This is a genomic window from Streptomyces sp. NPDC087270, assembly GCF_044744625.1.
In the GTDB taxonomy this organism is placed as follows: Bacteria; Actinomycetota; Actinomycetes; order Streptomycetales; family Streptomycetaceae; genus Actinacidiphila.
Genome location: NZ_JBIUYR010000007.1, coordinates 56301 through 113971, shown reverse-complemented (window position 1 = coordinate 113971; position 57671 = coordinate 56301). Strand labels below are relative to the sequence as shown.

Below are 57671 nucleotides of genomic sequence, written 5' to 3'. Positions count from 1 at the left end.
GACGCTGCCGCAGCGGCTGGCGGGTCGGCGGGCGCGCCGCGGCGAAGTGGCGGCGGTCCTCGCGCGGCTGAGCATCGCCGACCTCGCCGACCGGCAGCCCGCCGAACTGTCCGGCGGCCAGCAGCAGCGCGTCGCGATCGCCCGGGCCCTGGTCAGCCGCCCGGCGGTGCTCTTCGCCGACGAGCCGACCGGCGCCCTGGACACCGCGAGCGGGCGGCAGGTGCTGGCGCTGCTGCGGGAGAGCGTCCAGCAGTTCGGGCAGACCGTGGTCATGGTCACCCACGACCCGGTCGCCGCGTCGTACGCGGACCGGGTGCTCTTCCTCGCCGACGGCGCGCTGGTGGACGAGCTGCCGAACCCGGACGCGGACGAGGTGGCCCGGCGGATGGCGCACCTGGACGCGCGGGCCGCGACGGCCGCCGCCGCCCGGACCACCGGTGCCCCTCCCCACTCCGCGGCCGCGGGGGCCCGCGTGACCGGCCTCGCCCCGAAGGCGGTGGCGTGATGGCGACCGGACTGGCGCGTGCCTCCGTCCGGCACCGGCGCGGCGGCTTCCTGGCGGGCTTCCTCTCCGTCTTCCTCGGCGCGGCGATCCTGATGGCGTTCGCCTCGATGCTCGACACCGCGGGCGGCCCGGGCGTGCACGGCACCGACCGGACCACACTGACGATCATGGCGATGGTGGTCGGCGGCTGGGGCGCGATCGTGGTGGCCTCCGCCGTAGGCACCACCCTGGCGGTCGCCTCCCGGCAGCGCGCCGCCGAACTGGCGCTGCTGCGCAGCCTGGGCGCTACGCCCGGACAGGCGGTGCGGCTGGTGGTGGGCGAGGTGGCACTGGTCGGCGCGGCCGGCGCGCTGCTCGCGATCCCGTTCGGCTACGGCGGCGGATACGGACTGCTGCGCATACTCCAGGACACCGACCAGGTGCACCACGGCATCGGCTACCGCTTCGGCACGGCCGCGCTCGCGGTCGGTGCCGGCGGCTGCCTGCTGGCGGCACTGGCCGCGGCCTGGATCACCGCGCGCCGCACGGCCCACCGCCGGGTGCGGGACGCCCAGCTCGACGCCGCCGGCGGCGGGCACCGCACCAGCCGGTTCCGCCTGGTCGCCGGAGTGGTGCTGGTCCTGGCCGGTGCGAACTGCGCGGTGCTGACCGCGACCGTGGTCGACGGCAAGCAGCTCCAGAGCCAGTCCGTCGCGGGCGAGGGCGCGATCCTCTCCTCGATCGGCTTCGCGCTGCTGGCACCGGTGATCCTGCGCGCGGCGGTCGCCGTGCTCGGGCCGCTGCTGGAAACCCTGGGCGCCGGCGGACAGCTCGGCGTGCTGGGGGTGCGCCGTCGGCTCCAGCGGGCAGCGACCCCGATGATGCCGATCGTGGTGTGCACGGCGATCTCCGTCGGCACCCTCTACATGCAGGCGATCTGGAACTCCGCGCACCCGGTGATGAACGCCGACGACAAGAGCACCGCGACCCTCAACTACGTGGTGGTCGGCATGCTCGCGGTGTTCGCCGCCGTGATGCTGGTGAACCTGATCGTGGCCGATACCAGCGCACGGCACCGGGAGTTCGCACAGCTGCGGCTGACCGGCGCGACACCGCGGCAGATCCTCCGGCTGGTCGGCGCGGAGACCGTGCTGACGCTGGTCACCGGGGTGCTGTTCGGCTCGCTCGCCGCGCTGCTGTCGATCGTGCCCTACAGTCTGGCCGTGACCGACAAGGCAGTGCCCGACACCTCACCGGGGATCTACGTCGCCGTGGTGGCCGGTGTCGCCGTTCTGACGCTCGCCGCCGGGCTGGGCTCCGCCCGCCGTACCACCCGCGTCCCGGCCACCGCCGTGCTGCGGGGAGCGGTGGCGTCGTGACCACCGACCCCGGTGCGCTCCGGGCGGGCGAGCGGCGGCGCCGGCCCGGCTGGGGTGCGCTGCTGTGGTGGCAGGCGGCGGCCTCCGTGCCCCTCGGACTCGCCCCCACCATCGTGTGGATGGCGGGCCCGTCGCACTACTTCTGGCCGCGCTGGGTGTGGTTCGGCCTGGGGCTGAACCTCGTGACGCAGTGCGCGCTGCGGTGGGCGCTGGACCGGCCGCCGGGCCGCAGCCGGGCGTTCACGGTCCAGGCCGCGCTGAGCGCCGTGTACATCGCGCTCGACGTCACCGTGTGGGCGCTGTCCGGTCGCGGATTCTTCTGGCCCGTGTTCACCATCCCGGTGGTGACGCTGGCACTGCTCGCGCACGCCTGGTGGTTGCCGCTGGCCCGGGAGCGGGAGCGGGAACTGACCGAGCGGGTCGCCGCGCTGCGCCGTACCCGCAGCGGCGTGCTGGACGTGCAGGCGGCCGAACTCAAGCGGATCGAGCGGGACCTGCACGACGGGGCGCAGGCCCGGATGGTGTCGCTGGCGATGAACCTGGGGTTGGCCGGCGAGTTGCTGTCGCGCGACCCGGACGCCGTGGCCGAACTCCTCGTCGAGGCGCGCGGCACCACCCTGACCGCGCTGGAGGAGTTGCGCACCGTCATGGAGGGCATCCAGCCCCCGGTCCTCGCCGACCGGGGCCTGGTCGGCGCGGTCGAGGCGGTCGCACTCGACCTGGCACTGCCGGTGGAGGTCACCGCCGACGTACCCGGGCGGCTCGAAGCGCCGGTCGAGTCGGCGGTCTACTTCGCGATCACCGAATGCCTGGCCAACGTCGTCAAGCACAGCCGGGCCGCCGGCGCGTGGGTCCGCCTCGACCACCGCGCCGATACCCTGTCGGTCGTCGTCGGTGACGACGGGGTCGGCGGCGCCGCACCCGGCGCCGGTACGGGGCTGAGCGGGGTGGCCCGCCGGCTGGAAGTCTTCGACGGCACCGTCACAGTGGACAGCCCGCCCGGTGGCCCGACCCGGGTGGCGATGGAGGTACCTTGCGCGTTGTCATCGCCGAAGACCTCGCCCTCCTCCGGGACGGCCTGACCCGGCTGCTGGGCGCCCACGGCTTCGAGATCGCCGGAGCCGTAGGCGATCCCGAGGCACTGGCGGAGGTCCTGGCCCGCGAGAAGGTCGACGTCGCGATCGTCGACGTCCGGATGCCGCCGAGCTTCACCAACGAGGGGCTGGTCGCGGCGCTGGAGGCGCGTGAACGGCGCCCCGGCCTGCCGGTGGTCGTGCTGAGCCAGTACGTCGAGCAGCTCTACGCCCGCGAGTTGCTGCGGTCCGGCGAGGGCGCCATCGGCTACCTCCTCAAGGACCGGGTGGGCAACGTCCCGGACTTCGTGGAGACCGTACGGCAAGTGGCCGGCGGAGCGACGGTGCTCGACCCCAAGGTGGTGGCCGCGATGGTCACCCGCCTCGGCGGCCACGAACCCCTCACCCGGCTCACCCCCCGCGAACGCGAGGTGCTTTCCCTCATGGCGCAGGGCCGTTCCAACGCCGGGATCGGCTCCGCCCTCGTCATCACCGAGAACGCCGTCAGCAAGCACATCAACAACATCTTCACGAAGCTGGATCTGCCGACAGCCCCCGACGACAACCGCCGAGTCCTGGCGGTCCTCCAATACCTCCGCGACCCAGGGCGCCCCTGACCCCCCGGGTTCCCCGCTCCGGCCCCGGGGCCACCCGCCAGTAGTGGGTTGCTCGCTCCGTTCCCCCCGGCGAAGCCAGTGGAAGCCCACCCACGCGCCCTGGAGTTGCGTGGCTCCTCCCCGAAAGGAGGGCCACCTACCAAGGGGCGCGGGGAACTGCGCGCTCAGCAGACCACCACCCGCAGCCGGGAACGCACCGCGCCCCAACGGCGCACAGCCGAAGGGGCGCGTGGGGGTACCACCCAGGCGAAACTCGGGGGGAGGACGGAGCGAGCAACCCGCCACCGGCGGAAGCCGGGATCAGACCGGGACCGTCGCGGCGGGGGGCCGCGAAGCCCCCACCGGCGGGTGGTCCCGGGACCCCACAGGACGGGGGCACCCGGGAGGGTCCCGCTAGCTCCGCAGCACCGCGTCGGTGCGCTCTGCCGCGCGGGCGACCGCCGCATCGCGGGCGGCGGACGCCTCCTCCGCGGTGAGCGTCCGATCGTGCGCACGGAAGCGCAGCGCATACGCCAGGGACTTGCGCCCCTCCCCGATCTGCGACCCGGTGAAGACGTCGAAGAGCCGCAGGGACTCAAGGAGTTCACCGGCACCTTCACGCAGCGCCGTCTCGACCTCGGCGGCGGGCACGTCGGCCGCGACGACGAGCGCGACGTCCTGCGTGGCGACGGGGAACGTGGACACCCGAGGCCCCGCCGGGCGTTTCCCGGCCCCGGCGAACTCGATCAGGTCGAGGTCGACCTCCATCGCCGAGGTGCGCTCGGGCACACCGAGCGCCTTGGTGACGCGCGGGTGGAGTTCACCGCCGTGCCCGATGAGCAGCTCCGTGCCGTCGGGGGCGACGGCGTAGAAGGCGGCGCACCGGCCGGGGTGGTAGGGCGCGTGGTGGTCCTGACGCAGGATCAGCTCGACCCCGGCCTCGCGGGCGACCGTACGGGCCGCCTCGATCGCGTCGGCCCAGCCGGCCGGGTGCCCCGGGCCCCACCAGCCGGCGGGCTCGCGGGCCCCGGCCAGCACGACGGCGGCGTGCCGCGGCTGGTCCGGCAGCGCGGCCTCCAGCGCGGCGATCTCCTCCGCGGTGGGCCGGCGGTCGACCGGCGGCCGCGGCGGGCTGCCGGCGCCGTCCTTGGGGTGGAAGACCAGGCCGGTCTCGAAGAGCGCGAGGTCGTGGGTGCCGCGCCCGTCGTTGCGGCGCAGCGCCCCGAGCAGCCCGGGCAGCAGGGTGGTGCGCAGCGCCGGCTCGTTGTCGTACAGCGGGTTGGCGAGGCGGACGGTGCGGCGGCGCGGGTCGTCCTCGTCGAGGCCGAGCGCGTCGAAGACCTCGGCGCCGAGGAAGGGGTAGGTCGGCGCTTCCACGTACCCGATGCCGGCCAGCGCGCGGCCGATCCGGCGGCGCAGCAGCTGGGAGTCGGTCAGGCCGCGCTGCGAGGGCACCTTGGGCAGGGTGGAGGGCAGGTTCTCGTAGCCCTCCAGCCGGATGACCTCTTCCGCGAGGTCGTTGGGGAAGGCGAGGTCGGGCCGCCAGCTCGGCACGCTGACGACCAGGTCGTCCGAGCCGGTGACGTGGCAGCCGACCTGCTGGAGGCGGCGCACCACGGTCTCGCGGCCGTACGCGGTGCCGGCCACCCGGTCCGGGTGGTCGGCGGGCATCGCGACGGTGCGCGGCTCGGCGGGCACCGCGACGTCGGTGACGCCGGGCTCCGCGGCGCCGCCGGCGAGCAGCACCAGCAGGTCCACCGCGCGCTGCGCGGCGGCGGCGGTGGCCTGCGGGTCGGTGCCGCGCTCGAAGCGGCGGGCCGCCTCGGAGCTCAGCTTGTGCCGGCGGGCGGTGCGGGCGATCGACACCGGGTCGAAGTGCGCGGCCTCGATGACGATCTCGCTGGTGCCGGAGTCGACCCCGGAGTCGGCGATCTCGGTGTGCGCGCCACCCATCACGCCGGCCAGGCCGATCGGCCCGGTCTCGTCGGTGATCACCAGATCCTCGGCGTCCAGCACCCGCTCGACGCCGTCGAGGGTGGTCAGCTTCTCGCCGGCCTCGGCGCGGCGCACCCCGATCGGGCCGGTCAGCCGGGTCCGGTCGTAGGCGTGCAGCGGCTGCCCGACCTCGAACATCACGTAGTTGGTGATGTCCACGGCGAGCGAGATCGGCCGCATGCCGACCTTCTGCAGCCGGCGCTGGAGCCAGATCGGCGAGCGGGCCTCGTGGTTGACGCCGGTGACGGTGCGGGCGGTGAAGCGGTCGCAGCCGGCCGGGTCGGAGACCTGCACCGGGTAGCCGCCCTCCTTGGGCCCGGGCACGTCGATCAGCGCGGGGTCGCTCAGCGGCAGCCCGAACGCGGTCGCGGCCTCGCGGGCCACGCCGCGCAGCGACAGGCAGTAGCCGCGGTCGGGGGTGACGGCGATGTCCAGGACGTCGTCGACGAGTTCGAGCAGGCCGATCGCGTCGGTGCCGACCTCGTGCTCGGGCGGGAGGACCACGATGCCGTCGTGGTCGTCGCCCATGCCGAGCTCGCGGGCCGAGCAGATCATGCCGTGCGAGGTCTTGCCGTACGTCTTGCGGGCGGAGATCCGGAAGTCGCCGGGCAGCACCCCGCCGGGCAGGATCACCACGACCTTGTCGCCGACCGCGAAGTTCCGCGCGCCGCAGACGATCTCCTGCGGCTCGCCGGACCCGTTGGCCTTGCCGACGTCCACGGTGCAGAACCGGATCGGCTTCTTGAAGCCCTCCAGTTCCTCGATGGTCAGCACCTGGCCGACGATCAGCGGCCCTTGCAGCCCGGCGCCCACGTGCTCGACGGTCTCGACCTCAAGACCGGCGGAAATGAGCTTGGCCTGGACGTCGCGGCCGGTGGTGCCGGCCGGCAGGTCGACGTACTCCCGCAGCCAAGAAAGCGGGACCCGCATCAGATCTCCATCCCGAACGGAAGGGTGAAACGCACGTCACCCTCGACGATGTCTCGCATGTCCTCGACGTTGTGGCGGAACATCATCATCCGCTCGATGCCGAAGCCGAACGCGAAGCCGCTGTACTTCTGGGGGTCGACACCGCAGGCGATGAGCACCTTGGGGTTGACCATGCCGCAGCCGCCCAGCTCGATCCAGCCCTCGGAGGAGCAGGTGCGGCAGGGGCGGTCGGGGTTGCCGACGGACGCGCCGCGGCAGACGTAGCAGAGCATGTCCATCTCGGCGGACGGCTCGGTGAACGGGAAGAAGTTCGGCCGCAGCCGGGTCGTCATCCCCTCGCCGAAGAGCGCGACCACCATGTGGTCCAGCGTGCCCTTGAGGTCCGCCATGGTCAGGCCCTCGTCCACGGCCAGCAGCTCGACCTGGGCGAACACCGGGGTGTGGGTGGCGTCCAGCTCGTCGGAGCGGTAGACCCGGCCGGGCGCGATCACGTACACGGGCAGCTCGCGCGCCAGCAGGGCGCGGATCTGCACCGGTGAGGTGTGCGTGCGCAGCACCATCCCGGACGGCTGGGCGCCGTCGGGGCCGGCCACGAAGAAGGTGTCCTGGGCGTCGCGGGCCGGGTGGTCCGGCGGGAAGTTCAGCGCGTCGAAGTTGAGCCATTCGGACTCGACCTCGGGGCCCTCGGCGACCTCGTAGCCCATGGCGACGAAGATGTCCTCGATGCGGTCGCCCAGGGTGGTCAGCGGGTGGCGGGCGCCCGCCGGGACCCGGCCGTAGGGCAGCGTGACATCGACCGCCTCCTCGACCAGCACCCGCGCGTCGCGCTCGGCTTCCAGCTCGGTCTGGCGGGCGGCGAGCGCCTTGTTCACCTGGCCGCGGGCCTGGCCGACCCGCTTGCCCGCCTCGGCCTTGGCCTGCGGAGGCAGCGCGCCGATCTCGCGGTTGGCCAGCGCGAGCGGCGAACCGCCGCCGGCGTGCGCGGTCTTGACGTGGGTGAGCGCGTCCAGATCGGCGGCGGCCGCGATCGCGGCGAGCGCGTCGTCGCGCATCCGCTCGATCTGCTCCGGCTGCAACGCCTCGACCTCGACTGGGTCGTACGACTTGTTCGGTGCCGACATCTCTTCCCGTTCCGAATTCGGATGCTCTTGGCGGTGACCCCGAGGCGGTGCCTCCGGGGGAGGATCTGCCCGACCGGACCCATGCCAAAGGCCGAGTCTATCGGCCATGGCGGTTCCGCTCGGCTACCGGCGGTGGCGCCCGTCGGGACGGCTGCTCCGCGGTCCGCCCGGGCCGGTGGACTCACCGGTGCGGCTAGGACAGGTACGCGGGGGCCCCGACGGGCAGGATAAATCGGAACTCGGCGCCGCCGCCGGGCGCGCGCCCGACGCTGATGGTGCCGCCGTGCGCCTCGACGATGCCCTTGACGATGTACAGCCCCAGGCCGGTGCCGCCGCGCTTGCTCCCCCGCCAGAAGCGGGTGAAGACGCGGCCCATCGACTCCTCGGGGATGCCGGGCCCTTCGTCGCTCACGGTGACTGCCGTGCCCTCCGTCGTACGGTCGTCGCCGCCGATGCCGGCGGCGCGGGTCACCTCGATGGTGACAGTCCCGTCGCCGTGCCGCACCGCGTTTTCCAGCAGGTTGCCGAGGATCTGGTCGATCTTGTCCGGGTCGGCCCACAGCGCCGGCAGCGGCCCGGGCACCCGCACCGCGAACCGCTCGGCGCTCTGCCCGGCCGCGACGTGCGCCTCGACGTGGTGCCGGACGGCCGCGGCGATGTCCACCGGCTGGCGGCGCACCTCCAGCCGGCCGGAGTCGATCCGGGAGATGTCGAGGAGTTCGGCGATCAACCGGGTGACCCGGTTGGCGTCGGCGTCCACGGTCTCCAGCATCAGCTTCTTCTGGTCCTCGGTGAACCGCTCCCACTTCGCCAGCAGCGTGGCGGTGAAGCCCTTGACCGAGGTGAGCGGGGAGCGCAGTTCGTGGGCGACGGTCGCGATCAGCTCGGCGTGCGAGCGCTCGGTACGGCGCCGCGCCTCGGTGCCGCGCAGCGTGACCACCAGCCGCCGCACCGGCCCGCGCGGCCGCTGCCGGACGTACCGCGCCGAGACCAGCACCTCGCGTCCGCCGGGCAGCAGCAGGTTCCGCTCGGGCTGCGCGACACGGATGGCGAGTCCCCCGTACGGGTCGGTGAGCTGCCACCAGCGGCGCCCGTCCAGGTCCTCCAGCGGGAGCGCCTGCTCCATCGGGCGGCCGAGCGCGTCGGCGGGGCGCAGCGCGGTGATCCGGGCGGCAGCGGCGTTGAAGCAGATCACCCGGCCGTGTTCGTCGGCGACCACCAGGCCGTCGGGCAGGTCGTCGGGGTCGATGCCCAGCTGGTACGGGTCGGTGGCCGATCCGGCCGCAGGTACCGCGGGCGGCTCCTGACCGGGCGCGGGTACGGCGGCGGCCCATCCCGCCGGCACACCGCGCATGCCGTTCTGCGGCATTACGTCCAACCCCGCCACCCCCCTCTCAGGGCCCCCGGGCGGCCACCCTACTAGCTTCAAGTGACGCTGCGGCACCCCGCGGGCGAGCGCTGCGCCCGGGCGGAGGCGTACAGGCACACCGCGGCGGCCGTCGCGAGGTTCAGGCTCTCGGCCCGGCCGTGGATCGGCACCCGCACCACCGCGTCGGTGAGCGCCCTGGTCTCCTCGGGAAGTCCCCACGCCTCGTTGCCGAACACCCAGGCGGTCGGGCCGAGCATCCGGCCCTCGTCGAGTTCCGCGTCCAGGTCGTGCTCCCCCGCGCCGTCGGCGGCCAGCACCCGGACGCCCTGGGCCCGCAGGCGAGCGACGGCGGTCTCCACCGGCACGCCCACCGCGACCGGCAGGTGGAAGAGGCTGCCGGCGGAGGCGCGTACCGCCTTGGGGTTGTACAGGTCCACGGAGGCGTCGGTGAGCACCACGGCGTCCGCGCCGGCCGCGTCGGCGCAGCGCAGCACCGTGCCGGCGTTGCCGGGGTCGCGGACGTGCGCCAGGACCGCGACCAGCCGCGGCCGCGCGGCCAGCACCTGCTCGAACGGCGTGTCCAGGAACCGGCAGACCCCGATCAGCCCTTGCGGGGTGACGGTGTCCGACATCTCCGCGATCACCTGCGGTGTCGCTCGCAGCAGGGACGCGCCTGCCGCGCGGGCGGCCGCGACCAGTTCGGCGTGCCGCTCCTCCGCCTCCGGCGTGACGTACAGCTCGACGAGCGTCCGCCCTTCCGGGCCACCCTGGTGTGCGACGGCTTCGCGTACCGCCTGCGGGCCCTCCGCCAGGAACCGGCGCTCCTTCGCCCGGAACGACCGCTTGGCCAGCTTCCGCGCGGCGGTCACCCGCGCCGAGCGCAACGAGGTCAGATCCGCGGGTGGGCTGGTCACGGGCTTGGCTTTCTCTTCGTGGTGCAGTCGTCGTGCGGTCGTCGTGCGGGGGTTCGGCCCTGCGCCGTGGAGGGCCGTGTTCGCTGCCGGGTGCCGACCGGTGAGCGGTCCCTGAACCGACAGAACGGGGCACCCCAGAGGAACCGGGGCACCCCGTCAAGCACCGTCACACCGGCTGAGCCCAGCGCAGCGTCACGCGGCCTTCGGCGCGTTGACGTCGGAGGGCAGCGCCTTCTGGGCGACCTCGACGAGCGCGGCGAACGCGGGCGCGTCGGTGACGGCCAGCTCCGCGAGGATCTTGCGGTCCACCTCGACGTTGGCGGCCTTCAGACCCTGGATGAAGCGGTTGTAGGTGATGCCGTTCGCACGGGCCGCGGCGTTGATCCGCTGAATCCAGAGCTGGCGGAAGTCGCCCTTGCGCTTCTTGCGGTCGTTGTAGTTGTAGACCAGGGAGTGGGTGACCTGCTCCTTGGCCTTGCGGTACAGGCGCGAACGCTGACCGCGGTAGCCGCTGGCCTGCTCAAGAATCGCCCGGCGCTTCTTCTGGGCGTTGACTGCCCGCTTGACGCGTGCCACTTGATAACTCCTTCTAGGGGACCGCGGTACCTGGTCACGCGGTCCGAAAGCGATGGGGGTCCCGGATCGGACCGCGCGCCCCGCTCGGGGGCGCGCTGGTCACTTGCCGAGAAGCTTCTTGATCTTCTTGGCGTCGGCCGGGGCCACCTCGACGGTGCCGCTCAGGGCGCGCGTCTTGCTGGACGGCTTGTGCTCCAGGTAGTGGCGAACGCCGGCGCGCTCACGGACCACCTTGCCGGAACCGGTGATCTTGAAGCGCTTGCTCGCACCACTGTGGGTCTTGTTCTTCGGCATGGCGCCGTGGTCTCCTCGTCGCTGGCCCTCCCGGGCGCCCGGTCAAGGGCGTACGGGGAGCGTCAGTCCTGCTATTACCACCCGAAGCCGCCCGCTTCCTGCGGGCGGTGCTTGCGGGGTACTACTCGAGCCGCGGTGTCAGCCGGCGTCGGCCGGAGCCTCGACCTGCTCCTCCGCCTCGGCGATCTCGCCGTCGTCACCGTCGTGGCCGGCGTCGCCCTGGCGCTCCGCCTTGCGGGCTGCCTGGGCCTCGCGGGCCTCGGCCATGGCCTCGGTCTTCTTCTTGTGCGGACCGAGGACCATGATCATGTTGCGGCCGTCCTGCTTCGGGTTCGACTCGATGAACCCGAGGTCCTGGACGTCCTCCGCGAGCCGCTGGAGCAGGCGGTAGCCCAGCTCCGGGCGGGACTGCTCACGGCCACGGAACATGATCGTGATCTTGACCTTGTCGCCCTGCTTGAGGAACCGGACGACGTGACCCTTCTTGGTGTCATAGTCGTGCGGGTCGATCTTCGGCCGGAGCTTCATCTCCTTGATGACCGTGTGCGCCTGGTTCTTGCGCGCCTCACGGGCCTTCATGGCCGACTCGTACTTGAACTTCCCGTAGTCCATGAGCTTGCACACGGGCGGACGGGCGTTCGCCGCGACCTCGACCAGGTCGAGGTCGTACTCCTGCGCAAGCTCCAGTGCCTTGGCAAGCGGCACGATGCCTACCTGCTCGCCACTGGGACCGACAAGTCGCACCTCGGGAACGCGAATCCGGTCGTTGATGCGGGGCTCGGCGCTGATGGGGCCTCCTCGGTTGCACGACGCGACTGACTGGCCGACAGCCGCGCTTTGGGTCGTCTTCTGCTACTACCCTGTGCGTCGGTCCCGAACGTCAAAAACGCCCCGTACGGCACACAGGCGGGCTCCTCACAACCGGGAGCACCGCCGCGTTATTCCGCGGGGCGCATCGGACGGCGGGAGCCGGGCGCGCGACACGCCGACCGAAGCCGTCTGACCGGGGACCCGTCGGCCGACGGGCCGAACAGGTGGGAGATCGGAGCCTCCACTTGGTGGCCGGACACGATGATGTCCGACCGGTCGTTCACCAAGCATAGCAGCGCGGACCCCAAGGCAGTAATCGGCCGGACGGGGCATATCGTGGCGGCCATGAGCGACGCACCGGCCCCCACTGACGCCTCGGCCCCCGCCGCGGCACCCGACTTCGACGACCTGACCCGCGACATCGCGGACGTCCCGGCGGTGGAGGTGATCACCACGGTAGCGGTCCACCTGATGAGCGCCGCCGCGGTGAACCTGGGGCTGGCCGAGGAGGGCGAGCAGCACAAGGACCTCGACGAGGCCCGCAAGCTCATCCAGGCGCTCGCCGGGCTGGTCAGCGCCAGCGCCACCGAGATCAGCTCCTTCCACGCCGCCCCGCTGCGGGACGGGCTGAAGTCGCTCCAGCTCGCCTTCCGCGAGGCGTCGGTGGTACCCGACGAGCCCGGCCAGGGCCCGGGCGAGAAGTTCACCGGACCGGTCTACGGCTGACCGCCGCCCTCCTACGCCGCCCCGCCCTCCTGGGTGCGGGCGGCGCTCTCCGCCTCGACGGCGGCGGCGCGGGCGGCCTTCGCGGCGGCCATCGCCGGGTGGGTGGTCTGGTGCACGAGCGCGGCGATCACAGCGCCGACCAGCGGGGCGACCAGGAAGAGCCAGACCTGGGTGAGCGCGGGGCTGCCGGCGAACAGCGCCGGGGCGAGGCTGCGGGCCGGGTTGACGCCGGTACCGGTGAGCGGGATGCCGACCAGGTGGATCACCGCCAGCGCGATACCGATCGGCAGGCCGTCGAAGCCGACCACGGCGATCTTGTGCGTCACCGCGAGCACCACGAAGACCAGCAGGAAGGTCAGGATCACCTCGGCGACGAACGCGCCGAAGATGTTGATGCCGACCGCCGAGCGCGTGCCGTAGCCGTTGGTGCCGAACGCGCCGTACCGCCTGAAGCCGGGCACCTGCTCGGCGACCAGCAGCAGGAGCGCGGCGCCCACGATCGCGCCGACGAACTGGGCGACCCAGTACTCGACCGCCCGGCGCAGCTCGATCCGACCGGCCAGCAGCATGCCGAGCGTGACCGCCGGGTTGACGTGGCTGCCGGAGATGGGCCCGATCGCGTAGGCGATGGCCAGCAGCACGAAACCGAAGGCCAGCGCGATGCCGAGGGTGCCGATGTACGAGCCGGACAGCACCGCGGCGCCGACCGCGAAGAAGACGAGCGCGAGCGTGCCCACGAATTCGCAGATGACAGCGCGGGTGTCGGTGGGGCGGTAGTTCATCACGTCCGCGGCGGTGAAGGTTGGCCGATCCATCGCGCCTCCTCGAAATGATCAGTTCCTGCCTCTGCATTGTCGGCACAACGGGTGAATCACACATCTCGGGGCATATGCGGCGCCTGTCCGGCGTGGGCAACGGACGCGTGATCGGCGCGGGGCCCCGGTTCGGGGCCGGTGCGCGGCTGACCGGCGCCGGGCCCCGGCGCGAGGGCGGTGGGCGCGGGGCTGTAGACGGGTCCGACTGGAACGGGGGCGCGGCGGGGCTGCGGACGGGTCCGGCTTGGCACGCGGGCGCGGCGGAGCGGCGGCGCTCAGCAGGCGCTCAGCGGGTGAAGAGCGGATCTCCCGGGAGGCTCGCCGTCGGCGGGAGGAGGGCCAGGTCCAGGCCCTGGACCAGTGCGGCGCGCAGCGTCTCGTCGCCGGCCAGCGCCCCGGCCAGCCGGTTCGCGGCGGCGGTCACGTCGGCGCCGTCGGCGAGCACCAGGGTCAAGGTGCCGTCGGTGCCCGGGCCGCCGGGGGTGAGGTGGGCGCGGGCGATGCCCGGCTCCGCGGCGACGGCGGCGCGCAGCGCGGACCGCACCTCGGGGTCGGTCAGCGGGTCGGTACGGGCCGGTCCGGCCGCGGCGGCGCGCAGCGCGGCACCGGTCAGTTCGTACGTCACCGGTCCGGCCAGGTCGATCAGCAGCGTGTCCGCGTGCTCGTGGGCGAGCGCCTGGAGGGCCTGGTGCAGCGGCACGGCCACCGGGCGGGCGTCCGCGCGCCAGCTCGCCAGCGACCGGGTCGAGGTGAAGGCGGGCAGCGCGCGCCGCCCGTCCGGCGCCTGGATGGTCGGCACCGCCATGTCACTGCTCTTCTCCCGGGTCAGCCCGTCGGGTCCGGTCTCCGCCTCGCCGAGCACCGCCACGACCGGGACGAGCAGCCGTGCCCCGTGCAGCGCCGCCACCACGTCCGCGTCCGAGGCCCGCCCCGCCGCGTAGGCCGCGAGTGCTTCGGCCAGCGCCACGTCCGCCGACCCGTCGTCCTCCGCGAACCCGGAGTCCGGAATATTCTTCAACGCCACGAAGGCACCCTATCCGCCGGGCCGGGCGCGCCCCGGCGCGGTGCCGCCGGCACCGCCACACCACGGCCCTGGCCGCCCACCGACGCCCCGCGCCTTCCGCCGTGCCGCGCGGTGCGAACCCGCTCTCAGGTCCGCCGGCGGACCCGGAAGTAGAGCAGGCCCGCCACGGCGATGAGGGCGGCGCCGACCGCGGCGAAGGCGGTGGCCGCGCCGTTGGCGAGGAGCTGGGACGAGGAGGCCGCCGCGGGCGGGGCGGTCGGGCCGGGCGCGAAGTACGCGTGCGGGTAGGCCGCGGGCGTGGGCAGCACCGGGGCCGGCTTGAGCTTCTTCGCCGCGGCGAGCGCGGCCGCGGGGTCGATCAGCCCGGTGCCGACCTCGTCGTTCCGCCCGCCCGCGGGCTTGTCCCGCGTGGTCTCCTCCAGCACCTGCTTGACCTGCGCCGGGCTGAGCTTCGGGTTCGCGGAGCGGATCAGCGCGGCGGCCCCCGAGGCGTACGCGGAGGCCGCGCTGGTGCCCCATCCGTTGTAGTAGGTCCGGTCGGGGTCGGCGATGACGACCTCGACGCCGGGCGCGGAGACGGACGCGTACCACCGGTGGGTGGAGAAGGAGGCGTGCTCGCCGTGCCGGTCGACCGCCGCCACGGCGATCACCCCGGGATAGGCGGCGGGGTAGGACGAGCGGTCGGCGGCGTCGCCGCCGTTGCCCGCGGACGCGACGACCACGACGCCCTTGCCCAGCGCGTAGCGGATCGCGTCGTCCTCGGCGGCGACCGGCGCCGCGGTGGCGCTGTCGTCGCCGAGCGAGAGGTTGATGACGTCGGCGCCGTGGTCGACGGCCCAGCGGATGCCGGCGGGCAGGGCGTCGCCGCGGTCGGTCCTGGCCTTCTGCCGCTGCGGGTCCTTGTCCTCCAGGATCACCCGGACCGGCAGGATACGGGCCTGCGGGGCGATGCCGAGCACGCCGTCGCCGTTCCCCGGGCCGTGGCCGTGTCCGGCGATGATCGCCGCCATCCCGGTGCCGTGCTTGGCCCACGCCTTGTCACCGGGTTTCGCGCCGAACCCGACCTCGTCCTTGCCCTGGAGCACCTGGCCGGTGAGGTCGGGGTGGGTCGGGTCGACGCCGGTGTCCAGCACCGCCACGGTGACGCCGGCGCCCTTGGTGGTCCGCCACGCGGCTTGCGCGTGCAGCGCGGACAGCGCCCAGTCGGAGGCGCGTGCGCTGTCGGCGGCGGCGGGAGCGGCGGCGAGCGCGACCGTCGCACCGGCCGCCACCAGCGCGGCGAGGGCGCGGACGGCGGCGCTGGTGGCGCGCGCCGGGCGACGAGCGGAAGTGGCGGCGGGCGTGGTGGCGACCGGAGTCGCGGCGCCGCGTGCGCGCTGGGCGGGGGTCATCCGTGGTGCTCCGGGCCGGTGGTCGGCGGGTGGCGCAGCGCGGCGACGGCCGTCTGCAGGTGGTCGTCGACGGCGGAGGCGAGCCCGGTGGCGTCGAAGCCGAGTCCGGCCTGCGCGGGCGGGGTGGTGGCGCCTTGCGCGTCGGCCTTGTCCGCGGGCTGCGGCTGGGGGACGGTGCGGCCGTCGGCGAAACCGCTGACGGCGTAGACCACGAACGGCAGGTCGGCGGAGACCTGGACGTCCCAACTCCCGCGCTGGCGGTCCCCGAAGCGGGCGGCGGGGGTGCCGGGGAACGCGACGGGCTTCGGCAGCAGGTCGATCCGCTCGCCGAGGTGCTGGTCGGTCCACCGCTTGGCGAGCGCGTTCATCGCCGGGGCCTGGCCGGAGCCGACGAGCAGGCCGACCGTGGTGACGGTGGTCGAGGTGCTGTCGACGTACGTGGCGCGCAGCAGGCGTGTGCAGCCGGCCGGCGCCAGCACCTGCTGGAGCAGCGGGTCGAAGGCACCGGTGCAACTCGCGGGCGCGGCCACGCCGATCCGGGTCCAGGAGCGGTCGGCGCCGCCGGGCCCGCCGTCCTTGCCGTCGACGGAGGGCGGGAACAGCTTGTCCACCGGGGTGTTGCGCCACACGTCGCGGGCCTGCGCGAACGCCTGCGGGCTGCCGTCCGCGACCGGCGCGGGCGGGTGCGGACTGTGCGTGATCACGGCGCCCGCGACGGCCCCGCCGACCAGGCCGAGCCCGACCACCAGGCACGCGGCGGCGAGCACCCGCCGGCTCCGGGTGGACGCGGCCCTGGCCGGCGGCGCGGGGACGACCGGGTGCGGGTACGCAGGCGCGGGCGGCACCGGCGGCGGCACAGACTCGGCTGCGGCTGCGGCTGCGGCAGGCGGCTCAACGGGCGCCGGGGGAACGGCCGGTGCGGGCGGCGGGGATGCCGGGGGCGGCGGTATGACGGGGGCCGCCGCGGTCGCCGGGGGGCGGGACGGCGGCGCCGGGGGCATCGTGGGAGAGGTGCGCGGGGTCGCCGTGGCCGGTGGTCCGGCCGGCGGGGGCGGAAACGCCGAGGGCGGGACCGCGGACGGCGGCGCCTGGTGCGGCTGCTCCGCCGGCAGCGGTTGCGCGGCGGGCCGGGGCGGCACGGAAGGCGGCGGGGGCACGGGAGTTGAGCGCTCCCGTTCCGGTGGGCCGGGTGGGCCAGGTGAGCCAGGTGGGCCGGGTGGCGGCGGGGGCGGCCCGGCCGGCGGTCGGCCGGCGGTGGGATGGAGGGTGGGGAAGGAAGCAGGCGGGGTGCTTCCGTTGTCCACTCCGGTGCTCACCCGGCGCTCCCTCGTGACCGTTCCCGTCGATGTGCGCGTCACTCTACGGGGTTGCCGCGGGGTGCGGTTGCCACTGGGCGGAGCCGAGGGGTCTACCGCTCGGTAGGTGTGTCTGGCAGGCTGCGTCCATGGCCCACCGCACTGCCGACCGGGTCCGGTACGACCGGGCCACCGCGCACCTCGACGCGCCGCTGGCGATCGTCGATCTCGATGCCTTCGACGCGAACGCCGCGGACCTGGTCCGGCGGGCGGGCGGGAAGCCGATCAGGATCGCCTCGAAGTCGGTGCGCTGCCGCGCGCTGCTCGAACGCGCCCTGGCCCGTGAGGGTTTCGAGGGCATCATGTCCTTCACCCTCGCCGAGTCGCTGTGGCTGGCCCGCACCGGTTTCACCGACGTGCTGCTGGCCTACCCGTCCGCCGACCGGGACGGCTTCGCCGAGCTGACCGCCGACCCGAAGCTGGCCCGTACGGTCACGGTGATGGTCGACGACCTCGCGCAGCTCGACCTGATCGACGCGGCGCGCGGTGCGGGCGGCACCGAGACGGTCCGCGTTTGTCTCGAACTCGACACCAGTCTGCGGAAGTTGGGCGGCCGGCTGCGGATCGGCGCGCTGCGCTCGCCGCTGCACTCGCCGGAGCGCATAGCCGACACGGCCCGCGCGATCGGTGCCCGGCCGGGGTTCCGGGTGGTCGGCATCATGGCCTACGAAGGGCACATCGCGGGGGTCGGTGACACGCTGAAGGGCCGCCCCGCACGGTCGTTGGCGATCCGGCTGATGCAGTCCGCGGCACGCCGGGAGCTGGCGGCGCGGCGCGCGGAGGCGGTGCGGGCGGTCCGCGCGGTCGTGCCCGACCTGGAGTTCGTCAACGGCGGCGGCACCGGCAGCGTGCAGTCCACCGCGGCCGAGAACGCGGTCACCGAGATCGCGGCCGGCTCCGGCCTCTACGTGCCGCGGCTGTTCGACAACTACACGTCCTTCCGGGGCCGCCCGGCCGCGCTGTTCGGCCTGCCCGTGGTGCGCCGCCCCGGCGTCGGCGTGGTCACGGTGCTCGGCGGCGGCTACCCGGCCTCGGGCGCGGCCGGCCCGGACCGGCTGCCGGTGCCGTACCTGCCGGAGGGGCTGCGCTACGACGCGCAGGAGGGTCCGGGCGAGGTGCAGACCCCGCTGCTCGGCTCGGCCGCCGACGACCTGCTGATCGGCGACAAGGTGTGGTTCCGGCACGCGAAGGCGGGCGAACTGTGCGAGCGCTTCGACCGGTTGCGGCTGATCGAGGGCGACCGGGTGGTGGCGGAGGTGCCGACGTACCGGGGCGAGGGCAAAACGTTCCTGTGAGCGGCGAGGTGGCGGCTCCCGAACGGTCGGGGAGCCGCCGCCTCGTTGCCGGATCGGCGGCGGCCGGGGCTGTCAGGCGCCCGGGCCACCGGTCAGACGCCGGTGCCGCCCGTGCTCCCGCCGGAGCCGGCGCTGCTGTCGGCCTTGATGCCCTGGGTGATCTGGTCGATGACGTCCTGACCGGGCGCCTTGGCGGTGATGTCGAAGCCGAAGCGGACGATGACGATCTGGCTGCTGTGGCTCGGGGACGGGAACGCGAGCGACTCGACGTAGCCGCCGGTGCCCGACTTGGTGCTGATCTTCCAGCGGACCAGGTAGCCCTGCTGTCCGGCGACGGTGACCGCCTTGGACTGGAGCTGCTGGTGCGAGGTCGTCGCGCCGTAGGTGTCGGAGTTGTAGGACGAGGACGCGTTGCCCGCGATGTCCTGCTTGGCGGCGGCCTCGGCCGTGGTCGCGGTGATCTTCAGCGACTTCGCGGGTTCCGAGTAGGCGCCGCCGAGCGAGCAGGACTGCTGGCCGGTGGTGTCGTTGGGGCAGTCGTAGCTGCCGGTGGAGACGCTGGCGCTGCCGTCCTGGGAGGTGCCGCCGGTCCAGCCGTCGAGGACGGGCAGGCTGATGCCGTCGAGGAGGTCCACGGCCGGGCCGCCGTCGGAGGGGGCGCCGGGGTCGTCGGGGTTGCTCGGGTCGTCCGGGTTCTGCGACTGCGGGTCCTGCGGCCCGCCGGTGTGCTGCGGCAGGGTGGCGCTCGGCGCCGGGCTGCTCTTCTTGTCGGCGCTGTCGCTGCCGTTGTTGCCCACCGCGACGACCGCGGCGACGATGCCGCCGATGACGACGAGCGCGACCACGATGGCGATCGCCACGGTGCGCGGGCGCCGGTTGCCGCCGCCCGGCGAGCCTATGACGTCACCCGAGGGGTACGGCGCGTACGAGGGCTGGCCGCCGTAGAGCTGCTGCCCGTTCGCGGGGGCACCGGTCGGCACGGGCGCCGTCCTGGTGTACTCCGTCCACGTGGTCCCGTCCCACCAGCGTTCCATGGCCGGGCCGTTGCCTGTGTGCCCGGGCTCTGGGTACCAGCCGGGCGGGGTCGTCGTCGTCACGGCGTCACCTTATGGCCCCAGCATGAGAATCCTGTAAGGACGGGGGTCACATCCCGGTCACGCCCCGGGTCCGGTGCCGCCGGGGCCGCGCGTGCGCCGCGGGCGCCTGCCGCCGGCCGGTGGCGCGGGGTACGCCCGGGCGCCGCGCAGCGCCGCCCCGAGGACCGCGGGCGCCTCCACCAGCGAGGGTCCGTACCAGGTCAGGTGCCGTCCGCTGACCAGCGCGGCGGGCAGCCCCGGGAACGACTCGGGGCCGTCGTCCGCGGTGAAGCGGTAGGGCTCGTCGGGCAGCACGACGAGGTCGGGGGCGGGCAGGCCGGCCGGGTCGAAGCGCGGGTAGCGCTCGTCGTGGTCGGCGAGGACGTGGTCGATACCGAGGCGGGCGAGCAGGTCTCCGGCGAAGGTGTCGCGGCCGAGCGCCATCCAGGGGCGCCGCCAGATCGGGACGACCGCGCGCAGCCGCCGCCCCGCCGCCGGAGCGGACCCGCCGGGGTGTACGTGCTGCGGCCCGTCGGCGGGCACGTCGTCCGGTACGTCGCGGGACGCGGGCGCGCGTACGTTGTCGTGCCCGTCCGACCGCGCGCTGTCCTGCTCGTCCGTCCGCACGGGCGGCAGGTCGCGCCACGCGGACTCGGCGGCGTCCAGCCAACCGGGCCGGCGCAGACCGCAGCCGTCGACCAGCACCCGGTGGAGCTCGGCGAACGCCTGCGGCAGCGAGCGGACCTCGGTGACCAGCACCCGCAGCCCGGCCGCCCGCAGGTCGGCCAGGTCCGGCGCGCGGTTCTCCTCCTCGTTGGCGATCACCAGGTCGGGGGCGAGGGCGGCGACCGCGGCCGTGTCGGGGTTCTTGGTGCCGCCGATCCGCGCCACGTCCAGGTCGGCCGGATGGGTGCACCAGTCGGTGGCGCCGACGAGCAGACCGGGCGCGGTCGCGGCGACCGCCTCGGTCAGCGACGGCACCAGGGACACCACCCGCCGTACCGCCGGCCGGACGGGCTCCTGTTCGGTCATCACCCCACGGTACGGCGGCCTGTCGGTGGGGCGTGCGATGCTGGCCGCGTGACGAACAAGAAGCCAGGCGGCGGCGACCGCACCGGCGGGGAGCTGCTGCTGCTCGACACCGCCAGCCTCTACTTCCGCGCGTACTTCGGGGTGCCGGAGTCGGTGCGGGCGCCCGACGGCACCCCGGTCAACGCGGTGCGCGGCCTGATCGACTTCATCGCGCGGCTCGTCACCGACCACTCCCCCACCGCGCTGGTGGCGTGCATGGACGCGGACTGGCGGCCCCAGTGGCGGGTCGACCTCATCCCCTCCTACAAGGCGCACCGCGTCGCCGACCCCGAGGCGGGCAGCGAGGAGGTGCCCGACACGCTCTCCCCGCAGGTCCCGGTGATCGAGGCGGTGCTCGACGCGCTCGGCATCGCCCGGGTCGGCGTGCCGGACTACGAGGCGGACGACGTGATCGGCACCCTCGCCACCGCCTCCACCGGGCCCGTGGCCATCGTCACCGGCGACCGCGACCTCTTCCAGCTCGTCGACGACGACCGAGGGGTGCGCGTGCTCTACCCGCGCAAGGGCGTCGGCGACTGCGACGTGATCGACGCGGAGGCCATCGCGACCCGCTACGGGGTCCGGGCGGACCAGTACGCCGACTTCGCCGCGCTGCGCGGTGACCCGAGCGACGGACTGCCGGGGGTCAAGGGCATCGGCGAGAAGACCGCGGCCGAACTGGTCACCCTCTACGGCGACCTGGCCGGTGTCCGCTCCGCCGCCGACGAGCCGTTCTCCAAGCTCACCCCGGCCCGCCGCCGGAACATCCTCGCGGCCTCCGGGTATCTCGACGTGGCCCCCAAGGTGGTGCGCGTCGCCACCGACGTTCCGCTTCCCGCGTTCGACGCCACGCTTCCGTCCCGGCCCGCGGACCCGGCCGCTCTCGCGGCCCTCACCGAGCGCTGGGGACTGGCCAACCCGCTCTCCCGCCTGCTCGCGGCACTGGGCTGAGCCGCCGGTCGGCCCCACCGGGAGCGGCACGACCTGAGCCGCCGGGTCACCGCCCCGGCGCTCACCCGAGGGGCGCAGCAGCGCGCGCCCCGGCGCTCAGGCCGACTCGCGGATGACCTGTGTGAGCCACTGGCGGTAGGCCGCCTTGTCCGCGCGGAAGGCGCGGCTGACCACGACATGGCCGGCGGACACCCTCCAGCCGGCCGATCCCGCGACGGGCAGCACGGTGATCGTCAGCTCGAACGGGCGGGCCCTGCGGCCGATCTCCGCCTCCACCGCGGCCACAAGGCCGTTCTCGCTGCCGGGTGTCCTGAGCGGCGAGGCTTCGTGGTGCCGGTCGGCGCTCCACCGCGCGGCGTCGTCATGGCACGCGTCCACCAGCGCGCCGAGTTCCGCGCCCTTGAACCCACGGTCCGGCCGGTGGAAACCTCGCCCGGGTCCGTCCTGCCTCGCCAACTCCTGGTCCCACCAGCGCGCCCACTGCACCGACGCCGCCGGTACGGCGAGCGGAGCGAGGTCCGCCCGGATCTCGACGGCAGGCACCACGGCCGGCACCTCGACCGCCACGACCGGCTGCAGACCGGCGGCGTCACGGAGGTACAACCCCATCAGGAGGCCGACAGGCGTGTCGATTCTCATCAGCCGGCTCGACGATCCCACGTACTGCATGGCGCCATGCTCCCGCCGACCGCGATCCGCGTCACCAGGAACCCCGAAGTCCGCGTTCCCGGCAGCACGTTCGGCCCCGCCACGCGGTGTGCGCGGCGGGGCCGTACAGCGTGACGCAGCGTCACTTCTCCTTGTCGGAGGTCGAGTCGGCGCCGGTCAGGACGCTTTCCCGCGCGCCCGGTTGACGGCGGCGAGCACCGAGCGGACCGAGGCGGTGAGCACCGAGGTGTCCTGTCCCGCGCCCCACCAGGTGTCCTCGCCCGACCTGATCCGGACGTACGCGACCGCCGCGCTGTCGGGGCCGGGGCCGGTGGCGTGTTCGGCGTAGTGCTCGATGTGCACGGGGACGCCCGCGGTCGCCAGCGCGTCGGCGAGCGCGGACAGCGGCCCGTTGCCGGCGCCCGTGACCGTACGACCGCGGTCCGGGGCCGCCTGGTTCGCCGGGTCCGCCGCGTCCTCGGCAGTGGCGTCGTGCAGGGTGCCGGTGAACTCGTGGCGTCCCGGGGCGACTTCGGCGGCGTGCCAGCCGGTCAGGGTGAGCGGGCCGCGGTCGGCGGGCATGAGGTAGGCGCTCTGGAAGAGGTCCCACAGGGCCTTCGCGGTGACCTCCTCACCGCTGTCGTCGGCGGCGGCCTGCACGATCCGGGAGAAGTCGGCGCGCAGGGCCGGCGGCAGGTCCAGGCCGTACCGGTCCTTGAGCAGGTAGGCGATACCGCCCTTGCCGGACTGGCTGTTGACGCGGATCACCGCTTCGTAGTCGCGCCCGAGGTCGGCGGGGTCGATCGGCAGGTAGGGCACGTCCCAGGGCGCCTGGGCCGGCGGCAGGCCCAACTCGGCGGCGCGGCGGGCGTGGTGCTCGAAGCCCTTCTTGATGGCGTCCTGGTGGGTGCCGGAGAAGGCGGTGTGCACCAGGTCCCCGACGTAGGGGTGGCGGCCGGGCACCGGCAGGCGGTTGCAGTACTCGACGGTGGCGCGGATCGCGTCGATGTCGGAGAAGTCCAGCATGGGGTCGACGCCTTGGGTGTGCAGGTTCAGCGCGAGGGTGACCAGGTCCACGTTGCCGGTGCGCTCGCCGTTGCCGAACAGGCAGCCCTCGACCCGCTGCGCCCCGGCGAGCAGGGCGAGTTCGGCGCAGGCCACCCCGGTGCCGCGGTCGTTGTGCGGGTGCACCGACAGGATCACCGCGTCCCTGCGGTCGAGGTGGCGGTGCATGTACTCGATCTGGTCGGCGTAGATGTTGGGCGTGGCGATCTCCACGGTGGCCGGGAGGTTGTGGATCACCGGGCGGTCCGGGGCTGCGTCCCACAGCGCGGTCAGGCCGTTGCAGACCTCCAGGACGTAGTCGGGCTCGGTGAGGTTGAAGACCTCGGGCGAGAACTGGAAGCGCACGCCGGGCCGCCCGTCCCCGAGCCGGGCCATCAAGGTGGCCGACTCCTCGATGAGCGCGCGCAGTTCGGCCCGCTCCCGGCCGATGACGACCTCGCGCCAGACCGGCGCGGTCGCGGTGTACAGGTGCACCACCGCGCGCGGCAGGCCGGCGATCGAGGCGAAGGTCCGCTCGATCAGGTCGGCCCGGGCCGCGGTGAACACGACCACGGTCACGTCGTCGGGTACCGCGCCGGAGGTGGCGAGGCGGCGGACGAAGTCGAAGTCGGCGCGGCTCGCCGAGGGGTAGCCGACCTCGATCTCCTTGAAGCCCATCGCGACCTGGACGTCGAACATCCGGCGCTTGCGGGCCGGGTCCATCGGCTCGGCGAGCGCCTGGTTGCCGTCCCGCAGGTCCACCGGGACCCACAGCGGCGCGTGCTCGATCCGCTGGGAGGGCCAGTACCGTCCGCCGGTGGTCCGCACCTCGACGCGCTCCCGCGCGGGCCGGTAGCGGTGGTACGGCATCGCGCTGCCGCGCTGCGGGTTCCACCAGGGGGCTCCGGCGGGCACCGGGCCGGCCGGGGTGCGCAGCGCGGGCGCCGCGGCGTCGCCGGGGGCGCTGCCGGTGGAGGCGTCGGGCCGGGCGGCGGGTACGGCGCCGGCCGGTGGCTGGGCGGGGTGCGGGTCGCCCGGGCGGGCGCCGCCGGCCGGGTGGTGTGCGGGGTGCGTGGTCATGGTGGGGCCGATCCGTTCGTGGTCGCCGGTTGGTCGACCGGCAGCACGAAACCCCGCGGCGGGGTGCCGGTCTCCTCAGGCCCCGCCGCGGCGGCCGAGAAGAAGGCTCCGCTGCGTCATGGCGGACACCTTAGTCACATCTCAGGTCCTCAGACAAGCTGAGAGGTCATCCCAGCCGATAGAGTCGGGGCCCCGGGGGGTGGACGGAGAGGTGGAGACGGCAATGGCGCTCGGTTCGCTGCGGCCCAGCCCGCTGGTCGAGCAGGCGGCGGAGCGGCTGCGGGAGCAGATCACCGGCGGGCAGTGGCCGGTCGGCACGAAGCTGCCCGGTGAGACCACGCTCGCCACCCTGCTGGGGGTGGGCCGCTCCACCGTGCGCGAGGCGCTGCGGGCGCTGGCGGGCGCGGGGATGGTGCGGACCCGGCAGGGCGCGGGGGTCTTCGTCATCGCCGACCGCCCGGTCCAGGACTGGCCGGCCCGGCTGCGGCGCGCCGCCCTGGCCGACGTCTACGAGGTGCGCGCGATGCTGGAGGTCCAGGCCGCGCGGCTGGCGGCGGTCCGGCGCAGACCGGAGGACGTGGCGGCGCTGCGGACGGCCCTCGCGGTGCGGACGACGGCGGCCGACGACGTCTACGGCTCGGACGGCTCGGACGGCACGGACCGTACGGACCGTACGGACGACGGCGACGGCGACGGCGACGGCGACGGCGGGGACGGCAGCGGAAACGGAAGCGGCGGCGGGGCGGCCGGTGGACCGGGCGCGGCCTTCATCGACGCGGACATCGCGCTGCACACCGCCGTGGTCGCCGCCGCGTACAACCCCGTGCTCACCGACCTGTTCGCCGAGTTCGCGCCCGTGCTGCGGGAGAACATGCTGGCGCTGCTCGACCTGATGGACGTGCGCACCCACGACGAGGAGCACGGAGAGGCCGCACACGCGGCGCTGGTGGAGGCGATCGCCGCGGGCGAACCCGATCTCGCGGCGCGCGTGCTGCGTGACGAACTCTCCACCACCCAGGCCCACCTGAGGGACCGTCACCCGCACGGCGAGGACGACCCGTCGTGACCGCGTTGCTGCCACGGCCACGCAGCAGCCCGGCGCCCGGCGCGGTCCACGTGCCCGGCTGGCTCGCCCCGGACCGTCAGCGCGAACTGGTCGCCGCCTGCCGGGAATGGGCGAGCGGGCCGGTACCGATGCGGCACACCCGCCTGCCGCGCGGCGGGGTGATGTCCGTACAGACCGTCTGCGTCGGCTGGCACTGGCGCCCTTATGCCTACTCCCGCACCGCGCCCGACGTGAACGGTGCCCGGGTGACCGCATTCCCCTCCTGGCTGGCGGAGTTGGGACGTGCGGCGGTGGCCGACGCCTACCAGGACCCGGCGGCGGGCGCCGGGTACGCACCCGACACGGCGCTGGTCAACTTCTACGACGGCGCCGCCACGATGGGGATGCACCAGGACAAGGACGAGCGCTCCGACGCCCCCGTGGTCTCCCTCAGCATCGGCGACACCTGCGTCTTCCGCTTCGGCAACACCCGCACCCGCACGAAGCCCTACACCGACGTCGAGTTGGAGTCCGGGGACCTCTTCGTCTTCGGCGGCGCCTCGCGCTACGCCTACCACGGCGTCCCCAAGGTCCGCCCCCACACCGGAGATCCGGCAACGGGCCTCGTCTCAGGACGATTGAACCTGACACTGCGGGTCACCGGTCTCCCCGGGTGACCCAGCGGCCCCGGGGGAACGGCGCGAGCCCCCGTCGCCCACCAGCAAGGCGGGCGACGGGGGCCGCGGGAAGCCGCAAGTCCTTCAGCGGCTAGTCCTTCAGCAGCGCGAAGTTCGTCGTCGTGGTGGCCCCCTTCTTGATCTTCACCGTGGCCACGGTCGGCTGGTAGCCGTCCTTCGCCACGATGAGCTGGAGCGGGTTGTTACGCGTGTCGAGCCAGAGCGCGTAACTCCCGTCGGTGGCCGTCTTCAGGGTGTAGTGCGTGGCCCAGGTGTCGATCTGGACCGTCGCCCCGGCGAGCGGCGCGCCCCCGGAGGCGGAGACGACGCCGGTGATCTTCCCCCAGGTGGCCGGGGGCTTGACGGTGAACGAGACGCCGACCGGGGCGACCCGGTACGGCGTGTCACTGGCGAGGTTCAACGACGCGGTGTAGGTGCCGGGTTGGGTGATCTCGGGCACCGACGCGTCGAGCGTGACCGTGAAGCTCGCGCTCTTGCCGGGCTGCACCGTCACCGTGTCCGTGCTCTCCGACAGCCACGTGACGTCGGTGGAGCCGACCTGGTCGTAGCCGGGCAGCACCTCGGCGCTGCCGTCCGGCGTGCTGCCGACCAGACCGCCGACGGCGTAGAAGCCGGCCGAGCCGCCACCCCGGTAGAGCGAGGAGTTCGCGTTGGGCAGCGCGCTCCAGGAGTTGGCGGTCGGGTCGTACGCCCAGGTCTGGTTGGTCAGCGCGGCGGCGTTGTTGACGGCGCCGCCCTCGACCAGCAGCAGGCCGTTCGCGGCGGTGTACGCGGAACCCCACGCGTCGGTGGGCTGGTCGGCGATCGGCGACCAGGAGTCCGCGGCGGGGTCGTAGACGTAGCCGTGGGTGATGCTGCCGGCGTCGGTGGTGCCGCCCGCGCAGTAGAGCTTGCCCGCGACCGCGCCGCAGGACTCCCACGCCACCGACTCCGGGTAGGCCGCGGCCGTCGACCAGGAGTCGCTGGCCGGGTCGTACACGGTCACGTCGGTGGTGCCGCAGGCGGTGGCGGTGCAGCCACCGACCGAGTACAGCTTGCCGTCGAGTACGGCCGTGCCCGAACCGGCGTACGGCTTGGGCGAGTTCGCACCCGTCGACCAGGTGTTGCCGGCGATGTCGTAGATCTCCAGCTTGGCGTCGGGCGAGCCGTCGGGGCCCCAGCCACCGGCGGCGTAGAGCTTGCCGTCGATGATCCCGTGCGCGGGCGACTCGCGGGTGTCGGCGGCCGAGGCCAGCTTCGTCCACGCGCCGGTGTCCGCGCTGTACGCGTACAGGTCGCTGGTGTCGGTGGCGCCGGTGAAGCCGAACGCCGAGTAGACGGTGCCCTGCCAGGTGTCGACCGTGTTGTCACCGGTCGCGACCGGCAGGTCGGGGACGGTCTGCCAGGCGTCACCGGCCGCGCCCTGCGCCGCGGTCGCGGCCTGGGGCGTGGCACCGGCCTTGCCCGAACCCGCCTTGCCCGCACCGGGCTTGGCGCCGGCGCTGCCGTGCTTGGCGAGGGCCAGCGGCGAGTAGTCGCCCTTGACGAGGTTGAGCGGCGCGCCCTTGGCCTGCACCGTGACCCCGCCGGGGTTCTCGCCCACCGTGACGGTGGCCGGCGCGGTGCCGGTGTTCTTCACGGTGACCTTCTGCGTGGCGCTCTTGCCCCAGGCGACGGTCTTGTCGATCGAGGCCGGCGTCACGCTCAACTGCCCGGCCTTGAGGGTGAGATCGGTGTCCACGACGCCGTCGGACGGCACGTTGGAGGTGGCGGTGGCGGAGGTGTAGTGCGAGGCCGCCGCCGTCAGCGGGTGCTTGCCGGTCTTGTGCGAGAAGAGCCAGTAGAAGCCGTCGCCCACGTTGGGGTCGTCCGGCGTGGCCACGGTGGTGGTGTGGTCGTCGGGCGCGTCGCCGCTGGTGACGGTGGCGCCGTTGACGCCGTCACCGGTGTTGGCGTCGGTGACGTTGCCGACCACGATGCCGCCGGCCACCGGGTTGTAACTGCGCTGGCCGACGAAGACGTTGTCCAGCTCCCACCAGTAGGCCCAGTCGCCGGTGTAGTGGAAGCGCACCTTGACGTCGCTCTTGCCCGCGTAGTCGGTCAGCGGCACCTCGACGTGGCCGTTCACGGCCGTGGTGGTCTTGTTCCACACGGTGGACCAGGTGCTGCCGCCGTCGGTGGAGACGTCGACGTCGGCGACGGAGCCGGTGTACGACTTGTAGTCGGTGTCGAAGCTCAGCAGCGGGCCGGTGGCGGAACTGAGGTCGAAGGACGGCGACACGAGCGAGGTGTCCTGGCTCGCGCCCTGCCCGATGTGGTCGCTGTCGACGATGGCGAAGCCGCCGTCGCCGCCGGTGAGGTTGCCGCGGGAGCCCGGGTCGTCGAAGGTCCAACCGCCGTTGCTGCCATCGGCGTTGGAGACGGTCCAGCCGTCCGGCGGGCCGGTGGTGGAGGTGAACGGCTCGGTCGGTCCGCTCAGCGAGACCGAGTAGCCGGGAGCGTCGGTGGAGGCCGGGTCGACCGGCACCGAGACGTTGGCGGTCTGGTCGGCGGTGCCCACGGTGACCGTCTTGTCCACGGCCTGGTAGCCGGGGTAGTCCGCGGTCACGTGCAGCGTGTACGAGCTGCCCTGGGGCAGCTTCAGGGAGAAGTCGCCGGTGGTCGGGTCGGTGAAGACCGGACCGCCGGGCACGCCGGCCGCGGTGATCTTCGCGTACAGCGGCCAGCCGTGGCCGGAGCCGTCGGTGACCTTGCCGGAGACGGTCTGCTGCGGCACCGAGTCCAGCGCGAACGACTCGGTGACGGTGGCTCCGTCGTCGAGCTGCACGCCGGTGGCCGAGCCGTCCGCGTAGCCGTACGCGGAGGCGGTCAGGTCGTAGGCGCCCGGCGGGATGTCCAGCTTGTAGCTGCCGTCGGCGCCCGAAGTGGCGCTGTGGTCACCGGCCTTGACGGTCGCGCCGGAGATCGGGTCGCCGGTGGCGTGGTCGGTGACCTTGCCGGTGATCACGCCGTGCGGGCCGCTGCGGAACGCGGCCAGGCCGTTGGGCGTGCCGAGCCCGGTCGGGCCGTCGTAGCCGGGACCGGCGGTGCACAGGGCGGCCGGGGTGCAGCTGCCGTTGTTGCCGGTGGTCACGTCGTTGAGCGCGCCGGCCTGGGCGTAGGGGTACGCGTTCGGGTACGTGCCGTCGCCGGGGGTGCCGGCCGACGCGTAGACGCCCGCGATGATCGGGGACGACGCGCTGGTGCCGCCGTACACCGACCAGCCGCCGCCACCGTAGGTCTGGTAGACCGAGACGCCGGTCTCGGGGTCGGCGACCGCGGAGACGTCGGCGACCGTGCGGTTGTCGCAGGCGGTGTCGGTCTGGAAGGCCGGCTTGGGCTCGTAGAGCGAGCAGCCGGAACCGGGGCCGCCGTAGGCGTTGTTCCACACCGACTCGGACCAACCGCGGCTGGTGCCGGCGTCCTTGGTGAGCGCGGTGCCGCCGACGGAGGTGACGTACTGCGAGGCGGCCGGGTAGCTCACCCCGTAGGCGCCGTCACCGGAGGAGGCCACGACCGCCACGCCCGGGTGGTTGTAGTACGGGTCCATCGAGGTCGCCTCGGAGGGGTCCTCGCCGCTGCCGGGGGTGGAGTCGTAGCCGGTGCCGTAGGAGTTGGAGACGTACTTCGCGCCGAGCGCGACCGCCTCGTCCACCGCGGCGCCGAGGTCCTCGAAGTTCGCCGTGTCCGCCTCGACCAGCAGGATGTGGGCGTTCGGGGCGGCCGCGGAGACCATGTCGATGTCGAGGGAGATCTCGCCGGACCAGTCGGGGTCGGGCGAGGGCAGGTCGTCGGTGCCGCCGCGCTGGCTCACCTTGGTGAAGCAGCCGCTGTCCACGGTGCACGCGGGCAGCCCGAACTGGTCGCGGTAGACGGCCAGGTCGGCCGCCGCGTTCGGGTCGTCGTACGCGTCGACGATGGCGACGGTCTGGCCCGCACCGCCGTCCGCGGGAAGCGCGTACGCGCTCTGCAGGTCGCCGGCGCCGAAGCCGGCCGGGGTGGCGGCGTGCGGCTGGACCCCCTTCTTGGCGGGCACGTCGGTACGCCGCAGCGCGAAGCAGGAGAACTGGCCGGGCTTGGGGGTGCCGCACGCACGCACCGCGCTGGTATGGGACTTGGTGGCCGCGGGCGCGGCCGATGCCGTTGCCGCCAGGGGCACTTGCAGCCCCAGCGCGGCGAGCGCGGCAGTCGTGAGCGCGGCGACCACGCCGCGTCTGAGGAAGGGTATGCGCAAGGTGGGTCTCCCTTGGGCGTGACCTGATGCCGGGTGTTCGCCGGCTGCGGCCCGATCGAACCGCTGGCGTATACCTGTGCATCACCGACCCCATGGGAATCCTTTACGCATTGACGGATACCTGACATCGTTGCCACGCATCGGACCGTCACGTTTACGCCACCCGGCTCACCGCGCCCACACGGCACCCTCACCACACCCGCAGCGGATCACCACCGCACCCACACCACACGCCTCTTGACGCAGGCCGCCGACCTGCGGTGCACCCGCCTCGGATCAGCCCGGTTCCCGCGAGTCCACCCCCGCGAGCAGGGCGAGCCCGCTCTCCGCCTCGCCACCGGGCGCGGTCGTGCGGGCCACGATCCGCGCGTCGCCCCGGTGGGCGGCCAGGACGTCGCAGTCGAGTTCCGGCCGCGAGGTCGCGTACGCCCGGACCCGGCCCCCCGACCCGGACCCGGCGGCCGTTCCGGTCAGTCCAGCCAGCCGTTGCGGGCCGCGTGCCAGACGAGCTGGATGCGGTTGTCGACACCCGCCGTACGCTGCATCGCCGCGATCCGGCGCTGGACGGTGCGGATCGCGACGCCGAGCGAGCGGGCCATGGCGGCGTCGGTGCTGCCCATCACGAGCATCGCGAGAATGCGCTGCTGGAGGGTGCTGTCGCCCGTGCCGGGGCGGGCCAGCGGCACCCCGCCGGACCAGACGCTCTCGAAGAGCATCACCAGGGCGTCGAGCAGGCCGCTCGCACCGATCACCAGCATGACCGGTTCGGGCGGCAGGGTGTCGGCGCCGAGCAGGACGAGGGCCACCGAGCGGTCCGCGACGCACATCCGGATCGGCAGCCGGTCGACCACGCGGACGTCCGCGCCCGGTGGCAGGACGTCGAGGGCGCTGTCCACGCCGTCGGGCTCCTTCTGCACCGCGGCGCGCTCGACGACGACCCGGCGGCGGACCGTGGACACCCCCGATCCGATGGCCTGGAGGAACCCGGCCGGCCCGCCCGCTGTGGCGAAATCCGCCGAGCCCGCCTGCCCGTCCGCCCGGTCCGGGCCGCCCGACGCGCCCGGGCCACCCGCAGCGCCCAGCTCATCCGGCCCACCCGACGCGCCCAGCTCATCCGGATCACCTGGATCACCCGGATCACCCCGCCCGCCGGGCAACTCCGGCTCCACCACCTCCGTGCCCCCGGGTGCGAAGACCAGCAACTCCCCCCGAGCCTGCCGCAGTACGGCGTCCAGCCGGACCCGGACCGCCTCGGCGCCCGCTACGGCCTGGACCACCTCCTCGGCCCGGTGGCCCTCGTGCACCCGCTGGTACTCCACCGCGAGCCGGTCGAACAGCGCCCGGCCGCGCACCAGTTGCTCCTGTACGCGGGACAGCAGCGGGAGCAGCCCCTCGTGCGGCGGCAGCGGGTACCAGCGGTCGTCCAGGCCCAGCCGGGCCAGGCCGCGTGCGGCCAGTTCCACGCACGCGGCCCGCGCGGCCTCCTCGGACAGCCCCGCCTGCCGGGCCAGTTCGGCGACCGCCACTCCCCTGGTCGCCACCAGCAGCGGATAGGCCCGGTCCGCGTGGGCACTCAACCCGAGTGCTTCAAACGGGCGTTCGGTCATGATCGTGAACTGTAGTCCCCGGCCCCCGGCCGAAGGTCGGACTTTGCCGATCCCGTCGCACCCCCGACCGTACACGGGCGATCCGCGCACAAGGGGTCAGCTACGCAAGGGAGCCCATACACGACCGATACGTGACCGACGGGTCACCGAACGTGTCCACCCGGCCGCGGCGGACCCACGCGCCCGCCGCGGCCGGGACGTTCACTCCCGCTCGACTCAATCCCGCTCGACTCAATCCCGCTCGACTCAATCGCGCTCGACTCAATCGCGCTCGGCCGACAGCGCCGCCAGCTCCCGTTCCACCGCCCGCTCGTGCGCCTCGGCGTCCTCGCGGGCCCGCTTCGGGCTCCACCGCCCGGCCATCACGAACACGAACGGCACGAACAGCACCTGGCCACCGACGCAGATCCACCACCAGTCACGCCACTGCCCGGGCCCGTCCGCGGACGCCTTCTGCACCTTGGCACCATAGGAGTCGAGCACCGCGAGCTGCGGCTGCGCCTTCGCCACCACGGCCAGGCCGTCCGGCCCGACCTGCTGAACGGCCTGCGCGGTCAGGGCCGCCGGGGCCTTGCCGGGCGGGTACTTGCCGAGTTCCGCGAACAGTTGCGGGTGCTGTTTGACGATCGCCAGCGCGGGCCCTGCCGCCTGCGAGGCCGCGGTGACCTGCGCCCCGTGGTCGACCAGCGGCGTGACCGAGGTGACCAGCACCGGGATGAACGCGGCCGACACGGCGACCACGATCCGTACCGTCCAGCCCCACACCGCCAGTCCGGTCGCGGTCGCCGCCGGGTTGCGCTTCTCCACGGTCTCGGTGAAGCCCGCCATCCACGGCCCGTAGGCGATGCCGCTGAAGACCCCGATGCCGATGAAGAGCCAGGCGAAGGTGTAGTAGCCGGTGCTCTGGTGGGTGGCCCGGGAGGCGAACACCGCGGTGACCGCGATCGATCCGACCGCGCCGACCACCATGAACGGCTTGCGGACCTTCAGCCGGTCCGAGAGCAGCCCGACCGCGACCAGGGCGATCGCGTTCGCCGCCCAGTACCAGTTGGCGAGGGCGTTCGCGCGCTGCTCGCTGTAGCCGAAGGTGGTCGCGAAGTAGACCACGAAGTTGCCGACGGCCGCGTAGTACAGCAGCAGGAACAGCGCGATGGCCAGTGCCGAGCCCGCCACGTCCAGCCGCAGCATCCCGCGCCACTCGCCGCGCCGGGACGCGGCGGGCTCGATGCCCTTGGCGCGCGCCTCGACCAGCGCCCGGTCCCGCAGGCTGACCATGATCTGGTCGCGGACCGCCGGCGCCAGCTCGCGCAGCGCCACGAGCGCGACCACGAACACCGCGAAGCCCGCGATCCCCGAGTAGCGCAGCTCGTCCTGCCAGCTCGCGCTGTCCAGCGTGTGGCTGGTGACCATGGTGACCACGAGGCTGCCGATCACCGGCCCCATCGTCCAGTACCCCATCGCCGTGGCCCGCCCGAGCTGCGGCGAGAAGTCCCTGATCAGCGCGGGCGTGGCCACCAGCACGATGCCCTCGACAAAGCTGACCAGCGCGAAGAGCACCAGGTAGGTGGCCTTGCCGCCCGCGTGCGGCAGCCCGAAGAAGACCAGCCCCGACGCGACCAGCAGCCCGTAGACCACCATGTTCGCCCGGCCCCACCGGTCGGCGAGCCCGGCCAGCAACGACGCGAACGCGCCGACCGCGTTGCCGATCACCGACACCCACACGAAGTAGCGGTACGTCATCCCGAAGTGCGTGATGATCGACGTCGCCACGGCGTACTGCACGTAGAGCATGTAGTAGAGCACGATCGTGGTGAGCACCACGATCGCCAGGCAGCCGATCCGGCGCGCGGTGGGCGGGTAGCCGACCAGGTCGCGCCGGTAGAGCCGGGTGAGCGCGCCGCGGGGTCCGGCGCCGGGTGCGCCGGGGCCGGGTCTGTCGGCTTCGAACGAGGTCGGGGTTGCGGACATACGGCTCCTCCTGGAGTGCTGGACCCCGGGCACACGTGCCGCGGGACCACGGCCGAGGTTGCGGTGAGGGTAGTACCGACCAGTCGGTATGCCTAGAGGGTGCGCGCATCCGGAACGGGGGGAAGGCGCGCCGCTCCGGACCGCGCGCCTGTGACCGCCTACGGACTTTGTGGAAGGGTCGTAACAAGCCCTGTGGGACTGCTGGTTCACGATGGCCGGCGCCGACAGATCTCGGATACGGTGCCGGCATGGTTGCGCACGGGGGGCAGGACGAGGGCCGGAGCTTCGACCTCGACGGGAGCGGCGCGACACCGCTGACCTCGGAGGACCCGCGCCGGATCGGACCGTTCCCGGTGGTCGGGCTGCTCGGCGTCGGCGGGATGGGCCGGGTGTACCTCGCGGTGACGGAGGACCGCTACACCGCGGTCAAGCGGGTCCATCCGGTGCTGGCCCAGGACCCGGACTTCCTGCGCCACTTCAAGCACGAACTCGACAACCTGGCCAGGCTTCCCGCGGGCGTCAGCGTCCCGCTGCTGGCCACCGACCGCACCGCGAACCCGCCATGGTTCGCCACCGAGTACATCCCCGGGGTCACCCTCACCGAGGCGGTACACCTGCACGGCGGACCGCTGCCCCGGGCGGCGCTGTGGTACCTGCTGCGCGAACTGGCCGCCCGGCTCAAGGCGTTGCACGCCCTGGACATGCTGCACCGGGACGTCAAGCCGTCCAACGTGATGCTGACGCTCGACGGGCTCGCCCTCATCGACTTCGGCATCGCGCGGGCCGCCGACCAGAGCCGGCTGACCAAGACCGGGATGGTGCTCGGCACGCCCGAGTACATGGCACCCGAACAGGCCGAAGCCGTACGCCCGTTGACCGCGGCCGCCGACGTGTTCGCGCTCGGCAGCCTGCTCTTCTTCGCGGCGACCGGCGCCTCGCCCTTCGGCCCGGGCTCCGGCCTCGAAGTGCTCTACCGCATCGTGCACACCGAGCCGGACCTGTCCGCGCTGCGCGGCCTGGACCGCGAACTCGCCGACCTGGTCGCCGCGTGCCTCGACAAGTCCCCCGCCGCCCGGCCCACCGCGGCGGACCTGCTCGACCGCGTCGCGGAAGGCGCCGCTCCCGCCGCCGCCGACTGGCCGACCGCGGTCGCCGAACAACTGGAGCGCCGCGCCGCGTTCGCCGCCGCCGTGCCGGCACTTGATGAACTCACCTCCGCCACGGTGGACTTGAAACCGGCGCCTCCTGCCGCGCCGGCCGCGGCGATCGCGGGGGCGGCGGCGACCGGGCAGGAAGGCACGTCGGCGGAGCCGCCACCCGCCGGCCCTCCGGAAGCCGGCGGCGACCCCGAGAAGCGCGTACGCCCGCCCGAAACGCCCAAGCGGCGCTCCCGCAAGCTCGTCCTGATCATCCCGATCGTCCTGGCGGCGGGCGGGGTCTCCGCCGTCACCCTCCTGCCGTACGCGTTCTCGCACACCGACGGGAAGCCGGCCGCCGCTCCCTCGTCGGGGCCGTCCGTGTCGTCGTCCGCCGACCGCGGCGGGCCGTCGTCCTCGGCGCGCCCCGGCCACTCGACATCGGCGTCCGCGTCGACCTCGGGGCACTCCTCCGGCGCGGGCGCGAAGTCGGGCGCGACATCGGGCGCGGGCTCGAAGAAGTCGGGAACGGGGTCGGCGGGCGGAACCGGCGGCTCGCACAGCGGCGGCAGCGGCACCAGCGGGGGAAGCGGGGGCACGTCCGGGGGCGGGTCGTCCTCGTCGGGGGGATCGTCCTCCGGCGGGTCGAGCGGGGGAAGCGGAGGGAGCGGGGGCACGACGAAGATCGGCTCCGCCGGGACCTACCGCATCAAGAACGCGTCCAACGGCCGCTGCCTGGAGCTGGACACCAGCACCGGCAACGGAAGCATGTTCGCGCAGACCGGTACCTGCTCCCCGGAGAACAGCCCTTACTACGAGTGGACCTTCAAGCCCGCTTCGAGCGGCACGTTCGAGGTGATCAACAAGGGCAACGGCTACTGCCTCACCGGCTTCCTGTCGGACAACTGGGTGAGCGCGGCGCCGTGCGGTTCGACCGGCCAGTACTGGCGGATCGGCAGTGCGAAGTCCGCCGGCAGCACCCTGGAGAACACCAGCTCCTGGCAGTGCATGAATCTGGACACCGAGGCGAAGGTGACCGCCTGCAACGCCTCGTCCTCCTCGCAGCTCTGGAGCTACGCAGGCAAGGGCTGACCCGGCAGCGATCCCGGGGCACCGATCCCCGCACAGCTGCGCCAAGCTCCCAAGAGGCCCCGCCCCACCGGATGTCAAGGAAACCTTGACAACGCGGGCGCGTCAAGGTCTCCTTGACGCGGCGCCGACCCCGCCGCTTCCCGCCGACGGGCGCCGGGCGGCCTCGGACCGCCGCGGACCGCCTCGGACCGCCGCGGCACGACACCCACGAAGGCAGACAACGATGAACAGCGAGGAACTGCTCGACGCCCAGGAGGCCGCTCGGGTCCGTGAGGGAGTCGCGGAGGCCGTCCTGCGGGCCCCCGAAGGGCTGGCCGAGTCCCTGGAAGACGACGCGACGGGCTTCCTGCGCCTGGTGGACGCCACCCGGATCGGCGCCGAGGAGACGAACCGGCTGCTGCGCGAGGCGGTCCAGGGCGCCCGGGCCGCGGGCCACAGTTGGGACACCGTGGGCCGGGTGCTGGGCGTGAGCCGGCAGGCCGCCCAGCAGAGGTTCGCCGGCAAGGCAGCCGACGCCATCTCCGCCGGCCCCGGCACCCAGGGCCCCGGCGCCCACAACCCCGACGGTCCGGAGCGACGCGTCCTGACCCCGCTGACCGCGTTCAACGAAATGGCGGCGCTCGCCCAAGCCGGCGCGGACGGTTGGCAGTTGGTCGGCTACGGAGCCCTGTACCACGAGGTCGAGGCATCCGACCGCCGCTGGGAGCACTGCCGGGTCACGATCGCGGCCGCCGCCCGGCGCCGGCGCATGGAGGCCGAAGGGTGGGTCCCGGTCGGCGCGGGCTGGTTCCCCTGGCGCTACTACAAGCGGCCGCTGCACCAAGCCGCGGCAGACTGTTGAAACGCCCCCGATGAAACGCCCCCGAGCCGTGCCCGGCACCGGCTCGGACTCCGCGAGCCGCTACCTCGAATCGGTCTCGTCACGGCGCCTGCGCTATGTTCCCCGCCATGACCGAGCTAGGACCAGATGTCTGGCCGCCCGCCCCGATCAGGACCGAGCGGCTCGTGCTCCGCGAACCCGAGGCCCGGGACCGTCCGGCGATCGTGGAGCTGTTCTCCTCACCGGAGGTGGGCACCTACACCGGTGGCGCCCGGCCTCGCGAGGAACTCGAGCGCGCGGTGCCCGAGGTGCCCAGGCGGCGCCCCGGGCTCTTCGTGGTCGACCTCCACGGAGCGATGATCGGCATCATCGAACTCAACCACCGTGACGCGGACCATCGCAGCCAGGTCCGACCGGATGACGGCGAGGCCGAACTCGGCTACCTCTTCCTGCCGCGGGCGTGGGGGCACGGGTACGCCGCCGAAGCGTGCGCGGCGGCACTCGACTGGTTCGCATCCGCGCTTCCCGGCGAACCGGTGACGCTCGTCACCCAGACCGCCAACGACCGCTCGATGCGCCTCGCGGTGAAGCTGGGGTTCGTCGAAGCGCAACGGTTCGAGGAGTGGGGCGCCGCACAGTGGTTCGGCCGGTGGTCCTCTCCCCCAGCGTCCGCCTGACCCGCGGCCCCTGACGGCACACACCCGGGCCGGCCGATCCGAGGACCGGCCGGCCCGTCCGCCGGCTTCCGACGCTCGGCGCCGGGTGAACCACCGTACGGATCAAGCTCAGCGGCTGCCCGCGCCCGTCACGAGGCGGTGCAGCTGAGCGCGGGCACCGTGAACGCGCCGGTGGCGGTGCCCTGCAGGCCGAACGTGGTCGAACCCGCCGCCGGCAACGCGCCGTTGTACGACAGGTTCGTCGCCGTCACGGCGCTGCCGGACTGCGCGAGGTCCGCGCCCCAGCCGCTGGTCTCCTGCTGGCCACCGGGCCAACTCCACTTCACCGTCCACCCGTTCACCGCCGCCGCACCCGCGGTGACGGTCACGGTCGCGGTGAAGCCGGCGTCCCACTGGTTGTCCACGTGCAGGGCGGCGGTACACCCGCCGCTCCCGGCCCCTCCGGTGTCCCCGCCGGTCGAGCCCGCGGACGTGCCGGACGAGGTGCCCGAGGAGGTGCCCGACGACGTCCCCGCGCTGGTGCCGCTCGACGTACCCGAAGACGTGCCCGAGGAGGTACCCGACGACGTGCCCGACGACCCGCCGCCGGACGTACCGCCACCGTCGAATGCGGGTGCCTTGATGCTCGCGAGATACCCGTCCTTGACCGTGTCCACGGTCTGCCAGTCGCCCTCCAGGATGCCGCCGGTGTCACCGGAGTCCGGATTCCACGACCAGAACGTCCAGTTGAAGCTGTCCCCGCCGTACGTGGACGTCGGACGCAGGTACGTCACCAGCGCCTTGAGCCACTGCTGGTCGGTGGTCGACTGGAGCGTGGTGCCGAACTCGCCGACCCACACCGGGGCGATGTTCTGCTCGAAGAGGTAGCCCCAATACTTCGACCAGATCCCGGGCATGTTGGCCGGGAAGGTCGGGTCGTCGAACCAGCTCTGCTGCGCGACGCTGGTGGCGTAGTCGTGCGCGGAGTACACCACCCGGTTCGGCACGTCGAGTTCGACCGGGTACTGGCCGGCGCCCATCAGGTTGCCGCCCCACCACCCCGAGGTGCCGTTGTAGGTCTGGATGCCCTCGACGAAGATCAGCAGGTCCGGGTTGACGCCGAGGACCGCGTCGCCCGCGCGCTCGGCGGCCAGCCGCCAGTCGATACTGGTGTCACCGCAGCCCCAACAGGCCGGATCGTGCGGCTCGTTGTGCAGGTCGATGCCGATCACCGCCGGGTTGCCCTGGTAGCGGGTGGCGAGCGCCTTGAGGTCGGTGATCCAGGTGCTCTCCGGGACCGACGCGGTGTACCAGAGCGCGGACTGCCCGCTCGCGTCGGGCCGGTGCCGGTCCAGGATCACCCGCAGGCCGATCGACCCGGCGTAGTCGATGATCTTGTCCATCACCTGGAGCGAGTCCAGGCCCTGGAGGTCGGCGTTCATGTTGTAGAAGTTGATGCTGTCCGGCATCGTGCCCGGCTTGAAGATGTCATCGCTGTACGGCAGCCGGATGGTGTTGTAGCCGAGCGACTTCATCTGGTCGATCATGCTCTTGTAGTCGCGCGCCCAAAGGCCGTGCGCCACATGGTTGTCGGTCTCGAAGCCGAACCAGTTGACGCCCGCGATCCGGACCGGCTGGTCGTTCGCGTCGAGGATCTGCCGGCCGCTGGTGTGCCAGTAGCCGGTGCCGGCGTCGGCGGTCGTGGCGCGCCCGCCGGCCGCGGCGGGGTCGGCGGCGGCCGTCGCGGACGGCTGGCCGGCCACCGCGAACAGCGCCATCAGCGCGGCCGCGACGAGGCCGGCGAGCACGGCTCGCAGCCGGGCGGGCGTCACGCGCGTTCTCGTGGGGCTCGGGGAGGTCTCGGGGCTCGGGGAGCCCGGGTAGGGGACCACGGTGGTGATTCCTCTCGGTGGGGGGAGGGCGCGACGGAGGAGCGGTGAGCTGTGGGAGCGCTCCCAAGCCGCGCCACCCTGTATGGAAGCGAGGTTGGGCTTCGGCCGTCAAGGGGCCGCGCAGGGTTCAAGAGGTGAAGCGGAGAGGGGAGTTGGCGAATACCCGGGCCGGGCCGAGCGGGTGGGGCGAACGCGTGGGCCCGGCTGCGCGGGTGCGACCGGCCGCACCCGCGTCCGTCTCCGCGCCACCGCCCCCCTACCTGTGACCGTGCGTGTTCGCCGGGGTGAATAATGCCCCGCATGGACCAGGGACTTGCTGCGTTACTGGGTGCGACGGTAGGTGTCGTCGGGACGGTCGCGGCGTCGGCGATCTCCAGTGGGGCGACGCGGCGGCAACTGGAGGGGCAAGCCAAGGTCGAGCACTCGCACTGGCGCAGGCAACTGCGGCGAGAGGCGTACAGCGCCTTCCTGGCCCCGGCCAACGAGTCGCGCACTGCTCTGAAGATGGCCGCACGAGCCCTGGTCGGCGATGCCCCGGATATGGCGGAAGCCGATCGGCAACTCAGGATCGGGCAAGATCAGTTGGCTCTGGTGCAGGCGACTTGGGCCGGCCTCGCGGTCGAGGGGCCCGAGTCGGTGGAGCAGGCGGCCCACAGCGTCCACCTGGGCCTCCACTCGATGCATACGACTCTTCTCGCCTGGCGCGACTCCTCGGGCGCCCCGGATCACAACGTCAACTTCGTCGAGCGTCACGCCGTCGAGGTGACCATGGTCTCCGAGCGCCTCAGCAGCTTCACGTCGGCTGCTCGCACCGCCTTGGACGACACCGACCTTCTGCCAAGCAGGCCCCACTGAGGGTGCGGCGCCGACGGCGAGAACCGCTGCCAGTCGTCTGTGAGCACCTCGGTGTTCACGCCGATCAGCGTGCCGCAGGGCAGCGACACGAGTGTTTGTCAGCACTTCCTTTGGGCGCCAGCACGCCGGCGTTTCGGGGCTCCACTGCCGTACCAAGCCGATCCGGCTCCACCGGTACGCCGCGACAGTCCACGCCCGGGTCAGGAGGGCCTGCGCATCGCTCTCTTGTGGCGTGATCGGACATCGGATGACTTCGTTCCGGACCGGTAAGGGGGCACGTTTGCGCGGTATCGAGCCCGAGGACTGGACGGTGTTCGGTCGCCGGGCCCGCAACATCGCGCCGAAAGCCACGATCGGGCACGTCAGAGCAGATGGAGCACCTCGGCCAGCGCACCGGGACGCCGGTCGACGGGCAACGGATCGACCAGGTGGACCCGGCACCCCAGCGTGGCAGCGCCGGTGTCCGCGACAGGCTCGTCTCCCACCATGAGTGCATCGCCGGGCGCAACGCCGATCTTGTCGCACGCCATCTGGAAGATCCGGGGATCGGGCTTCTTCACCCCGCACTCGAAGGAGAGGAAGTAGGCGTCCACGAGGTCATCGACACCGTGGTCGCGGAAGACAGGGCGCATGTCCCAGCCGATGTTGCTGACGACAGCGACCGGGATGCCTCGCCCGCGCAGGGCGCGGAGGGTTTCCTCGGTGTCGGGGTAAGGCAGCCACGCCCCGGACACTTGGGAACGTTCGTACAGGGCCTCGGCCAGGTCGGCCGCGGGCAGATCCGCTTCCCGGGCAAGGGCCGTGAAGGCAGCCCGGTGTCGTTCGGCGGTCAGATCGCGCTCCCGCCACAGTGCCTCCAGACGGGGCGGCACTGTGCGCGGAGGAACCCCTCCGGGTTGAGCCCCGAACTCTTCCAACCGGCCGACGCACGCGTCGAGTTCACCCTCGGACACGTCCAGACCGGCCTTCGTTGTCACCGCGCGCAGCCACTGCGCGGCAGATTCGATCCGGAAGAGGGTCCCGGAGAAGTCGAACATCACGCCCTTGATCATGCAGCCGATCCTGGCGGCGTCGACGAGCCGGCCGCAAGCCCGAGACGCGCACATCTTCAACCCGAGCAATCCACCAACGTCCTCAGGCACTTGAGGCCCTTGATGCTCTTGAGGCCCTTCAGGCCCGAAGTGGGGCCCACACAACTCCGCGCACTGGAGCCGAGACAAGTGCTTGTCGGGTGCGTCCGTTGGTGAGGTAGGTAGCCTGCCTTCATGGTTGCGGGCGAGGGGGCCGAACACGTCGGTGCCGATCTTGAGGGTCAGGGCTGGGGTGCGACGCGCGCCTGGGTGGAGAAGGGGCTGGGCGAGGCGGAGCGCATCGAGGAAGTCGTGCGGTTGCGTGGCGGCTGGACGTCGGAGATGCGCCGTCTGGACATCCGCGGGCCGGGCGGTCGACGCTCGCTGGTCCTGCGGTCCTTTGCCAAGCCCTTCTTCGTTCGGCACGCGGAGGGCCTGCTGACCCGCGAGGCAGCCGTGCTGCGCCTGCTCGGCGACTCGGACGTGCCCGCGGCCTCGCTCGTGGCGGTGGACGCGACGGCGCAGTACTGCGACCACCCCTCCTTGCTGATGTCCCTGCTGCCCGGGACCGTGCGCCTGGGCGATGAAGGGGCCGATCGGCGTGCCGAACTGCTGGCCCGTCAATTGCTGCGCGTCCACCGGCTGCCGGTGACCGCGGAGGCCCGGCCTCGCACCTATCAGGCATGGACCTCTCCCGAGCGGGTGAGCCCACCCGAAGGCACCGAGCGGCCTGAGCTGTGGCAACGGGCCGTGGACGTGATCCGCCGCGAGCCCCCGGAGTACCGGGCCTGCTTCCTGCACCGGGACTTCCATCCCGGCAATGTCCTCTTCACGGGCGTCGGCGGCGACGACGGTCTGCGGATCAGCGGCGTCGTCGACTGGGTGGAGACCTCCTGGGGGCCGGCCGACCTGGACGTGGCCCACTGCTCGACGGCCCTGGCCCTGCTGCACGGAGTTCCCGCGGGCATGCGCTTCGCCGACCATTACCTTGCGGCGGGCGGGACGCCGGCCGAAGACCGCGCCGCTCATCTCTACTGGCGTCTGCTGGACGCGTTGGCCTTCGCTCCGGACGCCGAGAAGGTCGCCGTCCCCTGGCGCGAGGTGGGGCGTACCGATCTGACCCCCACCGTGCTGACCAGGCGGCTGGAGGGATACCTCCAGGCGCTTTTCGACCGGTACGCGTGAATCCGGATCGGTAGCCTGCGGGCAGGGAGCCGCGGTCGGCGGGGCTGTCATGCCGCGGGTTCTTCGGGGCGTTCGACGAGGCGGCCGCGTGCGAAGCGGGCTGCGGGGCGAACCAGCGCGACGGGACGGGGTGCGGCCCCGGCCCGCCGTCGGGCCCGGGCGGAATCGCCCTGGCACTGTTCGCCACCCGACCGCACAGGGTCGTCGGTTAGGCTTACCTAAGTGCCTGGCGGCCCGGGCGTGCAACGCGGAGGCCGCCCGGAGCGTGCGCACGGCATGCACGAGGCACACGGACAGCCGAGCGCGCGAGACAGCGCGAGGAAGCGGGCGCATCGATGGCGGAACGACCGCAACGCAGGACCCCCACCCCGAAGCGCGCGACCGTACTGCGCGGCGAGAGGATCACCCCGCACATGGTCCGGGTGGTGCTGGCCGTGGACCCGGCCGCCACCCTGGACATCGGGGAGTACACCGACCACTACGTCAAACTGCTCTTCCCCGCCGAGGGCGAGGCCTTCCCCGAGCCGCTGGACATCGAGGCGATCCGCCGCGACCAGCCCCGGGAGCGCTGGCCCCGGACCCGCACCTACACCGTCCGGTCCTACGACCCGGGCACCCGCGAGATGGCGGTGGACTTCGTGGTCCACGGCGACGAGGGCGTCGCCGGTCCCTGGGCGGCCCGGGCGCAGGCCGGCGAGGTGCTGTACTTCAGTGGTCCGGGCGGCGGGTACACCCCCGACCCGGCCGCCGACTGGCATCTGCTCGCCGGCGACGAGAGCGCGCTGCCCGCGATCGGCGCCGCGCTCGACCGGCTGCCGGCCGACGCGACCGCGAAGGTCTTCATCGAGGTCTCCGGGCCCGAGGAGGAGCAGAAGTTCGACGTCGGCCCGGGCACCGAGGTGGTGTGGCTGCACCGCGGCACCGGCCAGGTCGGCGCCGCGCTGGTCGAAGCGGTCACCGCGCTCGACTTCCCGGCCGGCCGCGTGCACGTCTTCGTGCACGGCGAGGCCACGTTCGTCCGCGACCTGCGCCGCCACCTGCGCCTGGACCGCGGCATCCCGCGCGAGGACCTGTCCATCTCGGGTTACTGGCGCCGCGGCAAGGACGAGGACGGCTGGCAGTCCTCCAAGCGGGAGTGGAACGCGGAGGTCGAGCGCGAGCAGGAGGGCGCGCCGGCCGCCTCGTAACGGCAGGGCGTACGGGAGGCGGCACCCGCCGAAGGGTGCCGCCTCCCGCCCGGTCCCGGATGCCCCGGAGGATCAGACGGCCTTCTGGTACGACCGCAGGGTGCGGGTGGAGAGCCAGACCGCGGCCAGGGCGAGCGCGACCAGGGCGCCGCCGCGGGTGAGGACCAGCGAACCGTCCGGGTGCGCGGCCATGGCCGAACGCCCGGCGACCAGCGCCCAGTTGACGGGGTTGACGGCAGCGACGTGCCGCATCCAGGCGGGCATCAGGCCGGGGGCCATGAAGGCCGAGGAGAGGAAGGTCAGCGGCAGCAGCAGGAAGGTGTTGATGCCGATGATGCTCTCGCGCTGCCTGACCAGCATGCCCAGCGCGTTGGAGAACGCGCCGAAGACCGTGCCGAGCAGGACGGACGCCACGACGAGCAGCGCCAACCCGCCGACGCCGCCCGGGTAGTGCGCCCCGCCCGCCTTGCCGAGCAGGATGATCACCACCGACTGGAGCGCGGTGATCAGACCCTGCTGGACCACGCCGGCGTTCATCAGGGCGGCCCGGCTGACCGGGGTGATCAGGAAGCGGTTGAGGGTGCCGCGCTCGATCTCCTCCAACATGCCCATGCCCGCCCACATGTTGGAGGACACCGCGCTCATCACCACCACCCCGGGCACGAGGTAGTCCAGGTAGGAACCGGCGCCGAAGCCCGGCAGTTCGACGACCTTGCGGAAGAGCGAGCCGAACAGGAAGAGCCAGATGACGGGTTGGACCAGCGTGATGACGACCACGACCGGCTGGCGGACGATCGCGACGATCTGACGCTGCGTCATGTACCAGGTCTGGGCGAGGACTTCACCTCCGCGCCGGACCCTTCCTGGGTCGGTCGCGGCGGAGGCGGCGGATGAGGCGGCGGACCCGCCGGGCGCCGAGGTGTGCGGGGTCGCGGTGCTCATCGGGCGTCTCCGGAAGTCGTGGCGGCGGTACGGGCGTCGGCGGGCGGGTGCGTGGCGGTGGTACGGGCGTCGGCGAGGGCTCCGGTCCCGCCGGGGCCCGCGCCCGCGTCGGCGCCGGCCTCGGCGAACCGCCGCCCGGCGTACCGCAGATACACGTCGTCCAGCGACGGCCGGGCGACCGTGACGGCCGCGACCGCCGCGCCCTGCCGCTCCAGCGCGGCCAGCACGTGCGGTACGGCGGCGGGCCCGTCGTCGGCGCGGGCACTGATCCGGCGGCCGTCGACGTCCACCTCCCGCACCCCGGCGAAGGTGTCGAGCGCGGTCCGCAGCAGCCCGGCGTCGACCGGGCCGGGCGCGTCGCGCAGCTCCACATGGACCGCGTCGCCGCGCAGTTCGCCCTTGAGCGCGTCCGGGGTGCCCTCGGCGACGACCCGGCCGCGGTCCACGATGGCGATCCGCTCGGCGAGCCGGTCGGCCTCGTCGAGGTAGTGGGTGGTGAGCAGGATGGTCAGGCCGTCGTCGCCGGCCAGCCGGGCGATCTCGGCCCACATCGCGGTGCGCGCCTCCGGGTCGAGCCCGGTGGTCGGCTCGTCCAGGAAGAGCACCTCGGGGCGGTGCACCAGGCCGAGCGCGACATCGAGCCGGCGCTGCATGCCGCCGGAGTAGGTGTTGACCTTGCGGCGCCCGGCGCCGGCCAGGTCGAACCGGTCCAGCAGTTCGTCGGCGCGCCGCGCCAGCGCGGCGCCGCGCAGCCCGTACAGCCGGCCTTGCAGCAGCAGGTTCTCCCGGCCGGTGGCGACCGGGTCGGCGCCGGAGCGCTGGGCGACGACGCCGATGGCGCGCCGTACCCGCTCCGGGTGGCGCAGCGCGTCGTGCCCGGCGACCAGGACGGCGCCGGAGTCGGGGCGGGCGAGGGTGGTCAGGACCCGGACGGTGGTGGACTTTCCGGCGCCGTTCGGGCCGAGCAGGCCGAAGACGGTGCCGGGCGCGACGGTGACGGACATGCCGTCCAGGGCACGGACGTCACCCGGGTAGGTCTTGACCAGGTCGGTGGCCGCCACGGCGGGCGGATGCGTGCTCATGAGGGTTCCTCCGTGGGAAGGGTGGCCGGGGCGCGCGAGGGCGCCGCCGGTCGGCGGAGGCATGAGCGGCTCCCGAGGGAGGAGCCGGGCTATCGTGGGTGTGCCGCACCTCGATCACCTGGCACCCGCTCATGCGCGGAGTGCCCCCAGAAGGCTCTGGGGACGGTCGTGGTTGGTGTTCCGGCGTCCGCTGTTGCAGCAGCGGGCGCCGGTCTTGCTCCCGGGCCGGCCTGCCCCCGGGCCCCGCACCATCGTGCGCGAGGGGTGGCCGGCGGGTCCCCTCCCCCGGTGCCGTCGTGCCGTACGGACGGGGTGGCCGGCTCCGACCCGCGGACAGCGCCGCGGGCCAGGGGGTGGGTCGGATCAGAGCGTCGGGTCAGAGAGCCAAGTCGAGTCAGATCAGGCCGGGTTCGGGGTCACCCGCTCTCCTCGCGCTCCCCGGGCGGGTCGGCGGGCTGGGCCGCCCCGGCCGCCTCGGCAGGGTCGAAGCCCTCCATCCGTTCCTCCAGACGGGACCACTCGTCCGGCACTTCGCCGGTCTCGTGCCAGCTGCGCCACTGTCCGATCCCGTCGAGGGTGCCGTCGGCGAACTCCTGGTATGTCGCGCGCAGCCAGGCGATCTGCGCCCGCACCATGTGGAGTTGGTAGTCGGTCTCGATGAGGAACATCCGCGGGAGTTCGCCGTCCAGCGCGTCCAGCACCCCGCGCAGCCCGGCCGCCTGGACCTCCAGCGCGCGCAGCCGGTCCCTGAGCAGGTCGGTCGCCTCGTCCGGGTGCAGGGCGCCCATCAGCGAGAGCGCGGTCTCGAAGAGCGGGTACTCCTGCGCGGGCACGGCGACCAGGTCGGCGAGCCAGTCGTGCATCTCGATCCGGCCGTCGTCGGTGAGCCCGTAAACGGTCCGCTCGGGGCGGTTGCCGTCCCGCTGCACGCCCGCGACCTCGACCAAGCCGTGCTTTTCGAGGTTCTGCACCACGGTGTAGAGCGAACCGAAGTTGATCTTGATGCTGTTTTCCTTGCCGCGTTGACGCAGCAGCCGCGCGATCTCGTACGGGTGCATCGGGCGCTCGGCGAGGGTCACCATCACCGCGAGGGCCAGCGGATTCGTCAGCTTGCGGCGCCGCGCCACCGGTACCCACCTCCTCCTCACTCGTCGCCGTATATCCGGGTACGAATATATCGCGACTGTCGGCATCCGACAAGTGCGATGTATCGCGAGTTTCGCGATCCGGCGGTGCGGCCCTCCCGCTCCCGGCCCGGTCCCGGCTCGCGCTCCTCCACCCCGCGCACGGGAACGCGAAAGCCCGGCTCCGCTCGGCACGTTGGAAGTGCCGAGCGGAGCCGGGCTCGTCCCGGGCGGCGCTCACGCCGCGCCGGGTCCCGGTGCTCGCGGATCAGCCGGGCAGCCGGGCGGCCGTGCGACCAAGCCCCCGGTCACCCGCTCACGCCATGGTCAGCGCGTCCTGCCATGCGGTGCGGTCGGCCACGGCGGTACGCCACCGGCGCAGCGTGCGCGGCGGGATGCCGATCCCCAGCACCCCCGTCAACCTCTCACCGGAGCGGTAGGCGACGAGGAAGCGGCCGTCCGCGGGGTCGCCCTCCACCACCTGCGCCTGGCTGCTGCCGCGCAGCATGCCGTACGCCTGGATCTTGACGTCGTACTGGTCGGACCAGAAGTACGGGATCGGGGCGAAGGGCCGGCCGTCCTGCGGGTGCAGGAGGTTGCGGGCGGCGGCCATGCCCTGCTCGGCCGCGTTGGTACGGTGCTCCACCCGCATCCGGGTGCCGAAGAGCGGGTTGAGCCATCGCGCGACGTCCCCTGCGGCGTACACACCGGGTGCGGCGGCACTGTACTCGTCGCATTCGACTCCGTCGGCCACGCCCAGTCCGCTGCCGCGCAGCCATTCGGTGTTGGGGAGCGAGCCGATCGCGGTGACCACGTCGTCGGCCGGGAGGACGGTTCCGTCCGCCAGCCGCACTCCGGTCACCCGGCCCTCCTCCGCGGTGATCCCCGCGACCGCCGTCGCGGTCCGCAGGTCCACGCCCCGGTCGCGGTGCACCTGCGCCAGGTGGGCGCCGACCTGCTGCCCGAGCGCGTCGGCGAGGAGCACGGCGGACGGCTCGACGAGCGTGACGGCGGCGCCCAGGGCACGGGCGGCGGCGGACACCTCGGTGCCGAGGAACCCGCCGCCCACCACGACCAGGCGCCGTCCGGCGGCCAGCCGGTCCCGCAGGACCACGGCGTCCTCCAGGTCACGCAGGACGTGGAGGCCGGCGGTGCCGGACGCGGCCAGGCGGCGCGGACGGACTCCGGTGCAGACGACCAGTCCGTCGTAGCCGAGTTCGGCGCCGTCCGCCAGGGTCAGCGTGCGGCCGGCCCCGGAGAGGGCCGCGGCCGGCACGCCGAGCCGCAGGTCCACGTCGAGGGCGTCCAGGTCGGCCGGCCCGCGCAGGGCGGTGCGCTCGACCGGCCACTGCCCGGTGAGGACCTGCTTGGACAGCGGCGGCCGGTCGTAGGGAAGGTGCTTCTCCGACCCGACGAGGGTCAGGGCGCCGTCGTACCCGTCGCGGCGCAGGGTCTCGGTCGCCGCCAGCCCGGCGGCCGAGGCCCCGACGACCACCACGCGGCGCGGGGGAGCGCTGGTCACTCACTCACCAGCCGGATCGCCGCGGCGGGGCAGAGCGCGGCCGCCTCCTTCACGTCCTCGTACCGGTCGGCTCCCGGCCGGTCCGTCAGCATCTCCACGATGCCCTCGTCGTCCTGGTCGAACACGTCGGGCGCCGCCAGCACGCACTGCCCGGACGCCACGCACTTGGGCTGTTCCACTTCGACACGCATGGGGTACCTCGCTTTCGGACGGACAACTGCTACCAGGTGACCGGGAGTTCGTAAACGCCGTAGACCAGTCCGTCGTGCTTGTAGTCCAGTCGGTCCGCGTCCACCGCCAACTCCAGCGTCGGGATGCGGGAGTAGAGGGTGCTGTAGACGACCTGGAGCTCGACCCGGGCCAGCGGCTGGCCGAGGCACTGGTGGACGCCGAAGCCGAAGGCCACGTGCTGCCTGGCGTCGCGGGTGACGTCGAGGCGGTCCGGGTCGGGGAAGACCCGCGGGTCGCGGTTGGCGGCCTCGCCGGCCAGGATGACGCCGTCGCCGGCGCGGATCACCTCGCCGTCGATCTCGATGTCCTCGAGGGCCACGCGGCGGCGCCCGGAGTGCGCGATGGTGAGGTAGCGCAGCAGTTCCTCCACCGCCGCGGCGACCACCTTGGGGTCGTCGGTGTCGCGCAGCAGGGCGAGTTGGTCCGGGTGCCGCAGGAGCGCGACCGTGCCGAGCGCGATCATGTTCGCCGTCGTCTCGTGTCCCGCGCTGAGCAGGAGGACGCCCATCTGCGCGGCCTCGTGCCGCGTCATCTGCCCGGCGTCCACGCGCTGCCCGGCGAGCGTGGACAGCAGGTCCTCGCCGGGCCGGGCCTGCTTGTCGCCCAGGAGGTCGTCCAGGTAGTCGACGAGGGCGTTCTGCGCGGCGACGACCTCCTCGGGCGTCGAGGTGCGGCGGACGATGACCCTGGTGTTGCGCTGGAAGAAGTCGTGGTCGTCGTACGGCACTCCGAGCAGTTCGCAGATGACCAGGCTGGGCACCGGCGTCGCGAACGCCTCGACGAGGTCGACCGGCCGCGGGCCGTCGAGCAGGCGGTCGATCAGCCCGTCGACGATGGTCTGCACGGACGGCCGCAGCGCCTCGACGTTCTTGATGGCGAAGGGAGCGGTCACCATGCGCCGCAGCCGCGCGTGCTCCGGGTCGTCCATCGTGAGGAAGGTCCGCCGGATCTGGTCGCCGGCCCGGCCCGCCGCGTTGCGGTACGGGTAGCCGGGGTTCGCGGTGTCGGCGCTCAGCCGCGCGTCGCCGAGCAGGGCGCGCATGTGGTCGTACCGGGTGACGAGCCAGGGGCTGGTGCCGTCCCAGATACGCACCCGGGCGAGCGGCTTCTGCTCTTGCAGGGTCAGCAGTGCGGGCGGCGGGTCGAAGGGACACCCGGCCGCTCGGGGCATCGGGTAGTCGGGGTGTTCGAGGTGTTCGGACGGCGTGACCGTCGAGATCTCGGCCATACGTGCCTCCTCGGCAGGAGTGGCCACCCAACATCCCTAACGGCGTTAGGTGCCATGGGCAACGATATCGACACCGTGCGTCACATCAACACCACGGAGGGCGCCGTCGTCGCTATTCGGCCATCACGCGGTCGAGCAGGTCGTCCGCCCGGTGCGCGATGCTCTCCAGGTCCGCCTCGAAGGGCAGGGCCATCGTGATGGCCACGATCCCGTGCAGGGCGGACCACAGCAGCAGCGCGTCCTTGCGGTCCCGCTCCGCACCCGGCCGGGCGGTGCGGCAGGCGGCCACCGCGTCCTGCCACACCCCGTACAGCAGCCACACCGGGTGCTGCGGGGACTGCTCGCGCGGCGCCGTGACCCGCTCAAGACCGAACATCAGCCGGTAGCGCGTCGGGTTCTCCAGCGCGAACCCGCAGTACCGGTGGGCCATCGCGCGCAGCGCGGCCGGCGGCCCCGAGTGCTCCTGCCGGTCCCACGTCGCGTGCAGGTCGGCGACCAGCGTCTCGTACGCCTGCTGCGTCACGGCCGCCACCAGGTCGGAACGGTCCTTGAAGTGCAGGTAGATGCTGGGTGCGGAGATCCCGACCTCCCTGGCGACGGCGCGCAACGACACCGCGTCCTCGCGCCCGGCCGCCGCCAGCAGCCGCGCCGCCGCCGACAGGATCTCCGTCTTCAGCGCGGCCCCCTCACCCCACTGGCTCGGTGTGCGCCGCTTGAACGTCTCCGCCATCCCCGCTCCTTCCGCCGCCCTTCCCCGGAGCATTATCGAAGCTGACCGGAACCGGACCGTCCCCCGCGACGCACCCTTGCCAGGCGCGCGCCCGCGTGAACGCCTCGCCCCCCGAAGGCTGGGCTCCGGTCCGGCCCCTGATCCGGCCCTGGTCCGGGCCTAGTCCGGGACGGGCACGGACGAGGGGCGGCGGAAGATCCGTTCGCGGGTGAACCAGCCGAGCGCGCCGCAGGCGACGAAGAGCAGCGAGCCGACCAGCATGCACCAGAAGCCGAAGTCGACGTGGACGGCGTACGCCATGTCCCGGCGGCCGGGGTCGGTACCGCCGATGGCGAAGACGGTGAGGTGGGTCGGCACGGCCGCGCGGCAGATCCCGAGCAGGGCGAGGGCAGCCAGGCCGATCAGCCCGCCGGGGCCGGCGCCCTCACCCGGGTCACCGTCGTCCTGGGGAGCGGAGTCCGCCGAGGAGACGGGGGACGCGGGGGACGCGGCCGAAGCCACCGGAGCCGTCCGATCCGCCGGGCGGGAGCCGCCGCGCCGCCAGTCGGACAGCGCCGGGACCCGCCACCAGCCGCGCAGCGCCCCGAACCAGCGCCCGCCCTCCAGCAGCATGAACACCGGCCCGAGCACCCCCAGCCAGTGGACCGAGAACGCGCCGTAGCCATGGCCACCGGTGCCCAGTGGCGCCCCGCTCGGCGGCACCGTGCTGAACCAGTGGGTGACCAGCCCCAGGAAGCCGGCCACCCCGCCCGCCACGAAACCCCAACTCCACCACGGCAGACGGCGGTTCACCGGGCATCCTCCTCGCGCTCGGCCACTGCGGAGACGGACGCGGGCACCGCGGCCCTGGCCCCCGCGGGCCCCACCGCACCGGGCGCCGCCACTCCCGACGGCTCCTCCTCCGCCGGCAGCGTCCCCGCCGTCACCCCCCAGTGCGCGGGCACGACCTCGCGCGCCGCGGCCAGGAACGCCGCCGCGTGATCGGCCGCCGCCGGGCCCTCGAAGAAGAAGCTGACGAAGTCCGGTTCGCGCAACGTGGTGTCCGCTCCGCCGTTCGCCTCGGCCAGTTCCGGCAACGTACGGGCCAGCAGCGGCCGTTCCTCCGCGGCGACCCCCGCGCCGTGCCGTACGGCCACCGCATGGGTGCCGCGCAGGTCCATCGCGACGGCCGCGGTCAGCGCCCGGGCGCTGAACCGCGGGGTGCGGAACTCCCACGGCTTCATCGCCGGAGGAGGGAAGCCGTGCTCCTCCAACTCCTTGAGGACCAGGCGCCGTTGGTGGTCGCCCTTGCTCTCGCCGTCGTCGTCGAGGGTGGCCGGCGCCATCAGCACCGGTCCCCCGCAGTAGTCCTGGCGCTGCACCTGGGTCAGGAACCGGCCCAGTGGCGGTTCCTGCCCGCGCAGTACCAGCCGCAACTGGTACGTGGAAGGGGTGTTCGCGGTGCCCGACCCGCGCTCGGAGTAGACCAGGCCGCCGATGCCCGCCCAGGCGAAGCGCCTGCGGCGCACCACCCGCTGGATGGTGACGCCCTGGTCGTCGAAGACCAGCTTCACCAGGAACCGCATCTGGAGCCAGTGGAAGACCACCACCGACCCCAGCACCGCCAACGCCCACCAGCCGCGCACGTCCGTGTGCGTGGAGAACGCCACCACCGCGTACACGACGACGAAGTACCCGAGGTCGACGCCGAGCGCCCTCGAATGCTCCTCAAGCAGCGGACTGAGCCGCACCGTAGTGGCCATGCGCCAGAACCTACGCGAACCCCGCGGGCCCGCGGGCCCGATCCGCGCGAGTCACCGGCCCCCGGCGACGATGCCGGCCGGCCCGCCCGCAACCCGAGTGACAGGGGCGAGAACAGGGCCGCCCGGGGCGCGAGTTGCTACCGGGCCCGGCCCGGGGCGCCCACCGACGTCGGCAGGACCTGCTCCGGTGTGCGCAGCCCTCCCCCGCTCCGCCCGGTCGGCGTGCCACGGCCGCGGCCGCGCTGCTTGATGCGCCGGCACGGCTCCTCCACGAGGAAGTAGGAGGCCAGCGCCATGATGAAGGTGGCGAGCAGCGTGGAGGGGAAGAGCATGCGCTCGACACCCAGGTCGCTCAGCAGGTGCATCAGCGGGTAGTGCCACAGGTAGAGCCCGTAGCTGAGGTTGCGGCCGATCCAGGCGAGCGGGGCGAGCGAGAGCACTCTGTTCAGCGGCGAGCCCGGCAGGAGTTCCAGCGAGGTCAGCAGCACCACGGCGAGCAGCGCGGTGACGAGGAAGCCGATGGTGTACTCCGGCGCGATCCACGCGCTGTCGCCGGTGATCTGCAGCTGCCAGGCCATCAGGCCCAGCAGCGCGAACGCGGGCACCCACAGCCGCGCCGACCAGGTCCGCAACGTCTCCCGCCAGGGGTCGTCCGGGGCGAGCCGGGCGAGCACGATCGCCAGCACCGCACCGGCCAGCAGCTGGTCGGCGCGGGTGTCGGGCCCGTTGTAGATGCGGTGCGCGGCCTCGGCGTTCCACAGGTGGAAGCGCCACAGCACGGGCAGCAGCGTGAGCACGGCCGCGGCGATCAGCACCGTACGGGCCTTGAGCCGGCGCAGCAGCAGGAGCAGCACCGGCGGCCACAGCAGGTAGAACTGCTCCTCGACGCCGAGCGACCAGGTGTGCCCGAGGGGGGCGGTCACACCGGTGTAGGCGCCGGACTGGGCCGCGCGGACCAGGTTGACCAGCGAGAAAGCGGCCAGCAGGGCCGCCGAGACGCCGTGCCGGAAGGACTGCACCGGCGCGAAGCTCAGCAGCGCGGTCACGGCGCAGACCACCAGGAGCGCGGGCACCAGCCGCAGCCAGCGGCGGCGGTAGAACTGCCGCAGGCTGATGTCGCCGGTCCTGGCGAACTCCGCGATGAGCAACCGGGTGATCACGAAACCGCTGATGGTGTAGAAGACGTCCACACCGATGGAGCCACCGGGCAGCTTGTCCGGGTTGAAGTGGTAGACGATGACGAGCATCACGGCCAGCGTGCGCAGCCCGTCGATGCCGTTGACCCGCTTGCCGGGGGTCCTGACCGCCGAGGGAAACGGCGCGCTCTCCGGTCCTCCTGTTGCCGCCTCTCGTTGGCCGCTGTCCTGGCGCGTGCTGGTGGGGGGTTGACTGCTCACGCAGGTACCGCTTCCCTGCTATCGCTGATTGATGGCAAATACATTCGCCTCAGCCAAGCAGTGTTCTGGTAAACGCCCCATAAAACGGAACCGTGTTCTCACACGATCCGCACAGCTCAGAGCCGGTGGAACGCGCCGAGTGGCAGGTCACGGCGGTGTCCGGGAAACCCGTGGCGGGCCCAAGTCGCGGCAGGCCGCCGGGGAGTTGGCGAGGGCTCGGCGGACGGCGGCGGCGGACCGGCCCGGATCGGGCGGCCCGCCGCCGCCGTCAACGCGGCGTGGCGAAGTTCACCCGACCGAGGAGTACGCCACCACGCCGCGCAGCAGCCCGTCCACCGCCTTGCGGGCGTTGCGCCGCACCGGGCTGCCCTCGGGCGCCGCGTTGCCGATCTGGCCCAGCACGTCGATGAGCTGCTTGCACCAGCGCACGAAGTCCCCCGCGGGCATGTCGGCGTCGGAGAGCACCGCGTCCAGGCCGTGGCCGGACGCCCAGCGGTACGCGGGCCACGCGAAGCCGAGGTCGGGCTCGCGCTGGCCCACGCCCTCGGTCTGGTTGATCCGGTGGTCCTCCTCCAACGCGTCCAGCCGGCCCCAGATCCGCACCATCTCGCCGAGCGCCGCCTTCGCGTTGCCGGTCGGGAGTTTCGGCATCACGGCGTCGTCGGACTGCCGGGACTCGTAGACCAACGCCGAGGCGCACGCGGCGAGTTCGGCCGGGCCGAGGCCGTCCCACACCCCGTCCCGCAGGCATTCGCTGGCCAGCAGGTCGAGTTCGCCATAGAGCCGGGCCAGCCGGCGCCCCTCGGGGGTGACGGTGTCGCCGTCGAGGTAGTCCAACTCGGCCAGCACCGCGCAGACCCGGTCGAAGGTCCGCGCGATGGTGTTGGTACGGCCTTCGATCCGCCGCTCCAACTGCTGGGTGTCGCGGCGCAGTCGGTGGTACCGCTCGGCCCACCGGGCGTGGTCCTCACGGTCGGCGCAGCCGTGGCAGGGATGCGCGCGGATCTCGCTGCGCAGCCGGGCGATCTCGGTGTCGTCGGCGGCGGCCGAACGCTGCTTGCGGTGCCGGGCCGGCGCCGCCCAGCCGGCGGTGCCGGCCTTGGTGCGCATCGCCGAGGCGAGGTCGCGCCGGGACTGCGGGCTGCGCGGGTTGAACGACTTGGGGATGCGCATCCGGTCCAGCGCCTCGACGGGCACCGGGAAGTCCATCTGCGCCAGCCGCTTGACCTGGCGTTCGGCGGTGAGCACCAGCGGGCGCGGCCCGTCGTGGTACTCCTCGCCGCGCCGGGGGCCGGCGGCCCGCCCGGCGGGCACCCCCGGGTCCAGCACCAGCGCCAGGCCGGCGTACTTCCCGGCCGGTACATGGATGATGTCGCCGGGCTTCAGCTTCTCCAGCGCGTCCGAGGCGGCCGCCCGGCGCTGCGCGGCGCCCTGCCGGGACAGTTCGGCCTCGCGCTCCTTCAGCTCGCGGCGCAGCCGCATGTAGGCGTCGAAGTCGCCGAGGTGGCAGGTCATCGACTCCTGGTAGCCGTCGAGCCCTTCCTCGTTGCGCTGCACCTGCCGGGAGATGCCGACCACCGAGCGGTCCGCCTGGAACTGCGCGAACGACGTCTCCAGCAGCTCCCGGGAGCGGTGCCGCCCGAACTGCCCGACCAGGTTGACCGCCATGTTGTACGACGGCTTGAAGGACGAGCGCAGCGGGTACGTGCGGGTGCCGGCCAGGCCGGCGACGGCGGTCGGGTCGAAGCCACGCTGCCACAGCACCACCGCGTGGCCCTCGACATCGATGCCGCGCCGCCCGGCGCGGCCGGTGAGCTGGGTGTACTCGCCGGGGGTGATGTCGGCGTGGGTCTCGCCGTTCCACTTCACCAGCTTCTCCAGCACCACCGAGCGGGCCGGCATGTTGATGCCCAGCGCCAGTGTCTCGGTGGCGAACACCGCCTTGACCAGGCCCTTGACGAACAGCTCCTCGACCACCTCCTTGAAGGTGGGCAGCATGCCGGCGTGGTGGGCGGCGATGCCGCGCTCCAGGCCCTCCAGCCACTCGAAGTAGCCCAGGACGTGCAGGTCCTCGTCGGGGATGGCGCGGGTGCGCTCCTCGACGATGGACCTCACCCGGGCCCTGGCCTCGTCGTTGTTCAGCCGCAGGCCCGCGTACAGGCACTGCTGGACGGCGGCCTCGCAGCCGGCCCGGCTGAAGATGAAGGTGATCGCGGGCAGCAGGCCCTCGTTGTCGAGCCGGTCGATCACCTCGGCCCGGCTGGGCGTCCAGATCCGGCTGCGGGAACGCCGCTCGCGCTCCCGGTCCGCCTCCCGGCCGCGCTTGCCGCGCGGGTAGGTGCGCTGGTTCTCCATCCGGGCCAGGCGTTCGAGGTCGGTGTTGACCTCGCGGCGCCCGCCGGGGTCGGCGGGCCCGGACTTCTCCTCGAACAGGTCGTACATCCGCCGCCCGGCCAGGACGTGCTGCCACAGCGGCACCGGCCGGTGCTCGGAGACGATCACCTTGGTGTCGCCGCGGACGGTGTCCAGCCAGTCGCCGAACTCCTCGGCGTTGGAGACGGTCGCGGACAGCGACACCAAGGTCACCGACTGCGGCAGGTGGATGATCACCTCTTCCCACACGGCGCCGCGGAAGCGGTCGGAGAGGTAGTGCACCTCGTCCATCACCACGTAGCCGAGGCCGTCGAGTGCGGGAGAACCCGCGTAGAGCATGTTGCGCAGGACTTCGGTGGTCATGACGATCACGGGCGCGTCGCCGTTGACGCTGTTGTCGCCGGTGAGCAGGCCGACCTTGTCGGCGCCGTAGCGCTTCGCCAGGTCGTTGTACTTCTGGTTGGACAGGGCCTTGATGGGCGTGGTGTAGAAGCACTTGCGGCCCTCGGCCAGGGCCAGGTGGACGGCGAACTCGCCGACGATGGTCTTTCCCGAGCCGGTGGGCGCGGCGACCAGGACGCCGCTGCCGCCCTCAAGGGCGCGGCAGGCGTCTATCTGGAACGGGTCGAGGCCGAACTCGTACAGCTCGCGGAACTGCGCGAGCGCGGTGGCGTTCTCTTCAGCGCGGCGACGGCTGGCGGCGTAGCGCTCGGCTGGCGACATCTCATCGGTCATCTCCCGCATGAGCCTACCCGGGGGCACCGACACCGTGCGTGACCTTTACCGCCCGGCTGCTCTCCCGGATACGGTTCCGGGCCCGCCGCGGCACCCCCGCGCGCCGGTCCGCGCGCCGTTCAGACCAGCAGCCGCAGCGCGCCCGGCACGGTCTGCGCGGTCAGCGGGAGCGGCCCGACCGGCTCCCCGTCGGCGTATCCGGTGACGCCGACCGCGGCCAGCCGCACCCGCGCGGCACGGTGCACGGTGACCACCGGGTGGCTGGGGTGGGTGCCGCGGTAGACCCGCGGGAAGACCCGCAGCAGCGTGGTGCGGCTGCACGGGCCGACCACGCACACGTCGAAGAGCCCGTCGTCCATCTGCGCGTCGGCGCAGATCCGCATGCCGCCGCCGTAGGAGGAGCCGTTGCCGACCGCGATGAGGGTCGCCTCCAGTTCCCGCTCGTCGGTGTCGTCGAAGGCGACGGTGTAGCGGATCGGGCGCAGCGCGGCCAGTTCCGCGAGCATCGCCACGTCGTACCGGAAACGGCCGCCGGGGAAGCGCATCCGGTTGCCGCGGTCGTTGACCCGCGAGTCGAAGCCGGAGGCGAGCACCGTGCCGAACCAGCGGTGGCCGCCCGGCCCGCCGCCGACCCGCCCGAGGTCCAGCGACCTCGTACGGCCTTCCGTCAGCGCCCGTGCGACGACCCGGCCCGCGGCTGCCGGGTCCCGCACCGGCAGGCCGTTGACCCGCGCGAAGTCGTTGCCGGTGCCGACCGCGACCACGCCCAGCGGGGTGGCCGTGCCCGCCACGGCCTGGAGCGCCAGCGACACCAGGCCGTCGCCGCCGACCGCCACGAGGGCCCCCGTCCCGCGGGTGACCGCGGCGCGGGCCCGGACGAGCGCGTCCCCCGCGTCGGTGCCGACCACCGTGCGGACGGCGAAGCCGGCCGCCCTGAGTTCCCGGGCGGCCGGCTGCGCCGCCTTGGCACCCCGCCCGCGGCCGGCGGACGGGTTGACGAAAAGGGTGATCTCGCTGGTCACCGGCGCGACGATATCGTTCCGCGGACCCCCCGCGGTAGATCCGGGCACCATCCGGATGCCCCG

The 57671-nt window shown here is 73.3% G+C and carries 47 protein-coding genes (1 of these 47 only partly in view); 15 read left to right on the top strand and 32 right to left on the bottom strand.

Annotated elements, in window-relative coordinates:
* The 4 genes in view from ACIPAE_RS16100 to ACIPAE_RS16085 are tightly spaced (each overlapping or abutting the next) and all read left to right on the top strand, a layout consistent with a single transcriptional unit that may run on beyond the window.
* Positions 1-505, top strand: the 3' portion of a protein-coding gene (locus tag ACIPAE_RS16100; RefSeq protein ID WP_402445611.1) for an ABC transporter ATP-binding protein. The gene continues 377 nt to the left of window position 1, outside the view; the window shows 505 of its 882 coding nt (coding positions 378-882); its start codon lies beyond the left edge, outside the window; its stop codon occupies positions 503-505.
* Entirely contained in the window at positions 505-1863 is a 1359-nt protein-coding gene (locus tag ACIPAE_RS16095; protein WP_402445609.1) for an FtsX-like permease family protein, read from the top strand. The genes ACIPAE_RS16100 and ACIPAE_RS16095 overlap by 1 nt, the downstream gene beginning before the upstream one ends.
* A complete protein-coding gene (locus ACIPAE_RS16090) occupies positions 1860-2945 on the top strand; it encodes a histidine kinase (RefSeq protein WP_366412214.1) in 1086 nt (361 codons plus the stop codon). Before ACIPAE_RS16095 ends, ACIPAE_RS16090 begins: the two co-directional genes overlap by 4 nt.
* Complete coding sequence (locus tag ACIPAE_RS16085) at positions 2897-3553, top strand: response regulator transcription factor (RefSeq protein WP_329371349.1); 657 nt, start codon at positions 2897-2899, stop codon at positions 3551-3553. Before ACIPAE_RS16090 ends, ACIPAE_RS16085 begins: the two co-directional genes overlap by 49 nt.
* 393 nt (positions 3554-3946) lie before the next feature.
* Here the strand turns inward: ACIPAE_RS16085 and pheT are convergent, their stop codons facing one another.
* The 7 genes from pheT to infC all read right to left on the bottom strand — a co-directional run bounded on the left by pheT (position 3947) and on the right by infC (position 11520).
* Positions 3947-6457 carry a phenylalanine--tRNA ligase subunit beta gene (gene pheT, locus ACIPAE_RS16080; protein WP_402445607.1) on the bottom strand — a complete coding sequence of 837 codons (2511 nt, stop codon included), beginning with the start codon at positions 6455-6457 and terminating at the stop codon, positions 3947-3949.
* Complete coding sequence (pheS, locus tag ACIPAE_RS16075; protein WP_329371345.1) at positions 6457-7578, bottom strand: phenylalanine--tRNA ligase subunit alpha; 1122 nt, start codon at positions 7576-7578, stop codon at positions 6457-6459. Before pheS ends, pheT begins: the two co-directional genes overlap by 1 nt.
* 193 nt (positions 7579-7771) lie before the next feature.
* The gene (locus tag ACIPAE_RS16070; protein ID WP_402445922.1) at positions 7772-8947 is read right to left on the bottom strand and encodes an ATP-binding protein; all 1176 of its coding nucleotides are present in this window, start codon (positions 8945-8947) and stop codon (positions 7772-7774) included.
* A gap of 56 nt (positions 8948-9003) precedes the next feature.
* Positions 9004-9861: an RNA methyltransferase gene (locus ACIPAE_RS16065; protein ID WP_366412212.1), complete on the bottom strand. Its 858-nt coding sequence runs from the start codon at positions 9859-9861 to the stop codon at positions 9004-9006.
* A gap of 192 nt (positions 9862-10053) precedes the next feature.
* Entirely contained in the window at positions 10054-10437 is a 384-nt protein-coding gene (gene rplT / locus ACIPAE_RS16060) for a 50S ribosomal protein L20 (RefSeq protein WP_103886373.1), read from the bottom strand.
* A gap of 99 nt (positions 10438-10536) precedes the next feature.
* Positions 10537-10731 carry a 50S ribosomal protein L35 gene (gene rpmI, locus ACIPAE_RS16055; protein WP_328461867.1) on the bottom strand — a complete coding sequence of 65 codons (195 nt, stop codon included), beginning with the start codon at positions 10729-10731 and terminating at the stop codon, positions 10537-10539.
* Positions 10732-10869: 138 nt separating this feature from the next.
* On the bottom strand, positions 10870-11520 hold the full coding sequence (infC, locus tag ACIPAE_RS16050; protein WP_328473869.1) for a translation initiation factor IF-3: 651 nt from the start codon (positions 11518-11520) through the stop codon (positions 10870-10872).
* A 366-nt stretch (positions 11521-11886) separates the two neighbouring features.
* Between infC and ACIPAE_RS16045 the strand changes: the two genes are divergently transcribed.
* Positions 11887-12267: a DUF1844 domain-containing protein gene (locus ACIPAE_RS16045; protein WP_329371337.1), complete on the top strand. Its 381-nt coding sequence runs from the start codon at positions 11887-11889 to the stop codon at positions 12265-12267.
* Between the two features lie 11 nt (positions 12268-12278).
* Here the strand turns inward: ACIPAE_RS16045 and ACIPAE_RS16040 are convergent, their stop codons facing one another.
* From ACIPAE_RS16040 to ACIPAE_RS16025, 4 genes are all read right to left on the bottom strand, one after another.
* Complete coding sequence (locus ACIPAE_RS16040; RefSeq protein WP_402445602.1) at positions 12279-13082, bottom strand: MIP family channel protein; 804 nt, start codon at positions 13080-13082, stop codon at positions 12279-12281.
* Positions 13083-13368: 286 nt separating this feature from the next.
* A complete protein-coding gene (locus ACIPAE_RS16035; RefSeq protein WP_402445600.1) occupies positions 13369-14106 on the bottom strand; it encodes an SseB family protein in 738 nt (245 codons plus the stop codon).
* Between the two features lie 125 nt (positions 14107-14231).
* A complete protein-coding gene (gene mycP / locus ACIPAE_RS16030) occupies positions 14232-15497 on the bottom strand; it encodes a type VII secretion-associated serine protease mycosin (RefSeq protein WP_402445598.1) in 1266 nt (421 codons plus the stop codon).
* Positions 15494-16264 (bottom strand): hypothetical protein, encoded by a 771-nt coding sequence (locus ACIPAE_RS16025; RefSeq protein ID WP_366412209.1) that lies wholly within the window; start codon positions 16262-16264, stop codon positions 15494-15496. Before ACIPAE_RS16025 ends, mycP begins: the two co-directional genes overlap by 4 nt.
* A gap of 677 nt (positions 16265-16941) precedes the next feature.
* Here ACIPAE_RS16025 and ACIPAE_RS16020 point away from each other — a divergent pair.
* Positions 16942-18147, top strand: coding sequence for an amino acid deaminase/aldolase (locus ACIPAE_RS16020; RefSeq protein WP_402445596.1), 1206 nt, complete (start codon positions 16942-16944; stop codon positions 18145-18147).
* A gap of 92 nt (positions 18148-18239) precedes the next feature.
* Here ACIPAE_RS16020 and ACIPAE_RS16015 read toward each other — a convergent pair whose 3' ends face one another.
* Together ACIPAE_RS16015 and ACIPAE_RS16010 are read right to left on the bottom strand one after the other, a co-directional pair.
* Positions 18240-19244 (bottom strand): DUF2510 domain-containing protein, encoded by a 1005-nt coding sequence (locus ACIPAE_RS16015; protein WP_402445594.1) that lies wholly within the window; start codon positions 19242-19244, stop codon positions 18240-18242.
* 57 nt (positions 19245-19301) lie between these two features.
* Positions 19302-20255, bottom strand: coding sequence for a helical backbone metal receptor (locus ACIPAE_RS16010; RefSeq protein WP_402445592.1), 954 nt, complete (start codon positions 20253-20255; stop codon positions 19302-19304).
* A 96-nt stretch (positions 20256-20351) separates the two neighbouring features.
* Here ACIPAE_RS16010 and ACIPAE_RS16005 point away from each other — a divergent pair, with 96 nt between their 5' ends.
* A complete protein-coding gene (locus ACIPAE_RS16005) occupies positions 20352-21245 on the top strand; it encodes a 5'-3' exonuclease H3TH domain-containing protein (RefSeq protein WP_402445919.1) in 894 nt (297 codons plus the stop codon).
* Positions 21246-21341: 96 nt separating this feature from the next.
* Here ACIPAE_RS16005 and ACIPAE_RS16000 read toward each other — a convergent pair whose 3' ends face one another.
* Both ACIPAE_RS16000 and ACIPAE_RS15995 read right to left on the bottom strand, forming a co-directional pair.
* On the bottom strand, positions 21342-21914 hold the full coding sequence (locus ACIPAE_RS16000; RefSeq protein ID WP_402445590.1) for a hypothetical protein: 573 nt from the start codon (positions 21912-21914) through the stop codon (positions 21342-21344).
* 156 nt (positions 21915-22070) lie between these two features.
* Positions 22071-23807: a 2-isopropylmalate synthase gene (locus ACIPAE_RS15995; protein WP_402445917.1), complete on the bottom strand. Its 1737-nt coding sequence runs from the start codon at positions 23805-23807 to the stop codon at positions 22071-22073.
* A 433-nt stretch (positions 23808-24240) separates the two neighbouring features.
* Here ACIPAE_RS15995 and ACIPAE_RS15990 point away from each other — a divergent pair, with 433 nt between their 5' ends.
* Together ACIPAE_RS15990 and ACIPAE_RS15985 are read left to right on the top strand one after the other, a co-directional pair.
* Positions 24241-25083, top strand: a complete 843-nt coding sequence (locus tag ACIPAE_RS15990) for a FadR/GntR family transcriptional regulator (protein WP_402445588.1) — start codon at positions 24241-24243, stop codon at positions 25081-25083.
* Entirely contained in the window at positions 25080-25739 is a 660-nt protein-coding gene (locus ACIPAE_RS15985; protein ID WP_402445587.1) for an alpha-ketoglutarate-dependent dioxygenase AlkB family protein, read from the top strand. The genes ACIPAE_RS15990 and ACIPAE_RS15985 overlap by 4 nt, the downstream gene beginning before the upstream one ends.
* 91 nt (positions 25740-25830) lie before the next feature.
* Here the strand turns inward: ACIPAE_RS15985 and ACIPAE_RS15980 are convergent, their stop codons facing one another.
* The 3 genes from ACIPAE_RS15980 to ACIPAE_RS15970 all read right to left on the bottom strand — a co-directional run bounded on the left by ACIPAE_RS15980 (position 25831) and on the right by ACIPAE_RS15970 (position 33587).
* Positions 25831-30012, bottom strand: a complete 4182-nt coding sequence (locus ACIPAE_RS15980; RefSeq protein ID WP_402445585.1) for a carboxypeptidase regulatory-like domain-containing protein — start codon at positions 30010-30012, stop codon at positions 25831-25833.
* 470 nt (positions 30013-30482) lie between these two features.
* Complete coding sequence (locus ACIPAE_RS15975; RefSeq protein WP_402445583.1) at positions 30483-31619, bottom strand: hypothetical protein; 1137 nt, start codon at positions 31617-31619, stop codon at positions 30483-30485.
* 261 nt (positions 31620-31880) lie between these two features.
* A complete protein-coding gene (locus ACIPAE_RS15970) occupies positions 31881-33587 on the bottom strand; it encodes an MFS transporter (protein WP_366412200.1) in 1707 nt (568 codons plus the stop codon).
* Between the two features lie 248 nt (positions 33588-33835).
* Between ACIPAE_RS15970 and ACIPAE_RS15965 the strand changes: the two genes are divergently transcribed.
* From ACIPAE_RS15965 to ACIPAE_RS15955, 3 genes are all read left to right on the top strand, one after another.
* The gene (locus ACIPAE_RS15965) at positions 33836-35815 is read left to right on the top strand and encodes a protein kinase (RefSeq protein ID WP_402445580.1); all 1980 of its coding nucleotides are present in this window, start codon (positions 33836-33838) and stop codon (positions 35813-35815) included.
* A gap of 223 nt (positions 35816-36038) precedes the next feature.
* On the top strand, positions 36039-36656 hold the full coding sequence (locus ACIPAE_RS15960; RefSeq protein ID WP_402445578.1) for a hypothetical protein: 618 nt from the start codon (positions 36039-36041) through the stop codon (positions 36654-36656).
* 107 nt (positions 36657-36763) lie between these two features.
* A complete protein-coding gene (locus ACIPAE_RS15955; RefSeq protein ID WP_402445576.1) occupies positions 36764-37312 on the top strand; it encodes a GNAT family N-acetyltransferase in 549 nt (182 codons plus the stop codon).
* Between the two features lie 128 nt (positions 37313-37440).
* Here ACIPAE_RS15955 and ACIPAE_RS15950 read toward each other — a convergent pair whose 3' ends face one another.
* Positions 37441-39069, bottom strand: a complete 1629-nt coding sequence (locus ACIPAE_RS15950) for a cellulase family glycosylhydrolase (protein ID WP_402445914.1) — start codon at positions 39067-39069, stop codon at positions 37441-37443.
* 414 nt (positions 39070-39483) lie between these two features.
* On the opposite strand from ACIPAE_RS15950, the gene ACIPAE_RS15945 reads away from it, so the two are divergent.
* The gene (locus ACIPAE_RS15945) at positions 39484-40038 is read left to right on the top strand and encodes a hypothetical protein (RefSeq protein ID WP_329371311.1); all 555 of its coding nucleotides are present in this window, start codon (positions 39484-39486) and stop codon (positions 40036-40038) included.
* 362 nt (positions 40039-40400) lie between these two features.
* Here the strand turns inward: ACIPAE_RS15945 and ACIPAE_RS15940 are convergent, their stop codons facing one another.
* Positions 40401-41090, bottom strand: coding sequence for an HAD family hydrolase (locus tag ACIPAE_RS15940; RefSeq protein WP_402445574.1), 690 nt, complete (start codon positions 41088-41090; stop codon positions 40401-40403).
* 213 nt (positions 41091-41303) lie between these two features.
* Between ACIPAE_RS15940 and ACIPAE_RS15935 the strand changes: the two genes are divergently transcribed.
* Both ACIPAE_RS15935 and ACIPAE_RS15930 read left to right on the top strand, forming a co-directional pair.
* A complete protein-coding gene (locus tag ACIPAE_RS15935; protein ID WP_402445572.1) occupies positions 41304-42293 on the top strand; it encodes a phosphotransferase family protein in 990 nt (329 codons plus the stop codon).
* A 335-nt stretch (positions 42294-42628) separates the two neighbouring features.
* Entirely contained in the window at positions 42629-43480 is an 852-nt protein-coding gene (locus ACIPAE_RS15930) for a siderophore-interacting protein (RefSeq protein ID WP_402445570.1), read from the top strand.
* Between the two features lie 72 nt (positions 43481-43552).
* Here ACIPAE_RS15930 and ACIPAE_RS15925 read toward each other — a convergent pair whose 3' ends face one another.
* The 12 genes from ACIPAE_RS15925 to ACIPAE_RS15870 all read right to left on the bottom strand — a co-directional run bounded on the left by ACIPAE_RS15925 (position 43553) and on the right by ACIPAE_RS15870 (position 57608).
* Complete coding sequence (locus tag ACIPAE_RS15925) at positions 43553-44299, bottom strand: ABC transporter permease (RefSeq protein WP_329374422.1); 747 nt, start codon at positions 44297-44299, stop codon at positions 43553-43555.
* 119 nt (positions 44300-44418) lie between these two features.
* Complete coding sequence (locus tag ACIPAE_RS15920) at positions 44419-45504, bottom strand: ATP-binding cassette domain-containing protein (RefSeq protein WP_402445568.1); 1086 nt, start codon at positions 45502-45504, stop codon at positions 44419-44421.
* Positions 45505-45920: 416 nt separating this feature from the next.
* Positions 45921-46631 carry a PadR family transcriptional regulator gene (locus tag ACIPAE_RS15915; protein WP_402445566.1) on the bottom strand — a complete coding sequence of 237 codons (711 nt, stop codon included), beginning with the start codon at positions 46629-46631 and terminating at the stop codon, positions 45921-45923.
* A gap of 313 nt (positions 46632-46944) precedes the next feature.
* Positions 46945-48150: an NAD(P)/FAD-dependent oxidoreductase gene (locus tag ACIPAE_RS15910; protein ID WP_402445564.1), complete on the bottom strand. Its 1206-nt coding sequence runs from the start codon at positions 48148-48150 to the stop codon at positions 46945-46947.
* A complete protein-coding gene (locus ACIPAE_RS15905; protein WP_328461917.1) occupies positions 48147-48341 on the bottom strand; it encodes a ferredoxin in 195 nt (64 codons plus the stop codon). The genes ACIPAE_RS15910 and ACIPAE_RS15905 overlap by 4 nt, the downstream gene beginning before the upstream one ends.
* Positions 48342-48370: 29 nt before the next feature.
* The gene (locus ACIPAE_RS15900) at positions 48371-49609 is read right to left on the bottom strand and encodes a cytochrome P450 (protein ID WP_402445562.1); all 1239 of its coding nucleotides are present in this window, start codon (positions 49607-49609) and stop codon (positions 48371-48373) included.
* Between the two features lie 112 nt (positions 49610-49721).
* A complete protein-coding gene (locus ACIPAE_RS15895) occupies positions 49722-50339 on the bottom strand; it encodes a TetR/AcrR family transcriptional regulator (RefSeq protein ID WP_328461921.1) in 618 nt (205 codons plus the stop codon).
* A gap of 159 nt (positions 50340-50498) precedes the next feature.
* On the bottom strand, positions 50499-51131 hold the full coding sequence (locus ACIPAE_RS15890) for a hypothetical protein (protein ID WP_402445559.1): 633 nt from the start codon (positions 51129-51131) through the stop codon (positions 50499-50501).
* Positions 51128-52081: a hypothetical protein gene (locus ACIPAE_RS15885; protein WP_402445557.1), complete on the bottom strand. Its 954-nt coding sequence runs from the start codon at positions 52079-52081 to the stop codon at positions 51128-51130. The genes ACIPAE_RS15890 and ACIPAE_RS15885 overlap by 4 nt, the downstream gene beginning before the upstream one ends.
* 137 nt (positions 52082-52218) lie before the next feature.
* Positions 52219-53478 (bottom strand): acyltransferase family protein, encoded by a 1260-nt coding sequence (locus ACIPAE_RS15880; protein WP_402445555.1) that lies wholly within the window; start codon positions 53476-53478, stop codon positions 52219-52221.
* Positions 53479-53766: 288 nt separating this feature from the next.
* Positions 53767-56586 (bottom strand): DEAD/DEAH box helicase, encoded by a 2820-nt coding sequence (locus tag ACIPAE_RS15875; protein ID WP_402445553.1) that lies wholly within the window; start codon positions 56584-56586, stop codon positions 53767-53769.
* 119 nt (positions 56587-56705) lie between these two features.
* Entirely contained in the window at positions 56706-57608 is a 903-nt protein-coding gene (locus ACIPAE_RS15870) for a diacylglycerol kinase (protein WP_329371285.1), read from the bottom strand.
* Positions 57609-57671 lie beyond the last annotated feature (63 nt).

Bases quoted from the DNA above. Each gene is read 5' to 3' on its own strand.
- rpmI (WP_328461867.1), bottom strand. From the start codon at position 10,731: ATGCCGAAGAACAAGACCCACAGTGGTGCGAGCAAGCGCTTCAAGATC.
- ACIPAE_RS15995 (WP_402445917.1), bottom strand. From the start codon at position 23,807: ATGCCGTACCACCGCTACCGGCCCGCGCGGGAGCGCGTCGAGGTGCGG.
- ACIPAE_RS15935 (WP_402445572.1), top strand. From the start codon at position 41,304: ATGGTTGCGGGCGAGGGGGCCGAACACGTCGGTGCCGATCTTGAGGGT.
- ACIPAE_RS15950 (WP_402445914.1), bottom strand. From the start codon at position 39,069: ATGGCGCTGTTCGCGGTGGCCGGCCAGCCGTCCGCGACGGCCGCCGCC.
- ACIPAE_RS15990 (WP_402445588.1), top strand. From the start codon at position 24,241: ATGGCGCTCGGTTCGCTGCGGCCCAGCCCGCTGGTCGAGCAGGCGGCG.
- ACIPAE_RS15940 (WP_402445574.1), bottom strand. From the start codon at position 41,090: ATGATCAAGGGCGTGATGTTCGACTTCTCCGGGACCCTCTTCCGGATC.
- ACIPAE_RS15885 (WP_402445557.1), bottom strand. From the start codon at position 52,081: ATGGCCACTACGGTGCGGCTCAGTCCGCTGCTTGAGGAGCATTCGAGG.
- ACIPAE_RS16040 (WP_402445602.1), bottom strand. From the start codon at position 13,082: ATGGATCGGCCAACCTTCACCGCCGCGGACGTGATGAACTACCGCCCC.
- mycP (WP_402445598.1), bottom strand. From the start codon at position 15,497: ATGACCCCCGCCCAGCGCGCACGCGGCGCCGCGACTCCGGTCGCCACC.
- ACIPAE_RS15975 (WP_402445583.1), bottom strand. From the start codon at position 31,619: ATGACCGAACGCCCGTTTGAAGCACTCGGGTTGAGTGCCCACGCGGAC.
- ACIPAE_RS16095 (WP_402445609.1), top strand. From the start codon at position 505: ATGGCGACCGGACTGGCGCGTGCCTCCGTCCGGCACCGGCGCGGCGGC.
- ACIPAE_RS16010 (WP_402445592.1), bottom strand. From the start codon at position 20,255: ATGACCGAACAGGAGCCCGTCCGGCCGGCGGTACGGCGGGTGGTGTCC.
- ACIPAE_RS15920 (WP_402445568.1), bottom strand. From the start codon at position 45,504: ATGAGCACGCATCCGCCCGCCGTGGCGGCCACCGACCTGGTCAAGACC.
- ACIPAE_RS15905 (WP_328461917.1), bottom strand. From the start codon at position 48,341: ATGCGTGTCGAAGTGGAACAGCCCAAGTGCGTGGCGTCCGGGCAGTGC.
- ACIPAE_RS15925 (WP_329374422.1), bottom strand. From the start codon at position 44,299: ATGACGCAGCGTCAGATCGTCGCGATCGTCCGCCAGCCGGTCGTGGTC.
- pheS (WP_329371345.1), bottom strand. From the start codon at position 7,578: ATGTCGGCACCGAACAAGTCGTACGACCCAGTCGAGGTCGAGGCGTTG.
- ACIPAE_RS15955 (WP_402445576.1), top strand. From the start codon at position 36,764: ATGACCGAGCTAGGACCAGATGTCTGGCCGCCCGCCCCGATCAGGACC.
- ACIPAE_RS16020 (WP_402445596.1), top strand. From the start codon at position 16,942: ATGGCCCACCGCACTGCCGACCGGGTCCGGTACGACCGGGCCACCGCG.
- pheT (WP_402445607.1), bottom strand. From the start codon at position 6,457: ATGCGGGTCCCGCTTTCTTGGCTGCGGGAGTACGTCGACCTGCCGGCC.
- ACIPAE_RS15875 (WP_402445553.1), bottom strand. From the start codon at position 56,586: ATGACCGATGAGATGTCGCCAGCCGAGCGCTACGCCGCCAGCCGTCGC.
- ACIPAE_RS16045 (WP_329371337.1), top strand. From the start codon at position 11,887: ATGAGCGACGCACCGGCCCCCACTGACGCCTCGGCCCCCGCCGCGGCA.
- ACIPAE_RS15930 (WP_402445570.1), top strand. From the start codon at position 42,629: ATGGCGGAACGACCGCAACGCAGGACCCCCACCCCGAAGCGCGCGACC.
- ACIPAE_RS15895 (WP_328461921.1), bottom strand. From the start codon at position 50,339: ATGGCGGAGACGTTCAAGCGGCGCACACCGAGCCAGTGGGGTGAGGGG.
- ACIPAE_RS15965 (WP_402445580.1), top strand. From the start codon at position 33,836: ATGGTTGCGCACGGGGGGCAGGACGAGGGCCGGAGCTTCGACCTCGAC.
- ACIPAE_RS15900 (WP_402445562.1), bottom strand. From the start codon at position 49,609: ATGGCCGAGATCTCGACGGTCACGCCGTCCGAACACCTCGAACACCCC.
- ACIPAE_RS16070 (WP_402445922.1), bottom strand. From the start codon at position 8,947: ATGCCGCAGAACGGCATGCGCGGTGTGCCGGCGGGATGGGCCGCCGCC.
- ACIPAE_RS15945 (WP_329371311.1), top strand. From the start codon at position 39,484: ATGGACCAGGGACTTGCTGCGTTACTGGGTGCGACGGTAGGTGTCGTC.
- ACIPAE_RS15970 (WP_366412200.1), bottom strand. From the start codon at position 33,587: ATGTCCGCAACCCCGACCTCGTTCGAAGCCGACAGACCCGGCCCCGGC.
- ACIPAE_RS15960 (WP_402445578.1), top strand. From the start codon at position 36,039: ATGAACAGCGAGGAACTGCTCGACGCCCAGGAGGCCGCTCGGGTCCGT.
- ACIPAE_RS16000 (WP_402445590.1), bottom strand. From the start codon at position 21,914: ATGCAGTACGTGGGATCGTCGAGCCGGCTGATGAGAATCGACACGCCT.